A 56363-nucleotide genomic window follows, 5' to 3' on the forward strand; every position below is an offset into this window, starting at 1 on the left:
GCGCTCGTTCGCGGCGAGCGCGATGTCGAAGGAGAACGGGCCAAAGCGCTCGATCAGCGTCCCCGGCCCGGCGCCGGCGCGGACGCGGCTTACGAAGCGCGCGTCGCCGAACGCCCGCGTCCAGATCTCGCCCTCGCCCGCCCGCTCGATGCGCACCTGCGCCTCGACGCCCGCGGCGGATCCGGGGAAACCAAACAGCCGCGCGACGATCCGCGCGAGCGCGCCCGAAGCGCCCTCGACGTCGACCGCCCCGCGAAGTTCGACGTGGGGCTCCGGCGCATGAACCGTCCGGACGCATTCGGGAAGCCGCCCGAAATCGTCTCCGAGCGCGCGGGCGAAAACCGGCGCGCCTGTCACAGGCGCTTCGTCTCGGGCGGCGCGGCCTCGTCGAGAAAGCGGGCGCGATCGGCCGCGGACGGCATGAAGCAGGCGTCGCTCTTGCCGAACATCCGGTACCGGTTCTTGGCGACGCGGTCATAGGCGAAGTCGCGCAACGGCTTCGGCGCGAGCTTCAGCGCGCAGGCCCAGCCATGGCCGGGCAACCCTGACAGCACGCCGATCGCGGCGTCGGACTTGAAGAGCGCGCGGCCGCCGAGGATGACGACGTTGGTCTCGGGATCGTCGGCCGCGATCCCGATGCGCACCGCGACCGCCCGGCCATAGGGCGACTGCAACGTCGCGAAGCTGAACCGCCGGGCTTCGTCGCGCGCGAGCACGAACCGCACCCAACGCGAACAGAACAGGCAGACCCCGTCGAACAGGATCAGGCCTTCGGGCAGGTCCGGCGCGGGTCTCGGAATCCAGCGATCCATGCGGCGGATATGGGCGGCGTCGGTTCGCGCGCCAGAGCGGACCCCTGGGACCAAAGCGACTGACCTCATGGGCGGTCGCGCCGGAACAGAGGTTATGTCGAGGAGCAGGGCGCGCGCGACATCAATACTAATGATCATTCGAATATATTGCGCGACAAAGATTTTCTCATCGAAAGATGTCGATTATTTATTTGCTTATTCGAAAAATTAAATGCAGCATATTTGATAAATATTGATGTCATCGACTGAAAATATTTATCGGGAGACGCGGATGTCGTTACGGTTTTGCTTGGCGGCCGCAGCTTTGCTGGCCGCGCCCAGCGCGGCTTTCGCCGTCAACACGGGCGGGGCCGAGTTCACGGCCGTCATCGCAGCGTCGGGCAAGATCAAGGGGGGATCGGGCGTGGGAAGCGTCATCCGCGTGGCGACCGGCGTCTACCAGATGACGTTTCCGCGCTTCGTCGATACTTGCGCAGCCTTCGTTTCGCTGAACGACGCGCCCGGCTTCGTGTTCGCTTCGACGCTGACCGAGAACACCGCCTTGATCCAGGCCAAGACCTTCGACGCGAAGGGCAAGCCGAAGTCGCTCGCCTTCTCCGTGCTGATCAAGTGCCAGGATTGAGAGGCCGCGCCATGACCAAGTCCAGAACCATCGCGCTCGCCCTCGCGCTCGTCGCGGCGTTCTCGCCGCTCTCCGCCCTCGCGGCGGACGGTTTCAACACGCCGCCCGCCGGCTACCGGGCGCCGCAGGCGGCTCCCGGCGATCTCGGCTCGGCGATCATGTCGGCCGTGGTCGATCCGGACGGGACCCTCGTCCGGGGAGAAGGCGCGGTCAGCGCCCAGCGCTTTTTCGAAGGCGCCTTCGGCGTCGAGTTCGGCCGCGACGTCACGGCCTGCGCGTTCGTCGTCTCGATCGGTGGGTCGGACGCGCAGGGAACTCCGGAGCCCGGACTGATCAGCGCCGTGGGACGCCTCGGCGAAGCGCGGCAGATTTTCGTCTCGACCAAGGATGCGAAGGCTCGATCGGTCGACCGTCCGTTTCACCTCATCGTCTATTGCGGCCGCTGACGGGCGCGCTTCAGGGCACGACCACCACGGTCGTGCCCACACCGACCTCGCGGTAGAGCTCCGCGATGTCCTCGTTGCGCATGCGGATGCAGCCGTAGGACGCGTAGGTGCCGATGGAGTTCGGCCGGTTGGTGCCATGGATGGCGTATTGGCCGCGGCCGAGCTTCATGGCGCGGGTTCCCATCGGGTTCGCCTTGGTCCCGCCGGCGATGAAGTTCGGCAGATGCGGATGGTCGCGCTTCACCGCGGCGGGCGGCGACCAGTCCGGCTCGACATATTTGCCGACGATCTCGGTCCGCCCGACCCAGCGTTTGCCGGTCTTGCCGACCGCGACCCGGTAGCGGACGACGCCGCCGCCCCAGCGCTTGACCAGGTAAAGCGCGCGCTCGGAATTGCTGATGACGATGGTTCCGGCCGAATATTTGGACGGGTCGAAACCTTGCGCCTGCCGCGCCTCGCCGGCTGACATCCCTGCGATCAGAGCGAAAGCGGCGAGCCCCGCCCGCACGGCGGAAGCGACCAAATTCCGAGACATACGCGACACCCTCGGCCACACACGCCCGAAGACAGCCGGACGTCATGTCGAGACATAAATCACGCCGCTCTAACAGGCGATGAAATCAGTCGCCGCAAAAGCCGTATATTCAGCTTTACCTTAATGCGCCAAGCAACGCTTGCGTCAGGGGACGACCACCACCTTGGTTCCCTTTTCGACCCGGTCGAACAGGTCGATGACGTCGGCGTTCATCATGCGGATGCAGCCGTAGGACGCGTAAGTTCCGATCGAGCTCGGCCGGTTGGTGCCGTGGATCGCGATCTCGTCGCGATCGAGCAATATGGCGCGCGGCCCCATCGGGTTCTTCGGGCTGCCGCCGGGGATGACCTTGGGCAGGAACGGCTTGTCGCGCAGCACGTCGGCGGGCGGCGACCAGGCCGGCTTGACGTACTTGCCCCGCACGTAAGCCGTGCCGAACCAGTCCTTGCCGGCCTTGCCGAGCGCCACGCGGTAGCGCAGCGCCTTGCCGCCGCGCTGGACGAGATAAAGCGCGCGCTCCTTATGGCTGATGACGATCGTGCCGGCCCATTGGTCGGTCTTGAACGACACGGGCGTGCGCGCCGCGGCCTCGGCCGCCGGAAACGCAAGACCAAGCATCAGGGCGGCCGCGGCCGCCAAACACTTCGAACCCAACTCGCGACGCCTCTCGGTCTACGCCCTGGCGTTATTCTAGCGCGACTTGCGGCGGGACAATGGAGGACATGGCGGCAGACTTAACGAGCGCCGGCCGCCGTGCTGCGGCGCGTGTTGCGGCGACGCTCGGCTCGGCGCTACGCTCGATCTCCGGTTGCAAGCGGGGGCCGCGATGGCGCGCAACATCCTGATCTTCTCGGACGGGACCGGGCAGGCGGGCGGCCTGACGCCCGACCAGGAGGTCAGCAACGTCTACAAGCTTTACCGCGCGACACGCTCCGACAGCGACTCGAGCGTCGACGCGCGCAAGCAGATCGCCTTCTACGACGCTGGCCTCGGAACCGCCCCGGAGAACCTCGGCGTTCTGGGCCGCGCGTGGCGCCGGGCCAAGAACCTCGTGGCGCAAGCGCTCGGCCTCGGGATCGATCAGAACATCGCCGACTGCTACGCGGCGATCATCCGCTACTGGACGCCGGGCGACCGCATCTTCCTCGTCGGCTTCAGCCGCGGCGCCTTCACGGCGCGGTGCGTGGGCGGACTGCTCGCCCATTGCGGCGTGCCGACCACGGCGCCCGGCCCCGACGGCCTGAAACGCGACCCGAAGTCCGCGAACGCCCTCGCGATGCGCGCGGTGAAGATCTACCAGCACGGCTCCGTCGAAGCGCATCCGGAGGCGGACGATCCTGCGCTCCGTGATCCCAGGCGCGCCGAGCGGCTGCGGCTCGCGGCGGAGTTTCGCCGGGAGCACGGCTCCGGCTCGCCCGAACCGGGCGGCGACAGCAATGCGGTTCCCTACTTCATCGGCGTGTTCGACACGGTCGGGACGATCGCCAATCTCGGGCCGCTCTGGCTCGTGATCGCGCCCGCGGCCCTCGCCGTCGGAGCGCTCGGCCTCTGCTGGTCGGGAATCGGCCCGCGGCTTCTGACCGGCGCCCCGGCGGTCTTTTTCGCGCTCGCCGCGGGGCTCGGCGCGAGGCTCGTCTATGAAAGTCGCTACGGCTCCGAAAACGGCTGGTTGCGCCAGGCGATGGCGCGGCTTCCGGCGCTCAAACCCTTCAGGTTCTATGACACGCAGCTGAACGCGCGCGTTCCTTTCGCCCGCCACGCCATGTCGATCGACGAGAACCGCGACGATTTCCGCGTCGTGATGTGGGACGAGGACGACGACACCGCGATCATGGCCGAGAACGGCGCGCGGCGGATGCGCCAGCGCTGGTTCGCGGGCGTCCATTCGGACATCGGCGGCAGCTATCCGGAGGCGGAGTCACGGCTCTCAGACATCGCGCTCGAGTGGATGGCCAAGGAGATGAAGGGGCTTCCCGATCCGCCGCAATTCTCCGCCGGGCGCCTCAACCTTTCGCCTTCGCCGCTCGGCATGCAGCACGACGAATTGAAGGCCCATCCCGGCCTGCTGCCCGGCGCGCGGCTCGGGATCGAAAGGCGCGGCGCGCTAGACGAGAGCGTGCTGCTCCGCCTCTCGGCTCCGGCGGCGCTGCATTACGACGTGACGAAGCCCTACCGGCCGGAGGGGCTCAGGACCCATCCGCAGGCCGCAGAGTTTTACCGCGACGCGCCGACAAGCGCAGGCTTCGCTCCGGAGATGATTTGAGGGTCGGCGACTTAGAGTCGGAAACCGGAGCGCCGGCCCCCCTCCACCGCCTGCGGCGGTCCCCCTCCCCCGCTTCGCAGGGGAGGATCCGCGCGCAAAGGGCGCCGCTCTTTTTGATCCTCCTCCGCTGTGCGGAGGAGGGGGACCATCGCGTGAGCGATGGAGGAGGAGGCGAGCGCCGACGTCCAAAACGCGCTGAGCCCGAAGCGAACTCCGCGCCGCGCGATCGGCGCTTTACGCCGCCTGGTCCTTCTTCCGGTTCTGGCGGTTCTCGACGAGGTCGTCGACCACCGCGGGATCGGCGAGCGTCGAGGTGTCGCCGAGCGCGGACGGCTCGTCCTCGGCGATCTTGCGCAGGATCCGGCGCATGATCTTGCCCGAGCGCGTCTTCGGCAGGCCGGGCGAGAACTGGATCAGGTCCGGCGAGGCGATCGGGCCGATGTCCTTGCGGACCCACTGGACGAGCTCCTTCTTGAGCTCCTCGGTGCCCTCGACCCCTTCCATGAGGGTGACGTAGGCGTAGATGCCCTGCCCCTTCATGTCATGCGGATAGCCGACGACCGCGGCCTCCGACACCTTCTCGTGCGCGACGAGCGAGCTCTCGACCTCGGCCGTGCCCATGCGGTGGCCCGAGACGTTGATCACGTCGTCGACGCGGCCGGTGATCCAGTAGTAGCCGTCTTCGTCGCGGCGGCAGCCGTCGCCGGTGAAGTAGTTGTTCTTGTAGGTCGAGAAGTAGGTTTCCTCGAAGCGCTTGTGGTCGCCATAGACCGTGCGCATCTGCCCGGGCCAGCTGTCCGTGATCACGAGGTTGCCGTCGCCCGCGCCCTCGATGACGTTGCCTTCTGCGTCGAGAAGCTCGGGCTTCACGCCAAAGAACGGCAGCGTCGCGGAGCCCGGCTTGAGGTCGGTCGCGCCGGGCAGCGGGGTGATCAGGATGCCGCCGGTCTCGGTCTGCCACCAGGTGTCGACGATCGGGCAGCGGCTGTCGCCGACGACGCGGTAGTACCACTCCCAGGCTTCCGGATTGATCGGCTCGCCGACCGAGCCGAGGAGACGGAGCGACGCGCGCGAGGTCGACTTCACCTTCTCCTCGCCGCCGCCCATCAGCGAGCGGATGGCGGTCGGGGCGGTGTAGAAGATGTTGACCTTGTGCTTGTCGACGACTTCCCAGAACCGCGAGGTCGTCGGGTAGTTGGGCACGCCCTCGAACATCAGCGTGGTCGCGCCGTTCGCGAGAGGGCCATAGACGATGTAGGAGTGGCCCGTCACCCAGCCGACGTCGGCGGTGCACCAGTACACGTCGCCCTTGTGGTAGTCGAAGATCGCCTCGTGGGTGAACGAGGCGTAGACCAGATAGCCGCCGGTGGTGTGCAGCACGCCCTTGGGCTTTCCGGTCGAGCCGGATGTGTACAGGATGAACAGCGGATCCTCCGCGTTCATCTCCTCGGGCTCGCACTCGGCCGACTGCTTTTCGACCGCCTCTTCGTAGCGGACGTCGCGGCCCTCGGTCATCGGCACGTCGGCGCCGGTGCGGGTCACGACGAACACGGTCTCGACGCCGCCGACTTTGTCGATCGCAGCGTCCGTGTTCTTCTTCAGCGGCACCTTCTTGCCGCCGCGCAGGCCCTCGTCGGCCGTGATCACGACCTTGGATTCGCAGCCCTCGATGCGGCCCGCAAGGCTGTCGGGCGAGAAGCCGCCGAACACGATGGAGTGAACCGCCCCGATGCGCGCGCAGGCGAGCATCGCGTAAGCGGCTTCCGGGATCATCGGCAGGTAGATGGTGACGCGGTCGCCCTTCTTGACGCCGCGCTCCTTCAGCGCGTTGGCGAAGCGGCACACATGTTCGTGCAGCTCGCGATAGGTGATCGCCTTCGAATCCTTCGGGTCGTCGCCTTCCCACAGGATCGCGGTCTGGTCGCCGCGATCCTTCACATGGCGGTCGACGCAGTTGGCCGCGACGTTGAGCGTGCCGTCCTCGTACCATTTGATCGAGACGTCGTCGGGCGCGTAGGAGACGTTCTTCACCTTGGAGAACGGCTTGATCCAGTCGACGCGCTTGGCCGTGTCGCCCCAGAATCCCTCAGGATCCTCGATCGAGCGCTTGTAGTCGGCGTCGTATTTCGCCTTGTCGTAATGGGCGCGCTTCTTCCAGTCCTCGGGGACGGGATACACTTTGTCGGACATGGCTATCGCTCCCGGGCGTTCGTTTCCCGTCCCGTCGCGCGGGACGACTTTGACCTGAACCTAGGGCGGAACGGCGTGAGGTCTCAAGCACCCGAACCTCGTACTTTGCGCGGAGCGGGGCGGAGGGGCTGCGGGCGTGCTATGGTGCGGGGAGGAGAAGGATTTGTCCGATGACCCGCATCGTCCGCGTTGAAGAGATCGACGGCCAGCTGGTGCTTCGCGTGCCCGAAGACGTAGCGAAGCAGTTGAAGCTTTCAGCCGGCGACGACGTCAATCTGACGGTCGAAGCCATAGAGGATGACGTTCGGCGACAGCTGGAAATCGGCCGCGAGATCATCAAGCGGAACCACGCAGTGCTCGCGGCGCTGGCGAAATGAGCCTTGCGCCCGAGCCCCTATGGCTCGCGCTTCGATCGATCACGATCCTGCACGACGACGTCATCGAAGAGCATGGCGGCCTGCCAGGTGTGCGCGACCAAGGCGCGCTCGAGTCGGCGGTCGCACGACCGCGCAACAAATGGAACTACGGCGAAGACGACGTGATGCGGCTCGCGGCGGCGTATGGATACGGTTTGGCCCGCAACCACGCATTCTCCGACGGCAACAAGCGCATCGCCTACGTGGCGGCGGAGTTATTCCTCGCCTTGAACGGCTTTCGCCTCGTCGCGTCTGACGATGACAAGATCGCCACCTTCCTCGCCCTTGCGGCCGGCGAGCTCTCCGAGGACGCGCTCGCTGGCTGGCTCAGGTCCCGCGCGCAGCCGGCATGAGCCGCCATACGGCGCTGTTCTTGATCTCGGCGTCTTCGAGCTCGCGCGTCACCGGCACGGCGTAGTCGGCGAGCTTTTCCAGCCGGTCCTTCGGCAGGTAGCTGCGGCCGGGATCGCCGACCAGAACGGGCACGCCGTCGGCGAGAAATCCGTCGAGCCAGGCGAGCAGGCGCGCCGCGAGGTCGCGCTCGTAGAACAGGTCGCCGACCGTCACGAGGTCGACGTCAGGGCGCGGACCGCCGATCAGGTCCTCGCCCGTCGCCTCGACCGGAACGCCGTTCGCCGCGGCGTTGATCACGATGGCGGCCAGCGCGAAGCGGTCGAGATCCGCGGCCAGAACCGAGGCGGCTCCAGCCTTCATGGCGGCGATCGCCACGATGCCTGAGCCCGAGCCCATGTCGAGCGCGCGGCGTCCGCGGCAGATTTCCGGATGGTCGAGCAGATGCCGCGCCAGCGCCTGCCCGCCGGCCCAGGCGAAAGCCCAGAACGGCGGCGGCAGGCCGACTTCGGCGAGCTCCTCCTCGGTCTTCGACCAGAGCGGCACCGCCTCGTCGGCGACCCGGATCACGATCTCGGGCGCGAGCGGCACGGGCCGCGCCCGGGTCTCGGCGAGGACGAAGGCGGCGGGGTCGCGAATGGGCAAGCGGGCCGTCAGCCCTTGAAGCCGCCCATGCGGCAGACCTCGGCCCATTCGTCGTCCGTCACCGGCTGAACCGACAGGCGCGAATTGGAGGTCAGCGCCATCTTGGCGAGCTTCTCGTTCGCCTTGGCCTCGGCGAGCGTCACGGATTTCGGCATGTCGGCGACGGCGCGAAGGTCGACGCATTCCCAGGTCGGGTTGTCGGCGGTCGAATCGACATGGGCGAGCTTCGCCACCTCGACGATCCCGACGATCTCCTTGCCTTCGTTGGAATGGTAGAAGAAGCCGCGCTCGCCGATCTTCATCGCGCGCATGTTGTTGCGCGCCTGGTAGTTGCGCACGCCCGTCCATTCCGTGCCGTCCTTTCCGGCCGCCTTCTGCTGCTCCCAGGACCAGGAGTCGGGTTCGGACTTGAACAGCCAGTAGGCCATCGGGCGCTCCGCAAGAGTTCGCGAGACAGGAGGAGGATCGAAGAAGTCTATTCGGCCCGCAGGGGCCGCGCGAGCAGGCGCTCGATGGCGTCCGCGACCGAGAGCCGCCCCGCCACCACCTCGGCGACCGCGGAAGAGATCGGCAGCTCGACGCCGGTCCGGCCCGCGAGCGCCGCCAGCGCCCCGGCGGTCGCCGCGCCCTCGGCGAGCTTTTCGGGCGCAGGCTCGCCCCGGCCGATCGAGAGGCCGAGCGAAAAGTTGCGGGATTTCGGCGATGTCGCTGTCAGCACGAGGTCGCCGAGGCCCGACAGGCCCGACAGCGTCTCGGGCCGCGCGCCGATCGCGCCCCCAAGCCGGGCGAGCTCGGCGAAGCCGCGGGCGATGAGCGCCGCGACCGCGCTCGCGCCGAGGCCGCGGCCCTCCACCACGCCGGCGGCGATCGCCAGCACGTTCTTGGCCGCGCCGCCGAGCGCGGTCCCTGCGACGTCGGTCGAGCGATAGGGGCGGAACGAGCGCGTCGCGAGGGCCTCGGCGACCTGTCCCGCCACCGCCTCGTCGGCGCAGGCGAGCGTGACGGCGGTGGGCAGGCCGCGCGCGACGTCGTCGGCGAAGCTCGGGCCCGACAGCAGCGCGTTCGGACGGCCGGTCAGCGTCTCGTCCAGCACCTGATGCGGAAGCTTCAGCGAACCGCGCTCGACGCCCTTGCAGGCCGCGACCGCGACCGCGCCGGGTTTCAGATGCGGGGCGGCGCGGCCCGAGACCTCACGCAGCGTCTGGGTCGGCGTCACGAACAGCACGATGTCGGCGAGCCTTAGCGCCGCAAGATCGGCGGTCGCCCGCACCCCGTCGTGGAGCTTGATCCCCGGCAGCCGACGCTCGTTCTCCCGCGCCCGCTCCATCTCGGCCATGACGGCGGCGTCTCGGCCGATCAACGGAACATCCGCGCCGCTCGCCTCGGCGGCGACGTTCGCGAGCGCCGCGCCCCAGGCGCCGGCGCCCAAAACCGCGATCACGCTTTCGCTCCCGGCGCGGCCGCCGTCATGTCGAGCGGCCAGCGCGGGCGCGGCGCGAAATCCAACCCGTCGGACAGCCCCAACGCCAGCCTCTCCGCACCCGCCCAGGCGATCATCGCGCCGTTGTCGCCGCAGAGATTCAACGGCGGGGCGACGAGCCTCACGCCCATCTCGACGGCGAGCCGGGTGAGCCCCTGCCGGATCGCGCCGTTGGCCGCGACCCCGCCCGCCACCACGAGCGTGGACGGCCTGCCATGCCGTTCCCCGAAGACGCGGAAGGCCGCGCGCGCACGGTTCGCCACGACGTCGGTCACCGCGGCCTGAAAGCTTGCGCAGAGGTCGTCGACGTCCTGGTCGGAAAGCGGCGCGATCTGCTCGGCCTCGAGCCGCACCGCGGTCTTAAGGCCCGACAGCGAGAAATTGGGCTCGGCCCGTCCGAACATCGGCCGTGGGAACGCGAACCGCGCCGGATCGCCTGTCTCGGCGCGCTTTTCGACCTGCGGGCCGCCCGGATAGCCGAGGCCCAGCATCTTCGCGACCTTGTCGAACGCCTCGCCCAACGCGTCGTCCACCGTCGAGCCGAGCCGCTCGTAGCGCCCGACGCCGAGCACCGCGAGCAACTGGGTGTGGCCGCCGGAGGCGAGCAGCAGCAGATAGGGGAACGCGATCCCGTCGGTGAGCCGGGCGGTCAGCGCGTGCGCCTCGAGATGGTTCACGGCGCTGAACGGCTTGCCGGCGACGAGCGCCAGCGCCTTGGCGGCCGTCAGCCCGACGATCACCCCGCCCACGAGCCCCGGGCCGGCGGCGGCCGCCACGCCGTCGAGCTCGCCGAGGCCGAGCCGCGCGTCGGCGAGCGCCTTCTCCACCACGCCGTCGAGCGCCTCGACATGGGCGCGGGCCGCGATCTCGGGCACCACGCCGCCGAAGGCCGCATGCTCCTCGACCTGCGCGCGCACGACGTTGGACAGGATCACGCCCGGCCCGTCGGACACGCGCCGGACGACCGCGGCCGCGGTTTCGTCGCAGGTTGTCTCGACGCCGAGAACGAGCATGGGGCGGGCGGATCTCCGGTTGCCGGGCGAGGAGGAATAGCCGCGCCCGAGCCGGGCGTCGACCACGGCGTGGCTTCGAGCCGTGATCACGTCCGAATGCACGACGTCGGTGATCGTTCGGGGGATCGCGCCGACGGGACCGAGGCGATATGGATGTCGGTAAAAGCCGACATACAAAACATACAAGCAGACAAGAACGAGCAGCCCAATGCCCGCCCCCCTCCTTCGCATCGGCACCCGCGGCAGTCCGCTCGCGCTCTGGCAGGCCAACACGGTGCGCGACGGGCTCGTGGCGGCGCTGGGCGGGGATCCGGACACGGTCGAGATCGTGGTGATCAAGACCACGGGCGACGTCATCCAGGACCGCCCCTTGAGCGAGGCCGGCGGCAAGGGCCTGTTCGTGAAGGAGATCGACGAGGCGCTGCTTGGCGGCCGCGTCGACCTCGCGGTCCATTCCGCCAAGGATCTGCCGACCGACCTCGCCGAGGGCACCGGGCTTGCGGCCGTGCTGCCGCGCGCCGACGTCCGCGACGCGCTGATCGGGGGTTCGGCCGCGACCCTCGACGCGCTGCCGCAGGGCGCGGTCGTCGGCACCGCGTCGCTGCGGCGCGGAGCGCTGGTGCGGCGGCGGCGGCCGGACCTCAAGGTGGTCCCGTTCCGCGGCAACGTGCAGACGCGGCTCGACAAGCTTTCGGCCGGCATGGTCGACGCGACGCTGCTCGCGCTCGCCGGCCTCAGCCGGCTCGGCCTCGCCGCCCACGCGACCGAGATCCTCCCCGAGGACGATTTTCCGCCGGCGCTCGGCCAGGGCGCGGTCGCGGTCACGGCGCGCGTCGGCGACGAGCGCACCCGCGAAGCGCTCGGCGGGCTCGACTGCGTCGCGACCGCGGCGGCGCTCGCCTGCGAGCGGGCGTTCCTGAAGATCCTCGACGGCTCCTGCCGCACGCCGATCGCGGGGCTCGCCCGCGTCGAGGGCGACGCTCTCGCGTTCCGCGGGCTGGTGCTGTCGGAAGACGGCGCGCGGACCGTCGAGGGCGAGATCCGCGGCGGCGCGACGGACGCCGAGCGTCTCGGCGCCGAGGCCGGCCGCGACGTCCGCGCGAGGACGCCCGCCGATCTCCTGGCCGCCTTCGGATGAAGATCCTCGTGCTCCGTCCCGAGCGCGCCGCGCAGCGCACGGCGGAGGCGCTGGCGCGGCTCGGGCACGAGGCGATCCTCGCGCCGGTGCTCACGATCGAGGACCTGCCCTCGCCCATCCCGGACGGACCGTTCGACGCTGTGCTGGCGACGAGCGCCAACGGCCTGCGGAAGCTGAAGAACCGGCGGGAGATCGCCTCGCTGACGGATCTTCCGCTGATCGCCGTGGGCGACCGCACCGCCGAGGCCGGCCGCGAGGCCGGGTTCGCTACGGTTCACGTCGCCGAGGGCGACGGGCGCGCGCTGGTGGCGGAGGCCGCGGCCCGCTTCCCGACGCCGGCGCGTTTTCTTCACGCCGCAGGGGCCGACCGGGCCTTCGACATCGCGGGCGCGCTTGCAGGACACGGCCACGAGACCATCGTGGTCGAGCTCTACCGGGCGACCGCGGCGACAAAGCTGCCGGAGGCGGCCACGGCGGCGCTCCGCGACGGGACGGCGGGCGCAGTGCTCCATCATTCGGGACGCATCGCCGCGACCTTGGCGGCGCTCGCCGAGGCCGAGGGGCTCGGCGAGGCGCTGCGCGCGCTGCCTCACGCCGCCCTCGCGCCGCGCATCGCCGCGATTCTCGGAGAGGCCGGCTGCGGCCGCGTCGAGGTCGCCGCGCGGCCCGACGAGGCGGCGCTTCTCGAAGCGCTTCAAGCCATCTTGAATCGATGACGGGACGACGGCTCGCCATCGCCGCCCCGGCGGTCTAATTAGGTCTCGGCGGTCGCGTTCGCGGCCGCACCCCTTTGACGTGAAGCGAGGTCGAGATGGCGGACCCGAAAGGACCCGAGACCGGACAGGGCGCGAAGGCCGGCCACAGCGCCCGCCCCCGCGCGCAGACCCTCGACCTTTCAGCGAACGACGTTTCCGCCAAGAGCGAAACGGCCAAGAGCGAGACTGCGAAGCCCGATCAGGCCAAGGCTGAGCCGGCGACAGCTGAGCCCGCCAAGGCCGCGGCTCCCGCGAGCCCGACGCCTGCAGCGGGGGTGGCTCCCAAGATCGACGCGGCGAAGACCGAAGCGCCGAGGCCGGGCGCCGCTTCGTCCGAGCAGCCGAAGCCTCAGCCTTCGGGCGCGGCTGCGACGTCCGCCTCGGCGGCGCCGAAACCGGACCCCAAGAGCGACGCCAAGCCGACGGCCGCGGCCGCCCCGAAGCCCGACGACAAGCCGGGTTCGGCCCCGGCGCCCTCTCCAAAACCCGCCCAGAGCGTCCCGCCCGCCTCCGCCTCTCCCCGCCCGGAAAGCGACGGCGTGGGCGTGTTCGGCGTCGCGGCCGCGGCGATCGGCGGGGCGGCGATCGCGGTGCTGGTGATCGCGCTGTTCGGCAAGGATTTCATGGGGCTCGGCGGCGGCGACGCGGCGCGGATGGGGGCGGCGGAGGCCAAGCTCGACGCGGTCGGCCGCGACGTCGCGGCGCTCCGCGCGCAGCTGTCGAAGACCGCGCAGTCGACCGACACCAGCGCGATCGATGCGCGCCTGGCCGACGTGTCCAAGGCCATCGAGGCCTCGAACGGCCGCGTCGGCGGCGTCGAGGGCGAGTTGAAGGCGCTCTCGGCCAAGGTCTCCGAACCGCCGCCGGCCGATCCCGCGATCGCGGCTCTGGCGGGCCGGGTCGAGGGGCTGGAGCTTCGCCTGCAGGCCTCCCCGACCGCCGACGCGCTCGCGAGCGTGGCCGCGCGCATCGAGGGGGTGGAGGCCCGGCTCGGCGAGCTTCCGACCAAACAGGCGGTGGCGGAGGTGAACGCCAACGTCTCGGCCATGGGGGCCAAGGTCGAGGCCGCGACCGGCCCGCTCGCCGCCCGCGTCGACGCCGTCGCGACGGCGCTCAAAGAGCGGCCCGAGGGCGATCCCGCGGCGCGGCTCGTGGTGGCGCTCGGCGCGCTCGACGCCGCGATGGAGGCCGGCCGACCCTTCGTCAACGAATTCGAGGCCGTGAAGGCCGCGACAGGCTCCAACGCCGAGCTCGACGCCCTCGCGCCCTACGCCGCCAAGGGCATGCCGACGCGGTCCGCGCTCGGCGCGGAGCTGTCGGCGGCGATCGGCAAGCTGGCGCCCATCAAGTCCGAGACCACCGGTTCGGTGTTCGAGCGCTTCGTCGCCAACGCCGGCGGCGTGGTGAAGATCACCCCGCAGAAGGCGGGCTCGGGCTCCGATCCCGAGGCGATCCGCGCCCAGGTCGCGGCCGCCGGCGCGGCCGGCGACATCGAGGGCGCGCTCGCGGCCCGCGGCAGGCTCGACGAGGCCGCCCGCGCCGCGACCGACGACTGGGCGAACCGCGCGAGCGCGCTCGTCTCCGCCGAGGCCGCGATCGGCTCGGCCCGCACGGCGGCGCTCGCCCGCCTCACCGCGAACGACTGAGGACAGACCCAAGATGGTGCGCGTTCTGCTCTATCTCGTCCTCGTGGGGATCTTCGCCTGCGCGGCGGTCTGGATCGCCGACCGGCCCGGCGACCTCGTGATCAACTGGCAGGGCTACCGGATCGAGACCTCGGTCTCGTTCGCGGCGGTCGTCATCGCGGCGGTCGCGATCACGACCGTGATCCTGTGGAACGTGATGCGCTGGATCCTCGCGGGTCCGGAAGCCTTCGCGCTGTTCCGGCGCAATCGCCGGCGCGCGAAGGGCTATGAGGCGATCGCCCGCGGCGTGGTGGCGGTCGGCACCGGCGACGCCAAGCGCGCAGGCCGCGAGGCGAGCGAAGCCCGCAAGCTACTCGGCCGCGAGCCGCTGACGCTGGTGCTCGCCGCGCAGGCCGCCCAGCTTTCGGGCGACGGCCCGGGCGCCGAGGCCGCGTTCCGCGCGATGACGGAGCGGACCGAGACCAGGTCGCTCGGCCTGCGCGGTCTCTTCGTCGAGGCCGAGCGCCGCGGCGACCGCGCCGCCGCCAAGGCGCTCGCCGAGGAGGCCGCGAGGCTGACGCCCGACACCTGGGCCGGCCAGGCGCTGTTCGACTATCAGTGCGCCGAGCACGACTGGGCCGGGGCGCTGCAGACGCTCGACCGCCTCTCGGCCAACCGCCTGATCGACAAGGCCGACACGCGCCGCCGTCGCGCGGTGCTGCTGACCGCGCAGGCCATGGAGGACGGCGGCGACCCGCAGGGCGCGGTCAAGCGCGCCCGCGAGGCCCATTCGCTCGCGCCCGACTTCCCGCCGTCCGCCGCGCTCGCCGCGCGGCTCCTCGCCGAGCAGGGCGACGCCAAGAAGGCGATGAAGATCGTCGAGACGACCTGGGCCAAGACCACCCATCCCGATCTCGCCGAGGTCTATGTCCATGTCCGCCCCGGCGATTCGGCGCGCGACAAGCTGAAGCGCGGCCGCTCGCTCTCCGAACGCTCGGGCGAGGATCCGGAAGGGCTGATCGCGCTCGCCCGCGCCGCCATCGCGGCGCGCGAGCTCGGCGAGGCCCGCGCCGCGATCGGCAAGCTGCTCGGCGCGCGGCCGACGGCGCGCGCCTGCCTCCTGATGGCCGAGCTCGAGGAGATCGAGCATGGCGAGCAGGGCCGCGCCCGCGAATGGCTCGGCCGGGCGCTGCGCGCGCCGCGCGACCCCGCCTGGGTCGCCGACGGCGTTTCGAGCGAGGCCTGGGCGCCGGTGTCGCCGGTCACCGGAAAGCTCGACGCCTTCGTCTGGAAGATCCCGGTCGAGGAGAGCCGTCCGCGGCTCGCCGCCGAGGCGTGGCTCGACCAGGGCCCGGTGGAGCCGCTGCGCGCGCTCGAGCCGCTCGAGCCCGTCGCGCCGCCGTCGAACGCGATCGCGCCCGTCCCCGTCGCGCCTGTCCCCGTCGCGCCCTTGCCGCGCGAGATGCCGACGCTGAGCGAGCCGGCGGCCGAGGCGAAGACGCCGGAGCCGGCCAAGAGCCAGCCCGCAAAGCCGGCGCTCGCCAAGACCGATGTGGCCAAGACGGAAGCCGTCAAGGCCGAGCCGGCGAAAGCCGCGCCGGTCGAGACCGTGAAGGCGGATCCGTCGCCCGTCGAGAAAACGCCGGCGAAGCCCGAGTCCGGCCGCAAGCCCGTCGCGCGGCCGACGGCGGCGGTGTTCCCGCTGTCGCGCGCGCCCGACGATCCAGGTCCGCAAGGCGGCGGCGAGCCGGCCGATACGGTTACGGGCGGGCAAAGCTTCCCGGCGCAACGCCCGAACTATTGAGGCGTAGGGCTAGAGCGCGGCGATTTTAGAATGAGGCGCCAGGTCGTGGATGCCCGGCGGCGGCCGGGCAAGACGGCTTGCGCGCGCAAGACCGCGTCGCACTTTCAGAGCCCCCTTACGCGAGAGGCGAGCGGACCCGCTCCGGCCGCACGCCCACGCCGATGAGCCGCGCGGGAAGGCCCTGCAGGATCGGGAAGCGGTCGAGCAGGCGGAGCGGAAGCGGCGGCGTCAGCTTCGTGCGGCTCGCGAGCGTCGGGGCGACGACGTTGTTCTGCATCATGAGCTGCATCGCCTGCGTGACCCGCACGGCCGGCATCCGTCGCGCCTGCACGCGCGCGAGCGCCGCCTCGTCGACGGGCCCTCGGCGCAGCGCTTCGGCCAGCAGATTGGCGGTCGCGATCGCGTCCTGGATCGCGACGTTCACGCCGACGCCGCCGATCGGCGACATCGCATGGGCGGCGTCGCCGATGACGAGCAGGCCCGGGGCGTGCCAGCGGTCGAGACGATCGACCGCGACCGACAGCAGGCTGGTCTGATCGAAGCTCTCGATCTCCTGCGCCCGCTCCGGGGGGAACGGCCCGAGCCGACCGATCCGCGCGCGAAAGGCCTCGATTCCCTCGGCCTTCACCGCCTCGCCCCCGCCCTTCGGGATAACGAGCGCGCATTGCCAGTAGTCGCCGCGGTTGATCGCGATGAAGAGGCCCTCGGAGCTGAACCGCCCTGCGGTCGCCGCGCCGTCGCCGGGCGCGCGCGAAACGCGGAACCACATCACGTCCATCGGCGCGCCGAGCGTCTCGACCTCGAATCCCGCGGCCTTCCGGATGGTCGAATGCCGTCCGTCCGCCCCGACCACGAGATCCGCCTCGACACGGAGCGGACCTTCGGGCGTCTGGGCTTCGACGCCCGTGACGCGGCCGGCGTCGTCTCTCAGAAGCTCGGTGGCCTGCGCTCTCCGGAACAGCGTGAAATTCGGCAGGCGCGCGGCCTCGCCGGCGAGGAAGTCGAGAAAGTCCCACTGCGGCATGAGCGCGATGAAGCGCTTCTTCGTCTTCAGGCGGCGGAAGTCGGCCACCTGGAAGATCTGGTCCTCGACGATCGCCGAGAAGGTCTCGACCTCCTGATGCGGCAGCTCGAGGAAACGCTCCAGGAGGCCGAGATCGGAGAGCGCGTCCATAGTCGAGGGGTGGATGGTGTCGCCGCGGAAATCGCGCAGGAAATCCGCGTGCTTCTCGAGCGCCATCACCTCGACGCCGGCTCGCGCCAGGAGCAGCGAGAGCATCAGGCCCGCGGGCCCGCCGCCGACCACGCAGCAGCGAGTCCGGACCTCCATGGTCGGTTCTCCGGGCCGCTAGAGAGCGCGGCCGGCGCGCGCGCCGCGCTCTTCGAAGCCAAAGGCCGAGCGGAGGTCGCTTGCGACGAGCTCCTGCGCCGAGCGGGCGTGGCGCACGATCGCGCCCATGCCGAAGAAGCCGTGGCTGACGCCCTCGAAGTCGACCGCGTTCACCGCGACGCCCGAGGACCGCAGCTTGTCGGCGAGCTCGTGGCCTTCCGAGCGCAGCGGATCGATCTCGGCGGTGAGCAGGGTGATCGGGGGCAGGCCGGACAGATCGGCGTGGCCGACGAGATCGAGGCGCGGGTCCTCTTTCTGGTCGACGCCCAGAAGCGCATGGCCGAGATACCAGCCGATCATCGCCTTGTTGACGGGCCGCGCGAATTCGTTCGTCCGGAACGAGGGGGTGGTCAGATCGACGCCAGCGAGCGGATAGATGAGCGTGAGATGGACCGGCGGCGTCATCTCCCGGTCCCGCGCCGCGATCGCGACGTTGATCGCGAGGTTGCCGCCCGCGCTTTCGCCCGCGACCGCGATCTGGCCGGGCGAGGCGCCGAGCTCCTCGGCTTTCTCGAGCGCCCAACGATAGGCCGCGACCGCGTCGTCATGGGCGGCGGGAAACTTGTGTTCGGGCGCGCGGCGGGTCTCGACCGCAAGCACCAGCGCGCCTGTCCGCGAGGCGATCGCGCGGGCGCTGGCGTCATAGTCGTCGAGGTCCGACAGCACCCAGCCGCCGCCGGGATAATAGACGACGAGGGGCAGAGGACCGGAGGCGACGCCGGCGGGCGTATAGAGCCGGGCCGCAAGTTCGCCGTCGGCGCCCGGATAGCGCAGCTCGCGCGTGCGCACCTCCTCGTCGGGATCCGAAATCCCGTATCTCGCCATCAGCGAGGAGACGGCGTCGGCGGGCGAGGGCTGGCTGCGGGCCTCCTCGGGGGTGAGATCCTCGATCGGCTCGGCGCCGAGCGCCTTCAGCTCGTCGATCACCCGCGCCATGTCGAGTTCGGCGCGGGCCGTCGGGTCGCCGGCGACCACGCCGAGAAGGCGCGTCACGCGTTCGCCGAAGGTCGCTTCGGGCAGGGGTACCTCGTCGATCGTCGACATGCGGGGCCTCCTCCTATCGGGCGGGCCGGACGCCGGTCTTCTTACGCACACGCGCCGCGTCTTCGGCCGGGTGATCATTGGACAAGGTGGCCCGAGTTGAGGCCGGTGGGAAGCCCCCTGTAGCCGCATTGATGAGGCCCGCTCGTCTCCCTCCCCCGCAGAGGGGAGGGAGACGAGCGGCGGAGGGACTCGGCGCGCTCAATGCGCGGTCGCGTCGCCCACCCGGCCGTGCACGAGGTCGTGCACGAAGCCGAGCTTCTGGATCACAGGCTCGGCGAGCACGAAGGGATAGGGGTCCGGCGCGCCCATCGAGCGGTTGAGCGAATTCAGCGCCGAGGACAAAGCGAGCCAGGAATCGGCGATCTGCGCCATCGGGGTGTCGGCCCCATAGGCGTCGAAATTGACCTTGGCGGTCAGCACGTCCTCGCGGTCGACCTTGGGATTGACGCGGAAGCCCCACGCGCCCGCGGTGTCGAGCGTGTCGGTGATGTGGAGGTAGTGCGCCCAGGTCTCGGCGAAGTCCTCCCAGGCGTGGGAGGCGGCGTAATGCGAGACGAACTCGTTCTGCCAGCCGGGTTTCGGGCCATTGGCGTAATGGGTCTTGAGCGCCTCGCCATAGTCCTGGGAATCGTCCCCGAAGGTCTGGCGGCACTGGTCGAGCGCGCCGCCGTCGCGCACCAGGCGGTCCCAGTACCAGTGACCGACCTCGTGACGGAAATGGCCGAGCAATGTGCGGTAGGGCTCGCCCATCGAGGTGCGGCGCTTTTCGCGTTCGGCGTCGTCGGCCTCGACCAGCGCGATGGTGATGAGGCCGTCGTCATGGCCGGTCATCACATGGTCGCCGGTGGCGGGGCTGTCGCTCAGGAACTGGAAGCCGAGGCCTTCGGGGTGCTCGTCGCGGGTCTGGAGCGGCAGGCCGAGCTTGATCAGCGTGTAAAACAGGCGGCGCTTGGCCACCTCCATCTTGCGCCAGAGCTCGACATTGGCGGCGTCGGAGGTGTCCGGCACCACGAGATTGTGCCGGCAGCAGAGGCACATCTGCTCGCCGCCCGAGGCCGGCGTCAGCCAGTTGCAGACCCCGAAGGCGTAGTTCGAGCAATAGAGCCAGGAGGCCCCGTCCGACCGCTCGCCGACCGAGCGCCAGGCGCCGTCGTCGGACTTCTCGAGCGCGAGCATCGTGTTGGAGGTCGGCTCGTAGCCGAGCGCATGGTTGCAGCGCTCGCAGACGACGTTCTCGAAGAACACCACCTGGCTGCAATGCGGGCAGGCGAACAGTTTCATTTGAGCGGTTTCCCCGTAAGGCGCCCAGCGCCGTTTCGACCCGCTGAATGCTCCAGCCCGCCTTTCGTTCCACGTCCGGCGCCTGTCTTTTCGCCAATCTCGGCGCTTGTCGCCCCGCCGCCACGGCGTAAGCTCACCGCGCCCTCGATCAAAGAAGGTTTCCCCAGAGCCAGATGTCGATCCTCGCCGCGCTTCGCCACGTCACGCACTACAAGTACGACCGCCCGGTCTTCCTCGGACCCCAGATCGTCCGCCTGCGGCCGGCGCCGCATTCGCGCACGAAGGTCCCGTCCTTCTCGCTGAAGGTCTCGCCGGCGGAGCACTTCATCAACTGGCAGCAGGATCCGTTCGGCAACTACCTCGCCCGCTTCGTGTTTCCCGAGCCGGTGCGCGAGTTCAAGATCGAGGTCGACCTCCTCGCCGACATGACGGTCTACAACCCGTTCGACTTCTTCGTGGAGGAGAGCGCGTCGGAGTGGCCCTTCGCCTATGAGGCGGAGCTGAAGTCGGACCTTGCGCCCTATCTCGAGGTCGAAGCCTTCGGGCCGGACTTCGACGCCTTCTTCGAGGCGATCGACCGCTCCGAGAAGGGCACGGTCAACTTCCTCGTCGGCCTCAACCGCCACGTCGCCAATCTCGTGCGCTACACGATCCGGATGGAGCCGGGCGTGCAGACGCCGCAGGAGACGCTGTCGATCGGCTCCGGCTCCTGCCGCGACTCGTCCTGGCTTATGGTGCAGACCATGCGGCGCCTCGGCTTCGCGGCGCGGTTCGTCTCCGGCTACCTGATCCAGCTCAAGCCCGACCTCGTCGCGATCGACGGGCCGGCGGGCACCGACCACGACTTCTGCGACCTCCACGCCTGGGCGGAGGTCTATCTTCCCGGCGCGGGCTGGATCGGCCTCGACCCGACATCGGGCCTGCTCACCGGCGAAAGCCATGTGCCGCTCGCGGCGACCCCGCACTACCGCTCCGCGGCCCCGATCTCGGGAGCCGCGAGCTTCGCCGAGGTCGACTTCGCGTTCGACATGGGCGTCTCCCGCATCGCCGAGCGGCCGCGGGTCTCCTTTCCGTTCTCGGACGAAAGCTGGGACGCGCTCGACGCGCTGGGCGAAAAAGTCGACGAGGAGCTCCGCGCCAATGACGTCCGCCTCACCATGGGCGGCGAGCCGACCTTCGTGTCGATCGACGACTTCCAGTCACCCGAATGGAACGCCGACGCGGTCGGGCCGGCGAAGCGCGCGCTCGCCGACGACATGATCCGGCGCCTGCGCGACCGCTTCGCGCCCGGCGGCTTCCTGCATTACGGGCAGGGCAAGTGGTACCCGGGCGAGACGCTGCCGCGCTGGACCTTCTCGCTCTACTGGCGCAAGGACGGCCGCCCGATCTGGAAGAACCCGGACCTGATCGCGCGGGAAAAATGCTCCGCCAAGGCCGACATCGCGGCCGCCGAAGCGATCACCAAGGACATCGCGGCCCGGCTCGGCGTGCCGGCCGAGAACGCGTCCGCCGCCTATGAGGATCCGTCCTACTGGCTCGCCCGCGAGGCGCAGCTCCCCGAAAACGTCGATCCCAGCAACCCCAAACTCGCGGACGCCGAAGAGCGGGCGCGCATCGCCAAGGTGTTCGACCGCGGCCTCAACGCTCCGACCGGCTTCGTGCTGCCGGTCCAGGCCTGGCAGGCGCAGGGAATCCGCTGGATCTCCGAGCGCTGGTCGACGCGCCGCGGCAAGCTGTTCCTGACGCCCGGCGACAGCGCGCTCGGCTACCGCCTGCCGCTCGGCTCCCTGCCCTATCTCAGCTCCTCGCAGTTCCCGTTCTTCGCGCCGATCGATCCCGTGCGCGAATACGAGCCGCTCCCTACCCCCGAGGCGATCGCGCTCGCCCACCGCCAGCGCAGCGTCGCGGGGCCGACCGCCTCGCCGATCGCGGGCGCGGCGACCGCGGCCGGGGACGCCGCCTCGCTCGGCGTCGAGATCGCGGGCTTCGTCCGCACCGCGATCTCGATCGAGCCGCGCGACGGCAAGCTCGCGGTGTTCATCCCGCCGATGGAGTCGATCGAGGCCTATCTCGACCTGTTGACCGCGATCGAGGACGCGGCCGAGACGCTCGGCGTCCCGATCCACATCGAGGGCTATGCGCCCCCGCATGATCCGCGCATCAACGTGATCCGCGTCGCGCCCGATCCCGGCGTGATCGAGGTCAACGTCCATCCGGCCGCCTCCTGGGCGGAGGCCGTCGACATCACCTCGGGCGTCTATGAGGACGCGCGCCAGTCGCGGCTCGGCGCCGACAAGTTCATGGTCGACGGCAAGCATGTGGGCACCGGCGGCGGCAACCACGTGGTCGTGGGCGGCGCGACGCCGCTCGACTCGCCGTTCCTGCGCCGGCCCGACCTGCTGAAGTCGCTGATCCTGCACTGGCAGCGGCACCCGTCGCTGTCTTATCTCTTCTCCGGCATGTTCATCGGGCCGACCAGCCAGGCGCCGCGCGTCGACGAGGCGCGCCACGACGGGCTCTACGAGCTCGAGATCGCGATGGCGAACGTGCCCTCGCCGTCCGACGGCTGGTCGACGCCCGCATGGCTCGTCGACCGGCTGTTCCGCAACCTGCTGATCGACGTCACGGGCAACACCCACCGCTCGGAAATCTGCATCGACAAGCTCTATTCGCCGGACGGGCCCACGGGCCGGCTCGGCCTCGTCGAGTTCCGCGGCTTCGAGATGCCGCCGGATCCGCGCATGAGCCTCGCGCAGCAGCTCCTCATCCGCGCGCTGATCGCGAAGTTCTGGAAGGAGCCCGCGACGGGCGGCTTCGTGCGCTGGGGCACGCGGCTGCACGACCGCTTCATGCTGCCGGCCTTCGTGTGGGCCGACTTCCTCGACGTGCTCGCCGATCTCGGGCGCTCGGGCTATCCGCTGCGGCCCGAATGGTTCGAGGCGCAGTCGGAGTTCCGCTTCCCGTTCTGCGGCCGGATCGAGCGCGAGGGCGTGACGCTCGAGCTTCGGCAGGCGCTCGAGCCCTGGCACGTCATGGGCGAGACCGGCGCGATCGGCGGCACGGTGCGCTTCGTGGACTCCTCCGTCGAACGCCTTCAGGTGAAGCTGACGAACGGCGATCCGTCCCGCCATGTCGTGGTCTGCAACGGCCGCGCGGTCCCGCTGACGCCGACGGACGTCGGCGGCGAGATGGTGGCGGGCGTGCGCTTCAAGGCGTGGCAGCCGGCGTCGGGCCTGCATCCGACGATCCCGGTGCATGCGCCGCTCACCTTCGACATCTACGATCGCTGGTCCAAGCGCTCGCTCGGCGGCTGCGTCTATCATGTCGCGCATCCGGGCGGGCGCAATTACGAGACGTTTCCGGTCAACGCCAACGAGGCGGAAGCGCGACGCCTCGCGCGCTTCGAGGACATCGGCCACACGCCCGGCGCCTTCGAGCCGATCCGCGAGACGCCCGACCCGAGCCTGCCGTTCACGCTGGACCTCAGGCGGCCGGCAGGACTGGGATAGGGCGCGCGACTCCCTCCCCTGTCCCAGGGGAGGGAAACTTCCACCGTCTCTTTTTTACTGCGGAGAAACATTAGAGCGGCGCCGCGGCGTCTCGCCCATCGTCAAACCGCGCGAAACGGCGCAATGATGCGCGCGAGCGGAACGCGCGCTTCGGGGGAGCGCATCGGGCGGTGAGCATTCTGTCGATCGACGGCAAGGCGGCCAAAGAAGCGGCCAAGGAGGCCGCCAAGGGAACGGCCAGGACCGAGGCCCCGCGCGCCGGGCTTCTCGACGGCTATCGCCCGCCCGAAGGCGTCATCGACGAGATGCTCGGGCCGGACGGCCAGGTGCGCCCGCATTATCGCGAGCTGGTTTCGGCGCTCGGCGGCCTCGGCGAACCCGAACGCGCGCGCCGCTTCGGCAGCGCCGCGCAATATCTGCGCGAGGCCGGCGTCTACTATCGCGTCTATGGCGGACAGGAGCCCGGCGAGCAGACTCGCTCCTGGCCCCTCGCCTTCCCGCCGCTCATCATCGAGCGGCGCGAATGGGCCGACCTCGTCGCGGGGCTCACCCAGCGCGCGGTCTTCCTCGAAAAGCTGATCGCGGACCTCTATGGCGAGCGCCGCCTCGTGCGCGACGGCGTGCTGCCGCCCGCCGTGCTCGGCCGCAATCCGGAGTTTTTGCGCCCGATCGCCGACCAGGGCCGGTCGGGACGTCCGCTGATCCGCTTCATCGCGGTCGATATCGGCCGCGGGCCTGACGGGCGCTGGTGGGTGCTGGGCGACCGCACCCAGGCGCCCTCGGGCGCGGGCTTCGCGCTCGAGAACCGGGTCGCGACCTCGCGCGCCTTCCCGGACCTCATCCGCGACCTCAAGGTCCAGCGGCTCGCGGGTTTCTTCCAGCAGTTTCGCGAGACGCTGAACGCGCTCGACGACGGCAAGGGCGCGCGCGTCGGCGTGCTGACGCCCGGCCCCCACAACGAGACCTATTTCGAGCACGCCTATCTCGCCCGCTATCTCGGCTTCCTGCTGCTCGAGGGCGGGGACCTCGCGGTCCATGGCGGGCAGGTGGTGGTGCGCACGGTCGACGGGGCCAAGCCCATCCACGTGCTGTGGCGTCGCCTCGACGGCGACTTCGCCGACCCGCTCGAGCTCCACGCCGGATCGCGCATCGGCACGGCGGGCCTCGCCCGCGCGGTGCGCGAAGGCTCGGTCGAGATGGTCAACGCGCTGGGTTCGGGCCTGCTCGAGACCCGCGCCCTGCTCGCCTTCCAGCCCGCGCTCGCCCGCGCGCTGCTCGGCGAGGAGCTGAAGCTGCCGACGGTCGCCACCTGGTGGTGCGGGCAGGAGGCCGAGCGCGCCTATGTCTCCGAACATCGCGACGAGCTGTCGCTCGCGCGCGCCTTCCCGCAGTCGCCCAACGCCGAGGAGCGCCGCCGCCCGCTTGATCTCGGCATCCGCGCCTCGGCCTCGGCGCGGCTGATCGAGGATCTCGACGGCGACGGCGTCGACGTCGTCGGCCAGGAGATCGTCGCGCTCTCGACCGCGCCGGTGTTCGTCGACGGCAAGCTCACGCCGCGCCCGGTGACGGTGCGGGTCTATCTCGCCCGCGACGCGTCCGGCTGGCGGGTGATGCCGGGCGGCTTCGCGCGCGTCTCCACCTCGACCGATCCGCTCGCCGTCGCGATGCAGTCGGGCGGGCATTCGGTCGACGTCTGGGTGCCGTCGGAGAAGAACGAGAAGCCCGTCACGCTGCTCTTCAGCGAGCAGCGCAATTTCTCGCGGCGCCTGCCGAGCGCGCCGCCCTCGCGCGCGGCCGACAACCTGTTCTGGCTCGGCCGCTACGTCGAACGCGCCGAATGCGCGACGCGGCTCGTGCGCCTCTACGCCTCGCGGCTCGCCGAAGGCGAACGGCGCGGAACGCTCGAGGCCGAGATCGGCGAACTCCTGACCGGCCTCGACGTCGAGGCCGCGGTCGCCGATCCGGCGACGACGCTGCTGAAGGCCTCGCGCATGGCCTTCGCCACCGCCTCGCGCATCCGCGACCGGTTCTCGCCGGACGGCTGGCGGGCGCTGCGCGAGGTCGTGGACCTGATCGAGAGCCACATCCGCCTGCGCGAGCCCGGCGACCTCGTCGACGTCGCGAGCCAGGCGCTGACGCGGCTTTCGGGCTTCGCCGGCCTCGTGCACGAGAACATGTACCACTTCACCGGCTGGCGCTTCCTGCAGGCCGGGCGGCTGCTCGAGCGGGGGCAGGTCTCGGCGCAGGTCGCGGCCGCCTTCGCCAAGATCCCGGAGGGCGGGCTCGAGGCGCTGCTCGAATTCGCCGACAGCCGCATCACCTATCGCCGGCGCTATTCGGTGCATCTGTCGCGCGAGACTGTGATCGACCTCACGGTGCTCGACCCTTTCAATCCGCGCTCGGTCGCGTTCCAGGTCAACGGGCTGAAGAGCGTTCTGGACGAGCTGCCGGGCATCCGCCGCGGCGAGACGCTCGCGACGGTGTCGCGCCGCATCGCGCGCCTTCAGGTGCGGCTCGCGACCGGAGACGCGTCCGAGGTCAACGAGGCCTTCCTGCTGCGCGTCGCGACCGATCTCGGCGACATCTCGGATCTTCTCGGCCAGCGCTATTTCGGCGCCGCCCCGCTCGCCTCCGGCGAAGGCGCGGAGGCCGAATGATCTACGACCTCTCGCTCGTCATCGCCTATGACTACGCCGAGCCTGTGAACGACGCGCGCCATATCCTGCGCGTGCGCCCGCGGCTGGAGCCCGGCCAGCGCCCGGGCCCGGTCAAGCTCGTCGTCGAGCCGCGCCCCGACGAACAGATCCGCGACCGGGACTTCTTCGGCAACGCGCTCGACCACCTCCTCATTTTGCCGGCTCACGAGGCGCTTGAGGTGCGGATGTCGACCCAGGTCGAGGTGGAGCGGCCGCGCCCCGATCTCGGCCGCACCCCTGCGCTCGGAGAACTGACGGCGCTCGCCCGGGCCTCGCGGGACGTCAGCGGCGCCGGGCCGATGCATTTCCTCGGCGACAGCCGCCGGGTGCGGATCTCCGCGCCCTTCGCCGACTATGCGCGCGACGCGATGGCGGACGGGCGTCCCGCCGGCGAGGCGGTGTTCGAGCTCGCGGCGCAGATCAAGGACGAGTTCGACTACGCCCCCGGCGCGACCAAGGTGGACACGCCGGTGGAGGAGGCCTTCGCCAAGCGCGAGGGCGTCTGCCAGGACTTCGCCCATGTCATGATCGCGGGCCTGCGCGCCGTCGGCGTGCCGGCCGCCTATGTCAGCGGTTTCCTGCGCACCGTGCCGCCGCCGGGCAAGCCGCGGCTCGAAGGCGCCGACGCGATGCACGCCTGGGTCACGGCCTGGCTCGGGCCGCAGGTCGGCTGGGTCGGCTTCGACCCGACCAACGCCATGCTCGCGATCGACGACCACATCACGGTCGCGGTCGGCCGCGACTACGCCGACGTCGCGCCGATCGACGGCACGGTGATGACCGCGGGGTCGCAGACCACGAGCCATTCGGTCGACGTGAAGCCGGTCGAGCACGCGACGGCGTGAGCCGTCGCTATCTTACTGTTGTCGCGAGCGAGCCACCGCGCGTCATCCCGGCCGGAGAGCCGGGATCCAGAACCGGCACGGCTGGTCCAGACTCCCGCCGCGGCGTCGGTTCTGGATCCCGGGTCAAGCCCGGGATGACGGCTGAGCTGGAGCCGGCCGCAGCGCCCGCCTCCTGACGACCCGCCCGAACCTCCGCCCGTCATCCCGGCCGAAGAGCCGGGAACCAGAACCGGAACAACTGGTCCAGACTCCCGACGCGGCGTCGGTTCTGGATCCCGGGTCAAGCCCGGGATGACGGCTGAGCTGGAGCCGGCCGCAGCGCCCGCCTCCTGACGACCCGCCCGAACCACCCGCCCGAACCTCCGCCCGTCATCCCGGCCGGAGAGCCGGGATCCAGAGCCGGAACGGCCGGGTCCTGACTCCCGCCACGGCGTCGGTTCTGGATCCCGGGTCAGGCCCGGGATGACGGCTGAGTATGAGCCGGCCGCAGCGCCCGCCGCCCGACGACCCGCCCGAACCTCCGCGCGTCATCCCGGCCGAAGAGCCGGGATCCAGAACCGGGACGGCTGGTCCAGACTCCCGCCGCGGCGTCGGTTCTGGATCCCGGGTCAGGCCCGGGATGACGGCTGAGCGGAGCCAAAGCGTCCCCAAAAGCCCGGCTTCACGCGCCCTGCGGGATCCTGGCCACGACCTTGAGCTCGAAGTCGAAGCCCGCGAGCCAGGTCACGCCGACCGCGGTCCAGTTCGGCGGCCGTTTGCCGATCACCGTTTCGCGGACCTTGACGACCGTTTCCAGCTGGGCCTCCGGATCGATGTGGTAGGTGGTGAGGTCGACGATGTCGTCGAAGCTCGCGCCTTCGGCCTTCAGCGTCGCGATCAGCGTGTCGAAGGCGAGCCGCACCTGCTTTTCGAAGTCGGGCTCGGGCGTTCCGTCGTCGCGGGCTCCCACCTGCCCGGAGACGAACAGCAGGTCGCCGGCCCGGGTCGCGCCCGAATATCGGAACTTCTCGTAAAGCGCCTGCATGCCGGCGGGGGGCGTGGCGTCTTGCGTGCTCATCTGATTTCTCTCCATGACGTCGTCGCGGCCGACCTCGGCCGCGCATAGCTACGTTTCGTATGTCGGCGATGTCGGAACATACGTCGCGTATGTCAATGGCGCGGGAGAACGGTTTCTGCGCTTCCGCGTTCACGGCCCCGCGACTTCCCCATGGGATCGCGGATCGATAGTTTGCCGCCGGACGGAGGAGAAACGTTCCCCGGTGGGGCGTCCGGTCTTCAAAACCGGGAGGGGCCGCGGATGCGGTCTTTGGTGGGTTCGACTCCCACTCTCTTCCACCAGTCACCGATCCATCCGCGCTTCACAGGAACGGCGGCCGCCCGCCGCGACGTCCGGCCGCTCGCGCATGGCCGGACAATTGCAAACGAGCGCATGGAGAAAGCCGCCATTGCGGCTTAACAAGGCGGACGCGGCGCCAACGGCGCCTTGTCTATCGATTCTGTCGTTTTGGAAGGCGCCATGGCTTCGGAAGACGCTCACCAGCGAAGCATCGTGATCGTCGGAGGCGGGCTCAGCGGATCGCTGCTCGCGCTGCGCGCCATCGAGGATCCGAACAACCGGGTGACGGTGATCGAGAAGGCCGCAGCGCTTGGGCGGGGCGTCGCCTACGGGGCCTGCGACCCCGGCCACATGCTCAACGTGCCGCTGTTCCGCATGGAGCTCGGCCTCGCGCCGACCTTCGAAAGCTGGCTGCGCGAGAACCGGCCGGAAGAAATCAACACCCATGACGGCGGCGAGCGCGACAGCTTCGTCACCCGCCGCTCCTTCGGCGACTACGTGTCGTCGATCGCCGAGGCCGAGACGGTTTCGGGGCGGCTGAAGCGCGTGCGCGGCGACGTCGTCGAGATCGGCCGCGACGACGGACCTTACGTGCTGATGCAGGACGGCCGCGTGATCCGCGGCACCCATGTGGTGCTGGCGACCGGCAACCTGCCGCCCAAGACGCCCCGATTCAGAGACGAGGGCGTGCTCGACTCGCCGGTCTTCATTCCCGACCCTTGGGACCTGCACCGCGACCGCCTGCCGGCGAGCACGGACCCGATCCTCCTGATCGGGACCGGCCTCACAATGGTCGACGTCGCGCTGCGGCTGACGCGCAACGGGCATACCGGCCCGATCATCGCACTGTCTCGCCACGGGCTCCTGCCGGGCCGACATGTCCATGGCGGGCAATGGCCGAACGCCTTCGAGGCCGGCCCGCTGCCGCCCCGCCAGGCTTTTCGGAAGCTGAGGCGCGAGGCAGCCGAAGCGGCGCAGAAGGGCGTGCCGTGGCAGCGCGTGATCGACGCGATCCGGCCGAGCCTCGCGAGCGTCTGGATGTCGTGGAGTCAGACCGACCGCCAGCGCTTCCTGCGCCACTGCCGCACCATCTGGGACGTGCGCCGCCATCGCATGGCGAACGCCGTCGCGGTCCAGATCGACGCGCTGCTCGGGGCCAATCTCGAGATCCGCGCCGGCCGCATCGAGGGGCTGAGGCGCTCCCCCGCCGGCGCGCTCGTGACCGTGCGCCCGCGCGGGAGCCGCGATCTCGTGGAGCTTGAGGTCGCCACCATCATCAACTGCACGGGCCCGCGCTCGTCCTTCGACGACCTCAACGCCCCGGCCTTCATGAAGCTGAAGGAGCGCGGCCTGCTGACGCCCGACGAGCTCGGGCTCGGGGTCAAGACGGTCGGCTGCGCGCTCGTCGACAAATACTCAACCCCCTCCGACTGGCTGTTCGCCATGGGCCCGCTCACCCGGCCGGAATGGTGGGAGATCACGGCCGTCCCGGAGATCTCGGCGCAGAGCCACTTCCTCGCCGACGGCCTCGGGCGGGCGGGACAGCGGTCGCTGCTGCGCGACTTCGTCGATCTCGGCTCCGGCATCTGAGAAGCGGCTTTCGCCGCAAATGCGGCGAAGGACCGCGCGTCGCGCCGGCCGCGCCATGAAAACCAAGGCCGCGCCGGCCGAAATCCGCCGGACCGGCGGGGACGCGGCGCGCGGCTTCCTCGACGGGCCGCCGCCGGGATCGCCGATCCGTCTCGGCGACATGGCGAGCGCCTGAGAACTCAGGCCTCCGGCGGCTTGGAGATCGCGGCGGTTCGGTGGCGGCCGGCGGCGCGAGGAGCGGTTTATGACCGCCGTATTCCAACTTTGGTCGGACCAAACGTACGGGCGTTAACGAATTGATAACGGTTCGTGGCTTGTTTACGGTCCGTTAATGGCCGTCGTCTGATCGGGGGAGCGGGCGGCCAGCATGAAGACGGGGGTTCCCGATATGAACGCTTGGCGCTTCACGCGCGTATCGGCCGTGGCCGCGGTCTCGCTTGCGGCGGCGGCCTGCTCGCAGCAGCCCAGGCTGGCGGCGACGTCAGCCATCCAGCCGGTGAGCTTCACCGCGCAGGACCGCGAATGCATGGCGCGGGCAATGTATTTCGAATCCCACCGCGGCGCCGACGAGGGCATGGTCGCGGTCGGCACCGTGGTGGCCAACCGCAAGGACAGCGGCCGCTGGGGCTCCACGGTCTGCGAGGTCGTCGGCCAGAAGCGCCAGTTCGCGCCGGGCGTCATGACCCGCACCATGGACGGCGAGGCCGCCGAGCGCGCCCGCCGCAACGCCGAGAAGGTGCTCTCGGGCCAGCGCCATCCGGCGCTCAAGACCGCGATGTTCTTCCACACCGCCGGCTACAAGTTCCGCTATCCGAACATGCACTACGTGCTGGTCGCGGGCGGCAACGCCTTCTACGAGAAGCGCGAGGTCGTGACCGCCGAGGACGCGCGCCAGAACGCGAAGTCCAAGGCCCTCGCCCTCGCCTACGCCCGCATCGATCCGACCGGCGCCTCGAAGTCGATCATGGTCGCCTCCAACGACGCCTCCCGTCCGGCCCCGCAGCCGGTCGTCGTCGCGACGGCCCCCGTGGTCCAGCCGACGGTCGCGCCCGCCGCGCCGCAGCTCGCAGCCGTGGCCCCTGCGCCCAAGGCCGCCCCGGCGCCGCAGCTCGCGGCGGCTCCCGCCGCGCCGAAGGCCGTCGTCGCCGCCATCGCGCCCGCCAAGCCTGTCCGCGCCAAGCCGGCCGAAACGCCACTCGCCTTCGCGTCTGCGGACGAGCAGCCGGCGGCCGCCAAGGCCCTCATGCCGACCAAGCGCGTGCTTCAGCCGTCGAAGCTGACGCCTGCGCTCGCCTCGGCCGCGCCGGTCGCGGCCCCGAAGGCGGAGCCTGCGCCCGAGAAGGCCGAGACCGTCGCCGCGGAGCGGTCGCGCTCCTACGCCTACAACGGCGAAGTCGCCGCCGCCTTCGCGGCCTTCGACATGCGCTAGCGGTCAATACGTAGTCGCACGAATGTCGTGCGCCTGCCGATTGGGTTAAGTCTTCGTTCGCCGGGGTCGGGGGGCCTCTGGCGCACTCTTCGAAAAAGGCGTCGCCTTCCGGGCGGCGCCTTTTTCTCGTTCCGGCGCCCGGAAACCTCCCCGAAGCCCATCTGGTCCGACCGCACTAAGTAGTTGCCCGACTGCACCGGCCGCACGTCATCCGCTATTCCTCGCAACCGCCGGGCGCGGCCGAGAAAGACCGCGCCGCCTTTCGGGAGCGCTCGTCATGCGGTTCGCCTGCGCCTGCCTTCTCGCGTCAGCCAGCCTCCTGCTCCCCTCCGCCGCCGGGGCGGCGGTCGTGTGGCAGGGCCTCGCCACGGTCACCGCCGCGACGCCGTCCTGTCGGTCGGACGTCTCCGAGCGCCGCAGCATCGCGGTCGGGACGGTCTTCCGCACGGTGCTGCGACCCAAGAACCTGTCGGACAACGGTCCCGACACGCGCGTCGCCTTCGTCCATGACGGGCAGGCGCATTTCGCGATCATCCTGCCGGGCGGCTCGGCGAGCGGAACCTACGCCTCCTTCGGCGTGACCCATTCGGGCCTGCTGAAGGCCAACGACGCCGCGCCCTACGCCAAGATGGCCATGACGCCGAAGTCGCCGAGCGCGACCACGCCGTTCGTGACCTTCGCGGGCAAGGTCGAGAATTTCATGTTCATTTCGGGATGCACGATCTCGTTCAGCGCCGCCTACGGCCTGCGCCCGTGAGGAGCCACGTCATGCTGAGACCGTTCCTTTTCGCGCTGCCTTTCGCCGCCCTGGCCGCCTCCGGCGCGGAGGCCGAGACCGTGTTCGTCGGCGACTCGCTCGTGCTGTCGACCACGACGACCTGCGGAACCTCGATCGCGGCGGGCGAGACCGCCCGCCTCACCTACCGGCCCGCAGGGGCGAAGCTCGGCAACGGCGGCGACAGCTATCTGGCCTATGTGGCCAATCGTTCGAGCTTCACGATGACGATCGCCGGCGCCGTGTTCGGATCCGGCCAAAACTACGCCGGCCAGAACGTGAGCTCCTATCTCGGCGTCGCCACCATCGTGGGCGGCGTCGTCGGCTGGCAGCAGAGCCCCGCGAAGATCGGGCCCGACACCGAAACGATCGAACTCACGGCGACGCTCGCCAACTACCTGACCATCAAGGGCTGCACCGTCACGATCCGCAGCAACCTGATCCAGGTGAAGTGACCGGCCTGGCCGGCGGAGGGGCGCGCCTCAACCGGGGGGCGCGGCTTCCGCCGGCCGCGGCTTTCTGGCCGCCACCGCCACGCCCGCCAGCACCAGCGCGAAGCCGATCGCGTGGAACACGTAGGGCCGCTCGCCCAGGAACAGGATCGCCATCACGGCGCCGAACACCGGCATCAGGTGGAAGAACGGCCCGGCCCGATTGGCGCCGATGAGCTCGACCCCGCGGATGAAGCAGATGTAGGCGAGCGTCGAGGGGAACACGATCACGTAGCCGAGCGTCGCGAGCGTCACGGCGTCGAAATGCATGACCCGGCCCTGGGAGATCTCCCACAGGAACGCCGGCGTCAGCATCAGCACCCCGAGCCCGACCGTGAAGGTCAGGAACGACAGCCAGTGCATCGCGGGCTTCAGCCGCAGGATCGCGGAATAGAGCGCGTAGATCGCCATCGCGCTCAACATCCAGATGTCGCCGACGTTGAACCTGAGATGCGCGATCGCCGCGGGGTCGCCGCGCGTCAGGATCACCGCGACCCCGACGAGCGAGGTCGCGACGCCGAGCGCCTGCCCGCCGGTCGGCCGCTCCTGGAACAGCGCGAAGCTCCACAGCGCGATGATCAGCGGGCCGGTGGACTGGATCAGCAGGCCGTTGAGAGCTTCGGTGTGCTGCAGGCCCCAATAGGCCATCGTGTTGTAGAAGGCGACGCCGGTCAGCGCCATCAGCGCGAGCCGCCCGGGATGGGCGCGGATCGTCGGCCAGTCGCGCTTGAGATGCGGCCAGGCGAAGCCGATCAGCAGCGCGAAGGATCCAGCCCAGCGCACCCAGGACAGCCCGACCGGCGGAACCTTTCCGGCCGCGAACCTTCCAAGCACGATGTTTCCGGCCCAGAACAGCGAGGTCAGGGAGAGCAGGAGATAGGGCCTGTCGACCACCGACCGGCCCCATCGCGCGAACAGGCTCGGCATCATCGACCCTGGGACTGGCGGTTGCGGCGCCGGAAAAACCGGGCGCCGCGGAGCGCGAAGACGCGCGCGGCGGGACCCGCGCCTATGGAGGGCCTCGACCGGCGCGTCAACGCCCGCCGGCGCAAAACCTGTCGGTCGCTGGCGCACGGGCGCCCTGCGGCCGCGCGGGACGTTAGGGATAACGTCGTCCGACGAAGGACATGCGACGAAGGCGCCGCAGCATAGCGAGGCGGCGGTGATATGATCCGCGATGGTTCGGCGCGCAGGGGGGCGCTCCGATCGCCTCATTTTCTATTGACGGTCCGTCCGGACCGCCGACCACCGATCGCCGGGCCTTCCCCTCCGCCGGCAGAGCCCCGGAGCCGTCGCGTTCGCGCCGCGGCTCCTCGAGGAGCATGCCGCATGACCAACGAAACCTTCGAGCTGTTCGACCTCTGGAGGCGCCAGGCGGCGTTCGCCGGCGGATTCGCCTCGCTCGCGCCTGCGGCCGGCTTCGTGATGGCGACTCGGCTCGCCCGCCTCGCGGTCGAGGGCAGCGCGCCGAGCGCCGGCGGCCTGCGCGAGGCCGAGCGGATGGTCTCGGAGAAGATGGTGGCCGCCGTCGAAGGCGGGGCCGCCGCCGCGCGCGTCCTCACGGGCCTCGTCACGGCCGCGAGTCCGCTCGCCGCCGCGGGCGTGATGATGTCCGCCGGCGAGGCTGCGATGAAGCCCGCTGCGCGTCGCGTGAAGGCGAACGCGCGGCGTCTCGCGCGTCCGTGAACGCCGCTCCGCGCCCTCATCCGAAGGGCGCGCCCACACCGTCATAAATGGTATCCTGATGGGCTCCTGAAGCCTTGCACGGGCGCCTGCGGGCTTCCTGTCACGCGCTTGACAGCTTGCGACAAAGCTCTGATAGACGGACCTAGCCCCCAAGCAACTTGGTCCCGCCCGGCCTCGCCGGGCTTCTCCCGGAGTCCGGGCGCATGAATGGTTTCGAGCAGGCGGCCTGTCACAATCGAGCGATCGCGATGGGATCGCGACGCGGCCCCGCTCGTCCGATCCGCCTGACCGGGACGCGTTCGAGCTCATGACGAAACAGCCTGGTCTCGCAATCGTCGGTCGGTCCTGTCGGCTGCCCGGCGCCAACGACGTCGACGCTTTCTGGCGCTTGCTGGCCGAAGGCCGTTGCGCCGTCACGCAAATCGGCGAAGAGCGCTGGTCTCACGCGCGCTACCTGCATCCCCGAAAGGGCGAGGCGGGCAAGAGCTACACGTTCGCGGCCGGCGTTCTCGACGACATCTGGAGCTTCGATCCGGCGGCCTTCGGCGTGTCGCCGCGCGAGGCCGAGCAGATGGATCCGCAGCAGCGCCTGGCGCTGAAGCTCGTCTGGGAAGCGCTTGAAGACGCAGGAATTCCGCCCTCTTCGATCGCCGGCAGCGAGACCGGCGTCTATGTCGGCGCGTCCGCGCTCGACTACGGCAACCGCATCATTTTCGATCCGTCGTCGGCCGACGCCTATTTCGCGACCGGAAACACGCTCTCGATCGTATCAAATCGTATTTCGTACATTTACGATCTGCACGGTCCGAGCTTCACCGTCGACACCGCCTGTTCGTCGTCGCTCGTCGCCCTCAACGAGGCCGTCGCGGCGCTCCGCGCGGGGCGCATCGAGCGCGCCGTGGTGGTGGGCGTTTCGATCCTCGCCAGCCCCTTCCCGTTCATCTCGTTCGCGCAGGCCACGATGCTGTCGCCGCGCGGCCGCTGCCACGCCTTCGACGCCTCCGGCGACGGCTATGTGCGCGCCGAGGGCGGCGTCGCGATGGTGCTTGAGCGCGCCGACGTCGCGCGCGCCGCGCGCCGTCCGATGCGCCTGATGATCGCGGGTTCCGGCGTGAACTCCGACGGCCGCACCGTCGGCATGTCGCTGCCCTCTGCCGAGGCCCAGCTCGGCCTGCTCGAGCGCGTCTATGTCGAGGCCGGCGTCGATCCCGACAGCCTCGCCTTCATCGAGGCGCACGGAACGGGCACGCGCGTCGGCGATCCGGCCGAGGCCAACGCCATCGGCGCGGCGATCAAGAAGCGCACCATCGGCAAGCTGCCGATCGGCTCGGTGAAGACCAATGTCGGCCATCTCGAGCCGGCCTCGGGCCTCGTCGGCCTGCTGAAGGTCGACCTCGCGCTCGAGAACGATTTGCTCCCGGCGAGCCTGCACGTCACCGAGCTCAACCCGGACATTCCCTTCGACGAGCTGAAGCTGCACGTCGCGACGCAGGCGGTTCCGCTCGCCCGCGGAAGCGCGCCGCGCTTCGCCGGCGTCAACTCCTTCGGCTTCGGCGGCACCAACGCCCATGTCATCGTCAGCGACCCGAGCCCCGAGGACCGCGCCGGCCGCGCCGCGCCGCGCGTCGTCGAGGCCGACGGCCGCACGCCCGTGCTCGCGCTCTCGGCGCGCTCGCGCGAGGCGCTGACGGCGCTCGCCGCCTCCTACTCCAAGACGCTTGAGGGCCGCGACGCCGCTTCGGCCCGCCACGTGGCGTCGAGCGTCGCGCAGACGCGCGACCTGCTCTCGCGCCGCCTCGTTCTCGAGAGCGACGATGCGACCACCTGGGCCGAGACGCTGAAGGCGATCGCCGAAGGCGGCGAGGCCAAGGGCGCGGCGATCGAGCAGTCGGTCGGCCGCGAGGCTCCGGTCGCCTTCGCGTTCGCCGGCAACGGCTCGCAGTGGCCCGGCATGGGCAAGAAGCTCTATGAGACCAACCCGACGTTCCGGGACAAGGTCGACGAGATCGACGGTCACTTCAAGAAGATCGCCAGCTTCTCGATCGTCGAGGCGATGTTCGCCGACGACGTCGCCGACAAGCTGAAGCGCGCCGAATACGCCCAGCCGATCCTGTTCTCGGTGCAGGTCGGCATGGTGGCGGCGCTCCAGGCCGCGGGCGTGACGCCCGACATGGTGCTCGGCCATTCGGTCGGCGAAGTCGCGGCCGCGCACGCTTCCGGCGCGCTCTCGCTCGCCCAGGCCGTCGAGGTCATCCATTCCCGCTCGGTCCACCAGGAGATCGCCTGGAAGGCCGGCGTGATGGCGGCCGTTCTGATGCCCGCCGACGAGGTCCAGAGCCTGCTCGACGAGGGCGGGTTCAAGGGCGTCGAGATCGCGGCCGTCAATTCGGAGCGCTCCATCACCGTCTCGGGCCCCGAGGACGAGATCAAGGCGCTGTCGAAGTTCGCCCGCACCAAGCGCGTGCCGGTCCGCGTGCTCGACATCGACTATCCGTTCCACACCGGACTCATCGACGGCGTGCGCGAGCCGCTCGCCAAGGACCTCAAGGGCATGAAGGCCCGCGCCGCCGAGCGCCCCTTCGTGTCGAGCGTCCACGGCGCGGTGACCGACGGCGCCAAGCTCGACGCCGACTACTGGTGGGCGAACGTGCGCCAGCCGGTGCTGTTCTCGGCCGCCGTCGAGGCGGCGCTTCAGGCCGGCGCCCGCGTCTTCGTCGAGATCGGCCCGCGCACCGTGCTGCAGACCTATCTCGCCGACGGGCTCAACACCGCCGAGATGACCGGTGGCGTGGTGGCCTGCGACGACCACAGCGCGGCCGAGCATGACCCGATCCGCCGGGCGCTCGCGCGCGTCGTCGCCAAGGGCGGCCGCGTCGACCGCGAGGCGGCGTTCGGCCGGCTCAGCGGCCCGGCGCTGCGTCTGCCGACCTATCCGTGGCAGGAGACCTCGTTCGCGGTCGGCGTCACGGGCGAGGCCCAGTCGTTCTATCGCGGCTACGACGCCCATCCTCTTATCGGGTCGAGGCTTCGCGCCGATTCCGACGAGTGGACCCTCCATCTCGACCCGGACCTCTCGCCGCTGATCGCCGACCACAAGGTCGGCGGGCGAGTCGTCGTGCCGGGCGCGGCGCTCGCCGAAATGGCGCTCGCGGCCGGCCGGGCCTGGCTCGGCCAGGAGCAGGTCGAGCTCGCGGACTTCGAGATCCCGCACGCGCTGACCCTCGACCCCGAGCACATCACCGAGGTGAAGACCCGGCTTTCGCCCGAAAGCCGCACCGTCGAGATCATGAGCCGTCCGCGCCTGCGCGACGACGGCTGGGTGGTGCACGCGCTCGGCCGCATCTCGCCGATGCCGACCGCCGACATCCACATGCCGGCCGCCCCTGAAGGCGAGCCCGAGCTCTACGCCGGCGCCGGCCTCTACGAGCAGGCGCTGACCTACGGCCTCGACTTCGGCCCGGCGTTCCAGAACGTCGAGAGCGTGAAGCGCTACGGCTACGAGCGCCTCTCGGTGCAGCTCAAGCCATACGCCGACCGCGTCGGCCAGATGGACGCGCGCTTCGGCCTTCATCCGGCGCATTTCGACGCCTGCTTCCACTCGCTGCTGACGCTGTTCGGCGCGCATGGCGTGCGGCCGGACGTCACCTATCTGCCGATGCGCTTCGGCCAACTGCGGCTCTACAAGCCGGGCGTTCCGCTCGCCGGCGCCGAGGTGGTGATCCGCCGTCTCTCGCCGCGTTCGATCGACGCCGTCTTCACCTTCCTCGACGAGGCGGGCGAGGTCGTCGCGATCCTCTCCGACGCGCGCTTCCGCGCCGTGACGCTCGCGCGCCGCACGCCGCTCGATCGTCTGGCCTATCACGTCGCCCCGGCGCTGATCGCGCCGGCCGGGGACGCCTCCGAGCCGGTCGCGGCTTCGGCGCTCGCCGCGCTCGCTTCGTCGCTCGGGCTCGTGGGCTCGGACGAGGACGAGCGTCCCGAGGACGACCTGCTGCTCGAGGCCTTCGCGATCGCGGCGGCCCATGAGGCGGTGTCGGCCCTCTTCGGACGCAAGCGCGAGGGCGCGATCGCCGCGCTCGTGAAGAAGGGCAAGCTCGCCGAGGCTTCGGTCGCGCTCGCCAACCGCCTTCTCGGCCTGCTGGAGGAGCGCGGCCACGCCTCGCTGAACGGCGAGACCTGGACGGTCGTGGCCAAGACCGGTCTGCCGGCTGCGGTCGAGATCCTGCGCGCCGTGCTCGCCGACCATCCCGACCGCGGCGCGGAAGTGGTGCTCGCCACCCGCGCGGCCTCGCTGCTGCCCAAGATCCTGAAGGACGGCCCGCGCGAGAAGCCCTACGGCTCCTCGACCGTCGGCCACGCCGGCGGCGGCGCGCCGCTGGTCTCGTTCGGCGCCAAGGCGCTCGCCAAGCTCGTGGCCGAGCACGTCGCCAAGGCCCCGGCCGACCGGCCGATCCGCATCCTCGAGATCGCGGCCGGCTCCGGCGCGCTCACCCGCGCGCTCGCGCCGCTCGCCGAGAATCCGCGCGTGACGCTCGCCGTCACCGATCCGGACGCGACCGTCGCCGAACGTCTGCGCTTCGCCTTCGCGAGCCTGCCGAACGTCACGGTCGAGGCGTTCGACCCGGCCAACGAGGCGAGCGCCGGACACAGCGCCGACCTCATCGTCGGCGCGCTCGCCTGGGGCGCCTCCACCGCGAGCCCGGAGGCGATCCGGCGTCTCGCCGCCCATCTCGACGACGGCGGCCTACTGGCGCTCGCAGCGCTCGAGCCGACGCCGTTCCTCGACGTCGTGTTCGGCCTGCAGACCGGCTGGTTCTCGCGCTCGGCCTCGGACGACTTCCCGATCGGCGACGCCCGTTCGGCCGAAGACTGGCGCGCCGACCTCGCGGACGCCCGCCTCGTCGACGCGACCGTGGCGTCACTCGCCGACGCCCGTTCGCCCACCAACCTCATCCTCGCGGCCAAGCGCCGGAGCTCCGGCGCCGCAGAGCTGACGGCCGCCGGAAAGGCGCGCGCCACGGTGTTGGTCTCCGAGGCCTCCGGGCCTCTCGCTGGCGCCATCGCCCGCGCGCTCGAAGCTCAGGGCCGCACCGTCGACCCGCGGCCCTTCGGCGGCGCGTCGAACGGTTCGGCGGTCTGGGGCGAAACGCCCGATCTCGGCCTCGCCGCCGCGCCGAAGAACGCGAGCGAGCCCGTCGCCGACGTCATCGTGGTGCTGGACGGCTCCGAGGTCGACGGCTCCGCGGCCGTCACCGAACGCTCGGGCCGCCTCCTCGGCCTCACCCGCGCGGCTCAGGCCGCCGGCGCCCGCCTCTGGGTCGTGGCCGAGGGCTCGCTTGCGGGCGCGCTCGGCCAGCCCCGCGACCGGCTCGACAACGCCGCGATCGGCGGCTACCTGCGGGTCGTCCGCAACGAGTTCCGCGGCACCGACATCCGCCTCGTGGACGTCGCGCTCGACGCCAAGGCCGCGGGTCTTGCGGTCGCGGCCGAGATCGCCGAGCCGCGCGCGGACACCGAAATCGCCATCGGCCCCGAGGGCGTCAGCGCGCCGCGCCTGCGCCCCGGCCTGCCGAAGCTCCCCGTCAAAGCCGCGACGGGCGGCCATCGCGTCGCCGCGCTGGAAGCGGGTCGCGAGGGCGGCCTCGACGACCTCGGCTGGCGCGCCGCCCCCGAGCGCGCGCCGGGCGAAGGCGAGATCGCGGTCGAGGTCTCGGCCACGGGCCTCAACTTCCGCGACGTGATGTGGGCGCTCGGGCTCCTGCCCGAAGAGGCGCTCGAAGACGGCTTTTCGGGTCCGGGCCTCGGCATCGAGTGCGCGGGCGTGGTGACGGCCGTCGGCCCGGGCGTGAAGCGCCTCAAGGTCGGCGACCGCGTCTCGGCCTTCGCGTCGGGCTCCTTCGCCTCGCGCGTCGTGACCTCGGAGCTCGCGGCCGCGAAGCTGCCGGACGGCATCTCGTTCGAGGAAGGCGCGACCATCCCGGTCTGCTTCCTCACCTCCTACTACGCGCTCGTCGAGCTCGCCCGCATCAAGCGCGGCGAGTGGGTGCTGATCCATGGCGGCGCCGGCGGCGTCGGCTTGGCCGCGCTCCAGATCGCGCTGTGGAAGGGCGCCAAGGTCATCGCGACCGCGGGCTCCGACGAGAAGCGCGACCTGCTGCGCGGGCTCGGCGCGACCCACGTGCTGTCGAGCCGCAGCCTCGACTTCGTGGACGAGGCCAAGCGGCTCACGGGCGGCGTCGGCGTCGACGTGGTTCTGAACTCGCTGTTCGGCGAAGCGATGGAGCGCTCGCTCCAGACGCTGCGTCCGTTCGGCCGGTTCCTCGAGCTCGGCAAGCGCGACTACTACGCCAATTCGCGCCTCGGCCTGCGGCCGTTCCGCCGCAACATCAGCTATTTCGGCATCGACGCCGACCAGCTGTTCATCTATCGCCGCGACCTCGGCGAGAAGCTGTTCACCGACGTGCTGAAGCTGTTCGGCAAGGGCGTGTTCGCGCCGCTGCCCTACCGCGTGTTCGAGGCCGACGAGATCCGCGACGCCTTCCGGCTGATGCAGCAGTCCGGCCACATCGGCAAGATCGTGGTCCGCCCGCTCGACCCCGCGAAGCTCCCGGCCGAGGAGCCCACGGGCTGGAAGCCGGCGGAGGGCGTGCATGTCATGATCGGCGGCCTCGGCGGCTTCGGCATGGCCACCGCCGAATGGCTCGTCGGCCGCGGCGCCAAGAAGCTCGCGCTGCTCGGCCGCTCCGGCGACAAGGCTCAAGGAGCCAAGGACGGCGTGAAGCGCCTCCGCGACGCCGGCGCCGAGGTGAAGGTCTTCGCCTGCGACGCTTCCGACGAGGCGGCGCTCAAGAAGGCTCTCGACGAGACCCGTAAGGAGCTCGGACCCATCGGCGGCATGTGGAACGTCGCCATGGTGCTGCGCGACTCGCTGCTCGCCAATCTCGACGCCGAGAACTTCACCGAGGCGCTCAAGCCCAAGATTGACGCCGCGGCGGCGATGGAGAAGCTGACCGCCAACGACCCCGTCGGCGACTTCGTGGTCTATTCCTCGGCCACCACCGTCATCGGCAATCCGGGCCAGTCGAACTACGTGGCGGCCAACTCCTGGCTCGAGGCGCTCATGCGCAAGCGTCGCGCGGCCGGAAAGCCCGGCCTCGCGATCGCCTGGGGCGCCCTCGGCGACGTCGGCTATCTCGCCCGCACCGGCGAGGTGAAGGAGAAGATCCAGAAGCGTCTCGGCTATGCGACGCTCTCTGGCGCGGAGGCTCTCGAAGGCCTCGGCCGCGTGCTCGCCCAGGGCGACATGCGGCTCGAGACCGGCGTCGTGACAATCGCCCCGATCGACTGGGGCCAGGCGCGCCGCGACCTCGCTTATCTCAGCAGCCCGACCTTCACGCAGGTGCTGGCCGACGCCGAGATGGGTCCGCAGGACAGCGGCGAGCAGGTCGACCTTGCGGCGCTCGTGCGCGGCAAGGACGCCCGCGAGGCGCGCGACATCGTGGCCGAGGCGCTGACCAGCGAGGTGGCCCGCATCCTGAAGCTTCCGGCCAAGGAGATCTCGCCGCAGCGTCCGCTCGCCGAGCTCGGCATGGACAGCCTCATGGGCCTCGAGCTGCGCATGTCGGTCGAGCGCCGCTTCGACATCGACCTGCCGCTCGTCGCCATCGGCGACTCGACGACGCTGCTCACGATCGCCCAGACGATCGTGTCCCGCATCCATGAGCCGGACGCGGGCGAGGCTGCGGCCGTCAACTCCGACCTTGCGGCCCGCCACATCGGCGACGACGTCGACCACGCCGAACTCGCCGAGTTCAGCGAGGCGGTCGAGGCCCGCAGGCTTTCGATGGGACGCGCGAACGCATGAGCTCACGGCGTGGCATCGGAGCGCTGTCGCGCTCCGCGAAGGACGGAATCCTGGGCGCGATCCGCGCCCAGCCGAAGGTGGAAGCCGAACGGCCCGCGGGCCCGTCGCCGACCGTCGTGACGCGGCGCGCCAAGCGCGGCGACCGCTTCGCCGACCTTCAGGAGCTGAAGGACGTCAAGACCCAGCAGGCGGTCGCGGACCTGATCGGCGTCCAGAACCCGTTCTTTCGCATGCATGACGGCTGCGCGGGCGCGACCACGCATATCGACGGCAAGACCGCGATCAACTTCGCGTCCTACAACTATCTCGGCCTCAACGGGCACCCGGAAGTCCGCGACGCCGCCAAGGCCGCGATCGACCATTACGGCGTGTCCTGCTCGGCGAGCCGGCTGGTGGCGGGCGAGCGCCCGATCCACCGCGAGCTCGAGCACAAGATCGCGGGCTTCTACGGCGTCGACGACGCGGTCGTGTTCGTGTCGGGCCACGCCACCAACGTCGCGGCGATCGGCCACCTGATGCGCTCCGGCGACCTCATCGTCTATGACGCGCTCGCCCATAACTCGATCGTCGTGGGCGCGACGCTGTCGGGCGCCGACCGGCGCATGTTCGCCCACAACGACCTCGACGCGCTGGAAGAAATCCTCGTGCGCCAGAGCCACTCCTACGAGCGGGTTCTGGTCGCGGTCGAGGGTCTCTATTCGATGGACGGCGACTTCCCGGACCTCCAGCGGCTTGTGAAGATGCGCGACCGCTACGGCTTCTGGCTGATGGTCGACGAGGCGCATTCGCTCGGCGTGCTGGGCGCGACCGGCGGCGGCATCGCGGAAGAATGCGGCGTCGACCCGAAGGACGTCGACATCTGGATGGGCACGTTGTCGAAGACCATGTCGGGCTGCGGCGGCTACATCGCCGGCTCCCACAGCCTCGTCGAGTACCTGAAGTTCTCCGCCCCGGGCTTCGTCTATTCGGTCGGCATGCCGCCGGCGGTCGCCGCCGCCGCCATCGCCTGCCTCGACATCCTCAAGCGCGAGCCCGACCGCGTCGCGAAGCTGCGCGCCAATGGCGAGCGCTTCGTCGAGAAGGCCAAGGAGGCCGGCCTCGACGTCGGCGACGCCAGCGGCACCGCGATCGTGCCGGTGATGGTGGGCGACAGCCTCCGCGCCGTCCACCTCGCAAACCGCCTCCTGGAGCGCGGCGTCAACGCGCTGCCGATCGTCCATCCGGCGGTGCCCGAACGTTCGGCGCGGCTTCGGTTCTTCATCACCTCCGACCATTCCTTCGAGCAGATCGACGAGGCGGTGGCGCTGACGGCGGAAGAGCATCACGGTCTCGCCAAGGCCGGCTTCGGCATCAAAATGGCGGCTGCGCTCGCCAAGGCGACGCGGCCGGGCTGATCCCTTGTCCTCCGCGCGCGCCACGGCCGGCGCCATCCAGATCAAGCCGGTCGCCACGCGTGAAGACGTCACGCTGTTCTGGCGCGCGAGCCTCGTGGCGCAGGGCCACGATCCGGCCTTCACGCCGCCGCTGCTGAAAGAGACCGTCGACGTCCTCACCCCCGGCGCGACGCCGTTCGCGCGGGCGAACGAGGGCCAGTCTTTCGTCGCCCTGCGAGGCGGCGAACCCGTGGGCCGCATCTATGCGGTCAAGCACCACGCGCATCTCGAAAAACACAAAGACGGCGCAGGCCATTTCGGCTTCATCGAAGCCATAGACGACGACGCCGTCTGGGACGCGCTGTTCGAGGCCGCGGCCGCTTTCCTGCGCGAGAAGGGCCTCACCAAGATCGGCGGGCCCTACAGCGCCTCGGTCAATCACGAATGCGGGCTGCAGGTGGAAGGGTTCGGCGCGCGCTCGACCACCCACACCAACTACGCCCCGCCATACTACGCCGCGCAGCTCACGCGTCTCGGCTTCCGGCCCGTGAAGGACATCATGGGCTATGAGGGGGATCTGGCGACCAGCCGCCTCCCGCAGCGGGTCGCCAAGGCCCGCGCGAAGTGGAGCGACAGCCCCAACCTCGTGCTGAAGCCCGCCGTCGGCCCCGACGCGCTCGCCGCCGTCAACGACGTCTACAACGACGCCTGGTCGCACAATTGGGGCTCGGTGCCGACCATGCTGGAGGAGGCCAAGTTCCTCGCCGAGATGGCCGCCGACATCATGCCGAAGGACTGGGCGACGCTCGCCTACTGGTTCGACCGGCCGATCGGGGTGCTGTGCATGGCGCCGGACCTCAACGAGGCGATCCGCGACCTCAAGGGCCGGCTCGTTCCCTTCGGCTGGGCGAAGCTGCTCTGGCGCCTCAAGGTCTCAGGGGTCAGCCGAACCCGCGTGCCGATCATCGGCGTGCGCCACGCCTATCGCGGCACGCGCGTCGGCGCGATGGCGGCCTCGGCGCTGCTCGCCGACGCGGTGCTGAAGGCGCGCGCGGCCGGCATGAAGCGACTGGAAGTGAGCTGGATGCTCGAGGAGAACCGCCCGATCCTCAATCTCGTGCGCGGCATGCCGGCGACCCGTACGAAGGTGTGGCGGCTCTACGAGAAGGCGCTTTAGCCGCGGCGGCTCGACGTCATGCCCGGCGGCAGCCGGGTATCCACGACTTGCTGGGAACGTGGAGCGCTACGTTAAAGTCGTGGATACCCGAGCAAAGCTCGGGCATGACGACCGAGATGTTCCACGTGGAAATGGGCGCTAGCCGTCCTTGCCGTCGTCAGCGGGCTTCGCGGCTTCGAGCGCGCCTTCGGGCGGCTCGACCACCACGCGCCCGCCCGCGACGTCGACCACCGGAACAACCGCCTTGGTGAACGGCAGCAGCGCGGTGCGGCGTTCGCCCGCGAGGCGGATCTCGATCAGGTCGTCCGCGCCGTAGTTCGGCACGGCCGTCACCTCGCCGACGAGCGTTCCGTCGGCGCGCTCGGCCCGCAGGCCGATCAGGTCGGCGTGGTAGAAGTCGTCCTCGTCGTCGGTCGCGGGCAGTTTCTCGCGAGCGACCGACAACGTCTTGCCCGTCAGCGCCTGGACGGCCTCGCGGGTGGAGACGCCCTCGAAGCGCGCCACCACCATGTCGTCTTTGAGGACGCGCAGCGACGCGACCTTGAGCGTCGCCGGCCCCTCGCCGACGGTGAGCGGGCCGTAGGCCTCAAGCGACAGCGGGTCTTGCGTAAACGTCTTCACCCGCGCCTCGCCGCGCACGCCATGCGGCGCGCCGATCACGGCGATCTGGACGAGGCGGGGAGACACCATGGAGTGGGCCTAGCGTCATCCCGGACGGCGCGACGCGCCAAGCCGGGATCGTCGTCAGAATAAGGCTCGTCATGGTCCGGCTTGACCGGACCATCCACGTCAAACGACGAACTCGACGCCGAAGATGGGTCCTCGGGTCAAGCCCGAGGACGACGGCGGCGGTTCTTGCAGCTCGACGGCGAGACGATCCCGGCTCGGGCTTCGCCCGTCCGGGATGACGTCCTTTAAAGCCGGATTACTCGGCGGCTTCGGCGGCCTTGGCGGCGGCTTCGGCGCGCTCCTGGGCCTTCTTGCCGGGCTCGGCCTTCTTCGGGTTGTTGCGCGCTTCGCGCTTCAGCAGGCCCGCGGCGTCGAGGAAGCGATGGACGCGGTCGGTCGGGGTCGCGCCCTTGGCGAGCCACTCCTTGGCCTTCTCGAGGTCGAGCACGACGCGATCGGCCGCTTCCTTGTCGAGCAGCGGGTTGAACGAGCCGATGCGCTCGATGAAGCGGCCGTCACGCGGGTAGCGCGAGTCGGCGACGACGATGCGGTAGAACGGGCGCTTCTTGGCGCCGCCGCGGGCGAGGCGAATCTTCAGGGCCATTTCAGTCTTCCTTCTTCAATTCTCGTCATCCCGGACGGCCTTGGCCGATCCGGGATCGTTTTCAGGATCTACGTCGCTTCCGGAGAACGTCTCCCGGCTCTGCGCTCGCGCTTCGGCCGGGATGACGCCTCAGTTCCTCACTTCTTCTTCCCAAGCCCCGGGAAGCCGCCCAATCCGGGAAGCTTCGGGCCGGCGCCCAGGCCCGGGAAGGTCGGCGGAATGCCGCCGCCGCCCGGAAAACCGGGGGGAAGGCCTTGCGGCATCTTCCCCTGCTTCAATTCCTCCATCGCCTCCGGCGGGATCTGCGGCGCAGCCCCGCCGAAGCCGAGCGCGGCGCCGAGACCGGCGAGGGGCCCGCGGCCGGACTTCCCGGCCTTGCCCATCATCTTCATCATGTCGGCCATCTGCCGATGCATCTTGAGGAGCTTGTTGACGTCCTCGACCTTGGAGCCCGAGCCCGCGGCGATGCGCTTCTTGCGGGAGGCCTTCAGGATGTCGGGGTTGCGCCGCTCGTCCTTGGTCATCGAGTCGATGATCGCGGCCTGCCGCTTGAACACGCTCTCGTCGATGTTGGCGCCGGCCATCTGCTTCTTGAGATTGGCGACGCCCGGCATCATCGACATCACGCCCGACATGCCGCCGAGCTTCTGCATCTGGCTCAGCTGGCCCTTCAGGTCGTTCAGGTCGAACTGACCCTTGCGCATCCGCTCGGCGGCCTTCTGGGCCTGCTCGGCGTCAATCGAGGCCGCCGCCTTCTCGACGAGCGCGACGACGTCGCCCTGGCCGAGGATGCGGTTCGCCACGCGGCGGGGATCGAACTCGTCGACCTGGTCGAAGCGCTCGCCGACGCCCACGAGCTTGATGGGCTTGCCGGTGACGGCGCGCATCGAGAGCGCGGCGCCGCCGCGGCCGTCGCCGTCGAGGCGGGTGAGAACGAGGCCGGTGATGCCGAGCGCGGCGTCGAAGGCGCGGGCGGTCGTCACCGCGTCCTGGCCGGTCAGCGCGTCGGCGACCAGCAGCACCTCATGCGGGTTGACGGCCTTCTTGACCTCGACGACCTCGGCCATGAGGGCGTCGTCGAGCGTGGTGCGGCCGGCTGTGTCGAGCAGCACCACGTCGTAGCCGCCGAGCCGGCCCGCCTCCATGGCGCGCTTGGCGATCTGCACCGCGGTCTGGCCGGCGACGATCGGGAGCGTGGCGACCTCGGTCTGCTTGCCGAGGGTGGCCAACTGCTCCATCGCGGCGGGACGGCGCGTGTCGAGCGAGGCCATCAGGACCTTGCGCTTCTCCCGCGTCGTCAGGCGCTTGGCGATCTTGGCCGTCGAGGTCGTCTTGCCCGAGCCCTGCAGGCCGACCATCAGGATCGGCACGGGGGCGGCGGCCGCAAGGCTGATCCCTTGCGCGTCCGAGCCCAGCATGGCGACGAGCTCGTCATGGACGATCTTGACGACCATCTGGCCGGGCGTGACCGACTTCACGACCTCGACGCCGACGGCGCGTTCCTTGACCTTGTCGACGAAGCTCCGCGCGACCTCGAGCGCGACGTCGGCCTCGAGCAGCGCGCGGCGGACCTCGCGCATCGCCTCGGCGACGTCGCCCTCGGTGAGGGCGCCGCGCCGGGTGAGCCGGTCGAGAATGCCGCCGAGGCGGTCCTGCAGAGCGTCGAACATCAGGTCGTTTGTCCTGTTCGACGAGGTTCGCCCCAACGCAAAACGCGCCCGCGGGCGCGACGCGCTGGCGGACGTTGACCCTGCGAACTCAAGGGATCGGAGGGCTTTGCGGGAGGACTGGCCTCGTCAGATGGGACGAGCCCTACAGGGAAAGGCCGGGAAAATCAATGCTCGGCGCGCGAGGCGCCGGATCCGCCGCCCGTCATCCCGGCCGAAGAGCCGGGATCCAGAACCGAAACGTCGCCGCGAAAGGCTCGACCGGCGTCGGTTCTGGATCCCGGGTCAGGCCCGGGATGACGGGTTCGGGCTCACGCGCCCTCTCGAACGGCGGCCCTCGCCGTCCGCGCCTGCGCCTGCTTCGTCGCAGCGGCGAACGCCGGATCCGCAGCCGGTCATCCCGGCCGAAGAGCCGGGATCCAGAACCGAGACGTCGCCGCGAACGGCTCGACCGGCGTCGGTTCTGGATCCCGGGTCAGGCCCGGGATGACGGGTTCGGGGTCATGCGCCCTCTCGAACGGCGGCCCTCGCCGTCCGCGCCTGCCCCCGCTTCGTCGCAGCGGCGATCGCCGGATCCGCCGCCCGTCATCCCGGCCGGAGAGCCGGGATCCAGAACCGAAACGTCGCCGCGAAAGGCTCGACCGGCGTCGGTTCTGGATCCCGGGTCAGGCCCGGGATGACGGGTTCGGGCTCACGCGCCTTCTCGAACGGCGGCCTCACGTCCCGCGCGGCTTCGCTCGCGTCGTGGGCGCCGCGTTCGCCGGATCCTCGGGCCATGGATGCCTCGGATAGCGCCCGCGCATCTCGGCGCGCACGTCGCGCCAGGAGCCGGCCCAGAAGCCCGGCAGGTCGCGCGTCACCTGGATGGGCCGGCGCGCCGGCGAGGTCAGCCGCAGCGTCAGCGGCAGGCGGCCGCCCGCGATGGACGGATGGCGCGCAAGACCGAACAGCTCCTGCACCCGGATCTCGATCGCGGGCGCGTCCTCGCCCGCATAGTCGATCGGGACGGTGGAGCCGGTCGGCGCTTCAAAGTGGCTCGGCGCCTCGGCGTCGAGACGGCGACGGAGATCGTAAGGCACGAGCGCCGACAGCGCGTTTCCGAGGTCGTCGGCTCCGACGTCGCGGAGCGCCGTCGCGTCGCCGATGAACGGCGCCAGCCACTCGGCGGCGTTCGCCGACAGCGCTTCATCGGAAAGGTCCGGCCAGCCGCCGTCGGGCTCGGCGTTCGCGAGGAACCCGACGCGGGCCCGCAGCGCCCGCGCGGCGTCGCTCCAGGGCAGGCGGTCGATCCCGCGCCGGGCGAGGCCCTCCGCCAGCGCCGCCGCGGTCTCGGGCGACGGCTTCACCGTCAGCGGCCGCTCGCCGAGCGTGATCGCGCCGAGCTTGCGCCGCGCCCGTCCACGGACGGCGGCCACGGCCTCGTCGAACTCGACCTCCTCGCGCGACTGGACGCCGTCGCCGGCGGCCTCCACCGCCTCCGCCTCGGTCAGCGCCGCCGCGAGGAGGATGCGCCCCTGCTGCGCGACGCCGGTGAGATCAAGCACGGCGAGGAACGGCTCGCGCGCGAGCGCTTCCGTTTCATCGAGCGCCGCGCCGCGGCCGTTGGCGAGCAGGAACTGCCCCGGACGCCCGCCGCGCGCCTTGGCGATCCGGTCCGGAAAGCCTTTCGCCGCCACCAGGCCTGCGCGAGAGACGTCGATCGCGCCGGGCTTTCCGCCGGCGGCGCGAAGCCATGTTTCGGAGAGGCGCCGCGCGTCCTCGGCTCTTGGGCCGCGTTCGCGCAAGAAGCGGTCGAGCCGGCGGCCGAGGTCGGGACCATCGCCCCCGAGGCCGCGCTCGACGGCGAGCAGCGCCACGGCGGCCGCGAGCGGTCCGTCGCCCTCCGGAACGGCGTCGAGCAGCATGCCGGCGAGCCGCGGCGGCAGGGCGATCGAGCGGATTTTCTCGCCGCGCTCCGTCAGCCGTCCGTCGGCGTCGAGCGCGCCGAGCGAGGCGAGCGAGGCGCGCGCCTCGGCGAGAGCCGACGCCGGCGGCGGATCGAGAAAAGCGAGCGTCGCGGGGTCCGAGACGCCCCAGGCCGCGAGGTCGAGCAGGAAGGAGCCGAGGTCGGAGGCCAGGATCTCGGGCTCGGCGAAAGGAGGCAGGCTGGCGGTCGCGGCCTCTTCCCAGAGGCGGTAGCAGACGCCGGGCTCGGTGCGCCCCGCGCGGCCGCGGCGCTGATCGACGGCGGCGCGGGAGGCGCGGGCGGTCTCGAGCCGCGTGATCCCGAGCGACGCCTCGTGGCGGGGCACGCGCGCGAGCCCGCAGTCGACGACGATGCGCACGCCCTGGATCGTGAGCGAGGTCTCGGCGATCGAGGTCGCGAGCACGACCTTGCGGGCGCCGGGCTCGGCCGGCGCGACGGCGCGGTCCTGCTGGCGCGGATCGAGCCCGCCATGAAGCTCGACGACCTCGACGGATCCGGCGAGCCCCTCCAGCCGCTCGGCCGTGCGGCGGATCTCGGCGCGGCCCGGCAGGAAGGCGAGAACGCTTCCCGTCTCCTCGGCGAGCGCGCGGCGGATCGCCGAGGCCGTCGCGTCCTCGACCCTTGCGCGCGGATCGCGGGGAAGGTGGCGGGTCTCGACCGGAAAGGCGCGGCCCTGGCTTTCGATCACCTGAGCCGACGGTCCGAGCAGCCGCGCGACGCGCGCGCCGTCGAGGGTCGCGGACATCACAAGCACGCGAAGATCCTCGCGCAGTCCGGATTGCGCGTCGAGCGCGAGCGCGAGGCCGAGATCGGCGTCCAACGAGCGCTCGTGGAACTCGTCGAACAGCACCGCGGCGACCCCCGCAAGCTCCGGGTCGTCGACGATCATGCGGGCGAAGACGCCGTCGGTGACGACCTCGATCCGGGTCCTCGCCGAAACCTTCGAGCCGAGCCGGACCCGAAGGCCGACCGTCTCCCCGACTGACTCCCCAAGGGTTTGCGCCATGCGCGCCGCCGCCCCGCGGGCCGCGAGCCGGCGCGGCTCCAGCACGAGGATCTTGCCGTCGCCCCGCCAGGGAGCGGAAAGCAGCGCGAGCGGAACCCGCGTCGTCTTGCCCGCGCCGGGCGGCGCGACGACCACCGCCGAGGGCCCCGCGGCGAGCGCCGCCATCAGGCCCGGGAGCGCCTCGTCGACCGGCAGGGCCGCCGCGGCCTCAACCATTGCACCATCCGGCGGTTGCCCGCGGCCGCAGGCCTCCGCTAGAGAGACTGCGACACCTCAGGGAAGAGCTCAAATGCGTATCGAACACATCGCGATCGGCAACAATCCGCCGGCCGACGTCAACGTCATCATCGAGGTGCCGATCGGCGGCGAGCCCATCAAGTACGAGATGGACAAGGAAGCCGGCACGCTCGTCGTCGACCGCTTCCTCTACACCTCGATGCGCTACCCGGGGAACTACGGCTTCGTGCCCCACACGCTCTCCGACGACGGCGACCCGATCGACGTGCTGGTGGCCAACACCCGCGCCATCGTGCCGGGCGCGATCATCAACTGCCGCCCGGTCGGCGTCTTCAAGATGGAGGACGAGAAGGGGCAGGACGAGAAGATCATCGCGGTGCCCTCGCCGAAGCTGACGCGCCGCTATGAGGGAATCACCAACTACACCCAGCTGCCCGATATTCTGCTCAGCCAGATCAGCCACTTCTTCGAGCACTACAAGGACCTCGAGGGCGACAAGTGGGTGAAGGCGCTCGGCTGGGGCGACGCCGAGGAGGCGCAGCGCATGATCGTCGAGGCGATCGACCGCGCCAAGGCCGCTAAGAAGGGCTGAGGCTGGCGAAGGGCTGATCTCGTCGGAGAGCGGCGCGCCGGCCCCCTCCTCCACCCTGCGGGTGGTCCCCCTCCTCCGCTGACGCAGGGGAGGATCCGCGCGCAGCGCGAGAGGTCTTAGTTTGATCCTCCCCTGCGAAGCGGGGAGGACCATGCGGAGCATGGCGGAGGGAGCGGCAGCCGCCCTCTCCGCGCGAAATTACTTCCCCGTGGCGAAATAGGCCTGCAGGCGGGCGCGGATGCGCTCGGAGAGCTGGACCGCCGCCCGGTCTTCGGCGTCACGCTCCGCGCGCACGTTCGCGAAACGCTGAAGGCCGCTCGAATAGGTCGCGGTCGCGACCGTATGGCCCGTGGCGATCGGATCGAGCGTCCCGGCGCGGGTCAGGTCGTAGTCGGCGGTGAGCGAGATGGTCCGGGTCTGCGGAATGTCGGCGAGCGGGTCGACGACCGCAGACTGGCCGTATTCCTTGAGCCGGATGGTGAGCCGGTAGGCCGTCGGACCCGCCGCGCCGCCGCCCCGCAGGGCGAAGATCAGCTCGTTGCGGAGCTTTCCGCCGACCCGGCCCTCGAGCGGCTTCACGTCGACCGCGGCGAGCTCGGTCGCGACGTCGCCGCCGCCCGAGAAGGTCTTCGAGGTCACCGCAGGCGCGGTTCCGCCGCCATAGACCGGGCGGAAGCAGCCGGCGAGGCCGAGGGCGAGAACGCCCACGACGGCGAGCCGGGCGAACGCAGTCCCATTACGCGACCACATTGACGATCCTCCGGGGCACCACGATGACCTTGCGGATGGGCTTGTCGCCGACCGCCTTCGCGACCGATTCGAGCGCCCGCACCATAGCTTCGATGTCCGCGGCGCTCGCGTCGACAGGCGCGACGAGCTCATCCCGCTTCTTTCCGTTGACCTGCACCGGCAGCGTGACTGTGTCGGACGCCAAAAGCGCGGGATCGGCCGCCGGCCACGCCGTCTCGGCCACCAGCGTCTCGTGGCCGAGCGCGCCCCAGGCCTCTTCGGCCAGATGCGGCGTGAAGGGCGCGACGATCTGGACGAGAATCTCGGCCGCCTCGCGCAGCGCGAAAGCCATGCCTTCGTCCGGCGTCTCCGCCGACTGGAGCGCCTGGCTCAGCGCGTTCGACAGCTCGTTGATGGCCGCTATGCAGATGTTGAAGTGGAAGCGCTCGACGCCGTCGCCGACGCGCGAGAGCGCGCCATGGGCGGCGCGGCGGAGCGCGGTGGCGGCTTCGCTCAATTCGGCCGGAGCCGCCGCGCCGACAAGCGCGCCCTTGGCCGCGGCTTCATTCGCGAGCCGCCAGATGCGCTGCACGCGCTTCGAGGCGCCGTCGACGCCGGCCTCGGTCCAGATCACGTCGCGGTCGGGCGGGCTGTCCGACAGCACGAACCAGCGCGCGGTGTCGGCCCCGTAGGTCTCGATGATGTCGTTGGGGTCGACGACGTTCTTCTTCGACTTCGACATCTTCTCGATCGAGCCGATCTCGACCGGCTCGCCGTTCGAGAGCTTCGTCGCCGAGCGGACGCCGTCGGCCTCGCTCAGCCGGATGTCGGCCGGCGCGACCCAGGCTCCGGACGCGTCCTTGTAGGTCTCGTGGACCACCATCCCTTGCGTGAAGAGACCGGCGAACGGCTCCTCGACGCCGACATGGCCGGTGGCCTGCATTGCGCGGGTGAAGAAGCGCGCATAGAGCAGGTGCAGGATCGCGTGCTCGACGCCGCCGATATACTGGTCGACCGGCAGGAAGCGGTTGGCGACCTCTGGCTCCGTCGGCGTCGTCGCGTGCGGCGAGGTGAAGCGCGCGAAGTACCAGGACGAGTCCACGAAGGTGTCCATCGTGTCGGTCTCGCGCCGGGCGGGGGCGCCGCAGCTCGGACAGGGCACGTTGCGCCAGGCGTCGTCGCGGTCGAGCGGATTGCCGGGCCGGTCGAACGAGACCTCTTCGGGTAGCCGCACGGGCAGCTGGTCGATCGGGACCGGGACCACGCCGCAGGCGTCGCAATGGATGATCGGGATGGGGCAGCCCCAGTAGCGCTGGCGGCTGACGCCCCAGTCGCGCAGGCGCCAGTTCACCTTGCGCTGCGCCACCGGCGTCGCGTCGAGCGTCTCGGCCTCGAGGCGGCGGGCGACCTCCTCCTTGGCGTCGTCGACCGACATTCCGTCGAGGAACTGCGAGTTCACGAGGACGCCGTCGCCGTCATAGGCGCTCGTCTCGATCAGCGAGGCGGGATCTGCGCCTTCGGGCGCCACCACCGGGGTGATGGGCAGGCCGTATTTCGACGCGAAATCGTAGTCGCGCTGGTCATGCGCCGGGCAGCCGAAGATCGCGCCCGTGCCGTAGTCCATGAGCACGAAGTTCGCGACATAGACCGGGACTTCCCACGCCGGATCGAACGGGTGGCGAACCTTGAGGCCGGTGTCGTAGCCCTTCTTTTCCGCCGTCTCCAGCACGGCGACGCTCGTGCCGGCGCGGCGGCATTCGTCGGAGAAGGCCTTCAGCTCGGGATCGACCTCGGCGAGCGCGAGCGCCGTCGGGTGGTCGGGCGAAAGCGCCAGAAAGCTCGCGCCGAACAGCGTGTCGGGACGGGTGGTGTAGACCTCGATCTCGGTCGCGGGGCTTCCGCCGTGGCCGGCGTCGCGCGCCACCTCCCAGCGGACCAGCAGCCCTTCGGAGCGGCCGATCCAGTTCTTCTGCATGGTCCGGACTTTTTCGGGCCAGCGCGGCAGATCGTCGAGCGCGCCGAGCAGACTGTCCGAAAAGTCGGTGATCTTCAAGAACCACTGGGTCAGCTCGCGCTGCTCGACGAGCGCGCCCGAGCGCCAGCCGCGGCCGTCGATGACCTGCTCGTTGGCCAGCACCGTGTTGTCGACCGGATCCCAGTTCACCTTCGACTTGCGCCGATAGGCGAGGCCGGCCTTCAGGAAGTCGAGGAACAGGGCCTGCTGCTGCGCGTAATATTCAGGATCGCAGGTCGCGATCTCGCGGGACCAGTCGAGCGACAGGCCGATCGACTTCAGCTGGTCGCGCATGGTGGCGATGTTGTCGTAGGTCCAGGCCTTCGGGTGGACCTTGCGCTCCATCGCGGCGTTCTCGGCCGGCAGCCCGAACGCGTCCCAGCCCATCGGGTGGAGCACCGAAAAACCCTTGGCGCGCTTGTAGCGCGCGACCACGTCGCCCATCGCGTAGTTGCGGACATGGCCCATGTGGATGCGCCCCGACGGATAGGGGAACATCTCGAGCACGTAATAGCTCGGGCGGCCGTCGTCGGCGCCCGTCTCGAACAACCGCTTCTCGTTCCATGCGGCCTGCCACTTCGGCTCGGCCTCGCGCGCGTTGTAGCGCTCCGTCGTCATCAGCTTTTTACGCCAGTCTTGTCGTGGAGGTGGGACGCGAACGCCCGCCCGAAGGCGCGCGGACCTTGGCGCGAAACGAAGCGGGCGGTCAACAGAATGCGGGGCCGCCCGGACGTCCGAGGCGCGCCGTTGCCCGGCGGGCACGGCTGGCGGGGATATGCAGTCGAGATTATATGGATATTCATGAGCGGGAGGCGCGTCCGTGATCGTCGCGATCTTGTCTCACGAGCCGGACGGCGACGAGCTCGTCGACCGGATTGAGGTCGCGGCGCGGCCCCTGTACTTTTCAGCCGTGAGCGTGTTCGAAGCCACGTTCGGCCTCGTCCGCAAGAAAACGCCTTTGGGCCGGCGCGCCGACGCCGCGACCATCGCCGAAGCGCACGCGATCGTCCGCGATTTTCTCGACAGGATCGGGGCGGAAGAAACCTCGGTCGACGGCGCCGCCGCCATCGAGGCGGCCGCCCGCTTCGGCAAGATCGCGGGCCATCCCGCGCAGTTGAACATGGGCGACTGCTTCGCCTACGCCTGCGCCCGCGCCAAGCACGCGCTCTTGCTCTACAAGAGCGACGCTTCGCCCGCACCGACATCGCTTCGGCCTGAAAGGCCCCTTGTGACCGACGTCTCCGAAAACCTCTCCGCCGCGCTCCACCAGATCCGCCGCGCCGAGCGCGCCGCAGGCCGCCCCGAAGGCGCGACGACGCTCGTCGCGGTGTCGAAAACGTTCGACGCGGTCGACGTCGAGCCGGCGCTTGCGGCCGGCCACCGCGTCTTCGGCGAGAACCGGGTGCAGGAGGCGCAGGGCAAGTGGCCGGCGCTGCGCGCGCTTCATCCCGGCGTCGAGCTTCATCTCATCGGCCCGCTCCAGTCCAACAAGGCCGCCGACGCTGTCGCGCTGTTCGACGTGATCCACACCGTCGACCGGCCGAAGATCGCCCGCGCGCTTCACGCCGAGATGGAGCGGCAGCACCGCCGGCCGGCGGTGTTCGTGCAGGTGAATGTCGGCGAGGAGGAGCAGAAGGCCGGCTGCGCGCCTGCCGAGACGGACGCGCTCGTCGCCCTCGCCCGCGACGAGCTCGGCATGGAGGTGGCCGGACTCATGTGCATCCCGCCCTTCGACGAGCCGCCCGCGCCCTATTTCGCGCTGCTGCAGAAGCTTGCGCGGCGCAACGGACTCGAGGGGCTGTCGATGGGCATGAGCGCCGATTACGCCGAAGCGATCGCGTTCGGCGCGACCCATGTGCGCGTCGGCTCCGCGATTTTCGGAACGCGACCGAAGCCGGAGTGACGGGCCGCCCAGGTCCCCGCCTCGAGCCGGGACCCGGGAGCGCCGCAGGATCCAAGTCCGGGACGATCGCGACGCGCGTCCGTCCCCGCTCTCCCGTCGGGCGGGAGAGGCGGGGCGGCGGCAGTCATTGCTCGGAGAGACAGGCCGGACCGGGCCCGAAAGGTTCGATCCGGAAGGGGGGTCGCCGGGGTCGGAAACGCCCCCCTCCCGGCCGAACGGATGCCGGTACGCATAAACCAGATCCGGCTGACGGGATCATCGCAAACGGCTTGCCAACCCTAATGGCGCCGAAACCATACGAGATATAGCGCCCTGACTGGGTCGAGCGCCCATATATTGTGGCGTCGACGCGGCGCTCTCGCAAACGGCGTCGCATTTTGCGAAAACCCTCGCAG

The 56363-nt window shown here is 70.5% G+C and carries 42 protein-coding genes, 1 tRNA gene and 1 pseudogene (1 of these 44 running past the window's edge); 24 read left to right on the forward strand and 20 right to left on the reverse strand.

Annotated features, from left to right (window positions below; genetic code table 11):
• Both ACFOWB_RS03740 and ACFOWB_RS03745 read right to left on the reverse strand, forming a co-directional pair.
• On the reverse strand, positions 1-357 hold the 5' portion of the coding sequence (locus ACFOWB_RS03740) for a DUF4166 domain-containing protein (RefSeq protein ID WP_261401261.1). It extends 183 nt beyond the left edge of the window; only the first 357 of its 540 coding nucleotides appear in the window; the start codon lies at positions 355-357; the stop codon falls past the left edge of the window.
• Positions 354-812, reverse strand: coding sequence for a thiol-disulfide oxidoreductase DCC family protein (locus ACFOWB_RS03745; RefSeq protein WP_261401260.1), 459 nt, complete (start codon positions 810-812; stop codon positions 354-356). Before ACFOWB_RS03745 ends, ACFOWB_RS03740 begins: the two co-directional genes overlap by 4 nt.
• Before the next feature lie 271 nt (positions 813-1083).
• Here ACFOWB_RS03745 and ACFOWB_RS03750 point away from each other — a divergent pair, with 271 nt between their 5' ends.
• Positions 1084-1434 (forward strand): hypothetical protein, encoded by a 351-nt coding sequence (locus ACFOWB_RS03750; protein ID WP_378145752.1) that lies wholly within the window; start codon positions 1084-1086, stop codon positions 1432-1434.
• A gap of 11 nt (positions 1435-1445) precedes the next feature.
• On the forward strand, positions 1446-1880 hold the full coding sequence (locus ACFOWB_RS03755; protein ID WP_261401258.1) for a hypothetical protein: 435 nt from the start codon (positions 1446-1448) through the stop codon (positions 1878-1880).
• Between the two features lie 10 nt (positions 1881-1890).
• Here ACFOWB_RS03755 and ACFOWB_RS03760 read toward each other — a convergent pair whose 3' ends face one another.
• Together ACFOWB_RS03760 and ACFOWB_RS03765 are read right to left on the reverse strand one after the other, a co-directional pair.
• Positions 1891-2415 carry a L,D-transpeptidase gene (locus ACFOWB_RS03760; RefSeq protein ID WP_378145754.1) on the reverse strand — a complete coding sequence of 175 codons (525 nt, stop codon included), beginning with the start codon at positions 2413-2415 and terminating at the stop codon, positions 1891-1893.
• A gap of 144 nt (positions 2416-2559) precedes the next feature.
• On the reverse strand, positions 2560-3033 hold the full coding sequence (locus ACFOWB_RS03765) for a L,D-transpeptidase (protein WP_261405749.1): 474 nt from the start codon (positions 3031-3033) through the stop codon (positions 2560-2562).
• A gap of 208 nt (positions 3034-3241) precedes the next feature.
• Between ACFOWB_RS03765 and ACFOWB_RS03770 the strand changes: the two genes are divergently transcribed.
• Positions 3242-4678, forward strand: a complete 1437-nt coding sequence (locus tag ACFOWB_RS03770) for a DUF2235 domain-containing protein (protein ID WP_261401256.1) — start codon at positions 3242-3244, stop codon at positions 4676-4678.
• Positions 4679-4912: 234 nt separating this feature from the next.
• Here the strand turns inward: ACFOWB_RS03770 and acs are convergent, their stop codons facing one another.
• On the reverse strand, positions 4913-6868 hold the full coding sequence (gene acs, locus ACFOWB_RS03775) for an acetate--CoA ligase (protein ID WP_378145756.1): 1956 nt from the start codon (positions 6866-6868) through the stop codon (positions 4913-4915).
• A gap of 170 nt (positions 6869-7038) precedes the next feature.
• On the opposite strand from acs, the gene ACFOWB_RS03780 reads away from it, so the two are divergent.
• The gene (locus tag ACFOWB_RS03780; RefSeq protein WP_261401255.1) at positions 7039-7245 is read left to right on the forward strand and encodes a hypothetical protein; all 207 of its coding nucleotides are present in this window, start codon (positions 7039-7041) and stop codon (positions 7243-7245) included.
• Entirely contained in the window at positions 7242-7637 is a 396-nt protein-coding gene (locus ACFOWB_RS03785) for a type II toxin-antitoxin system death-on-curing family toxin (RefSeq protein WP_261401254.1), read from the forward strand. Before ACFOWB_RS03780 ends, ACFOWB_RS03785 begins: the two co-directional genes overlap by 4 nt.
• Here ACFOWB_RS03785 and ACFOWB_RS03790 read toward each other — a convergent pair.
• The 4 genes from ACFOWB_RS03790 to tsaD are packed head-to-tail and all read right to left on the reverse strand — an operon-like array spanning position 7612 to position 10773.
• Positions 7612-8328 carry a class I SAM-dependent methyltransferase gene (locus tag ACFOWB_RS03790; RefSeq protein WP_378145759.1) on the reverse strand — a complete coding sequence of 239 codons (717 nt, stop codon included), beginning with the start codon at positions 8326-8328 and terminating at the stop codon, positions 7612-7614. The genes ACFOWB_RS03785 and ACFOWB_RS03790 overlap by 26 nt on opposite strands.
• Complete coding sequence (locus ACFOWB_RS03795; protein ID WP_261401253.1) at positions 8289-8708, reverse strand: EVE domain-containing protein; 420 nt, start codon at positions 8706-8708, stop codon at positions 8289-8291. The genes ACFOWB_RS03790 and ACFOWB_RS03795 overlap by 40 nt, the downstream gene beginning before the upstream one ends.
• Positions 8709-8755: 47 nt before the next feature.
• On the reverse strand, positions 8756-9763 hold the full coding sequence (locus ACFOWB_RS03800; protein WP_378146081.1) for an NAD(P)H-dependent glycerol-3-phosphate dehydrogenase: 1008 nt from the start codon (positions 9761-9763) through the stop codon (positions 8756-8758).
• The gene (tsaD, locus tag ACFOWB_RS03805; protein ID WP_378146083.1) at positions 9718-10773 is read right to left on the reverse strand and encodes a tRNA (adenosine(37)-N6)-threonylcarbamoyltransferase complex transferase subunit TsaD; all 1056 of its coding nucleotides are present in this window, start codon (positions 10771-10773) and stop codon (positions 9718-9720) included. Before tsaD ends, ACFOWB_RS03800 begins: the two co-directional genes overlap by 46 nt.
• A gap of 208 nt (positions 10774-10981) precedes the next feature.
• Here tsaD and hemC point away from each other — a divergent pair, with 208 nt between their 5' ends.
• From hemC to ACFOWB_RS03825, 4 genes are all read left to right on the forward strand, one after another.
• Complete coding sequence (hemC, locus tag ACFOWB_RS03810; protein ID WP_261401252.1) at positions 10982-11911, forward strand: hydroxymethylbilane synthase; 930 nt, start codon at positions 10982-10984, stop codon at positions 11909-11911.
• Complete coding sequence (locus ACFOWB_RS03815; protein WP_378145762.1) at positions 11908-12627, forward strand: uroporphyrinogen-III synthase; 720 nt, start codon at positions 11908-11910, stop codon at positions 12625-12627. Before hemC ends, ACFOWB_RS03815 begins: the two co-directional genes overlap by 4 nt.
• A 95-nt stretch (positions 12628-12722) precedes the next feature.
• Positions 12723-14312, forward strand: coding sequence for a COG4223 family protein (locus tag ACFOWB_RS03820; protein ID WP_261401250.1), 1590 nt, complete (start codon positions 12723-12725; stop codon positions 14310-14312).
• Between the two features lie 13 nt (positions 14313-14325).
• Positions 14326-16095, forward strand: coding sequence for a heme biosynthesis protein HemY (locus tag ACFOWB_RS03825; protein ID WP_261401249.1), 1770 nt, complete (start codon positions 14326-14328; stop codon positions 16093-16095).
• A gap of 115 nt (positions 16096-16210) precedes the next feature.
• Here the strand turns inward: ACFOWB_RS03825 and ACFOWB_RS03830 are convergent, their stop codons facing one another.
• The 3 genes from ACFOWB_RS03830 to ACFOWB_RS03840 form a co-directional block, all read right to left on the reverse strand.
• Positions 16211-17425 (reverse strand): FAD-dependent oxidoreductase, encoded by a 1215-nt coding sequence (locus ACFOWB_RS03830; RefSeq protein ID WP_378145764.1) that lies wholly within the window; start codon positions 17423-17425, stop codon positions 16211-16213.
• Between the two features lie 18 nt (positions 17426-17443).
• A complete protein-coding gene (locus ACFOWB_RS03835) occupies positions 17444-18529 on the reverse strand; it encodes an alpha/beta hydrolase (protein ID WP_378145766.1) in 1086 nt (361 codons plus the stop codon).
• Between the two features lie 198 nt (positions 18530-18727).
• Complete coding sequence (locus ACFOWB_RS03840) at positions 18728-19810, reverse strand: zinc-binding metallopeptidase family protein (RefSeq protein ID WP_378145768.1); 1083 nt, start codon at positions 19808-19810, stop codon at positions 18728-18730.
• Positions 19811-19983: 173 nt separating this feature from the next.
• On the opposite strand from ACFOWB_RS03840, the gene ACFOWB_RS03845 reads away from it, so the two are divergent.
• The 3 genes from ACFOWB_RS03845 to ACFOWB_RS03855 all read left to right on the forward strand — a co-directional run bounded on the left by ACFOWB_RS03845 (position 19984) and on the right by ACFOWB_RS03855 (position 26860).
• Positions 19984-23319, forward strand: a complete 3336-nt coding sequence (locus tag ACFOWB_RS03845; protein ID WP_378145770.1) for a transglutaminase family protein — start codon at positions 19984-19986, stop codon at positions 23317-23319.
• Between the two features lie 170 nt (positions 23320-23489).
• Positions 23490-25976, forward strand: coding sequence for a circularly permuted type 2 ATP-grasp protein (locus ACFOWB_RS03850; protein ID WP_378145772.1), 2487 nt, complete (start codon positions 23490-23492; stop codon positions 25974-25976).
• Positions 25973-26860 carry a transglutaminase family protein gene (locus ACFOWB_RS03855; RefSeq protein ID WP_261401247.1) on the forward strand — a complete coding sequence of 296 codons (888 nt, stop codon included), beginning with the start codon at positions 25973-25975 and terminating at the stop codon, positions 26858-26860. Before ACFOWB_RS03850 ends, ACFOWB_RS03855 begins: the two co-directional genes overlap by 4 nt.
• A 661-nt stretch (positions 26861-27521) precedes the next feature.
• Here ACFOWB_RS03855 and ACFOWB_RS03860 read toward each other — a convergent pair.
• Positions 27522-27917, reverse strand: coding sequence for a RidA family protein (locus ACFOWB_RS03860; RefSeq protein ID WP_261401246.1), 396 nt, complete (start codon positions 27915-27917; stop codon positions 27522-27524).
• 183 nt (positions 27918-28100) lie between these two features.
• Here ACFOWB_RS03860 and ACFOWB_RS03865 point away from each other — a divergent pair.
• The 5 genes from ACFOWB_RS03865 to ACFOWB_RS03885 all read left to right on the forward strand — a co-directional run bounded on the left by ACFOWB_RS03865 (position 28101) and on the right by ACFOWB_RS03885 (position 32445).
• Positions 28101-28198, forward strand: a tRNA-Sec gene (locus ACFOWB_RS03865).
• 178 nt (positions 28199-28376) lie between these two features.
• A complete protein-coding gene (locus ACFOWB_RS03870) occupies positions 28377-29786 on the forward strand; it encodes an FAD/NAD(P)-binding protein (protein ID WP_261401245.1) in 1410 nt (469 codons plus the stop codon).
• 388 nt (positions 29787-30174) lie between these two features.
• Positions 30175-31215, forward strand: coding sequence for a cell wall hydrolase (locus ACFOWB_RS03875; RefSeq protein WP_261401244.1), 1041 nt, complete (start codon positions 30175-30177; stop codon positions 31213-31215).
• A gap of 277 nt (positions 31216-31492) precedes the next feature.
• Entirely contained in the window at positions 31493-31972 is a 480-nt protein-coding gene (locus ACFOWB_RS03880) for a hypothetical protein (protein WP_261401243.1), read from the forward strand.
• Positions 31973-31983: 11 nt separating this feature from the next.
• Positions 31984-32445, forward strand: coding sequence for a hypothetical protein (locus tag ACFOWB_RS03885; protein WP_261401242.1), 462 nt, complete (start codon positions 31984-31986; stop codon positions 32443-32445).
• A 27-nt stretch (positions 32446-32472) separates the two neighbouring features.
• Here ACFOWB_RS03885 and ACFOWB_RS03890 read toward each other — a convergent pair whose 3' ends face one another.
• Positions 32473-33408: a DMT family transporter gene (locus ACFOWB_RS03890; protein WP_261401241.1), complete on the reverse strand. Its 936-nt coding sequence runs from the start codon at positions 33406-33408 to the stop codon at positions 32473-32475.
• Between the two features lie 402 nt (positions 33409-33810).
• On the opposite strand from ACFOWB_RS03890, the gene ACFOWB_RS03895 reads away from it, so the two are divergent.
• The 4 genes from ACFOWB_RS03895 (at position 33811) to ACFOWB_RS03910 (ending at position 44581) form a co-directional block, all read left to right on the forward strand.
• The gene (locus ACFOWB_RS03895) at positions 33811-34167 is read left to right on the forward strand and encodes a hypothetical protein (RefSeq protein WP_261401240.1); all 357 of its coding nucleotides are present in this window, start codon (positions 33811-33813) and stop codon (positions 34165-34167) included.
• A gap of 307 nt (positions 34168-34474) precedes the next feature.
• Positions 34475-42031: an SDR family NAD(P)-dependent oxidoreductase gene (locus ACFOWB_RS03900; protein ID WP_378145776.1), complete on the forward strand. Its 7557-nt coding sequence runs from the start codon at positions 34475-34477 to the stop codon at positions 42029-42031.
• The gene (locus ACFOWB_RS03905; protein WP_261401238.1) at positions 42028-43425 is read left to right on the forward strand and encodes an aminotransferase class I/II-fold pyridoxal phosphate-dependent enzyme; all 1398 of its coding nucleotides are present in this window, start codon (positions 42028-42030) and stop codon (positions 43423-43425) included. Before ACFOWB_RS03900 ends, ACFOWB_RS03905 begins: the two co-directional genes overlap by 4 nt.
• Positions 43426-43429: 4 nt before the next feature.
• Positions 43430-44581 carry a hypothetical protein gene (locus ACFOWB_RS03910; RefSeq protein WP_378145779.1) on the forward strand — a complete coding sequence of 384 codons (1152 nt, stop codon included), beginning with the start codon at positions 43430-43432 and terminating at the stop codon, positions 44579-44581.
• A gap of 138 nt (positions 44582-44719) precedes the next feature.
• On the opposite strand, the gene rimM is transcribed toward ACFOWB_RS03910, so the two are convergent.
• The 4 genes from rimM to hrpB form a co-directional block, all read right to left on the reverse strand.
• The gene (rimM, locus tag ACFOWB_RS03915; RefSeq protein ID WP_261401236.1) at positions 44720-45271 is read right to left on the reverse strand and encodes a ribosome maturation factor RimM; all 552 of its coding nucleotides are present in this window, start codon (positions 45269-45271) and stop codon (positions 44720-44722) included.
• 235 nt (positions 45272-45506) lie between these two features.
• Complete coding sequence (gene rpsP / locus ACFOWB_RS03920; RefSeq protein WP_261401235.1) at positions 45507-45854, reverse strand: 30S ribosomal protein S16; 348 nt, start codon at positions 45852-45854, stop codon at positions 45507-45509.
• 137 nt (positions 45855-45991) lie between these two features.
• Positions 45992-47524, reverse strand: coding sequence for a signal recognition particle protein (gene ffh, locus ACFOWB_RS03925; protein ID WP_261401234.1), 1533 nt, complete (start codon positions 47522-47524; stop codon positions 45992-45994).
• A gap of 713 nt (positions 47525-48237) precedes the next feature.
• Complete coding sequence (gene hrpB, locus ACFOWB_RS03930; protein WP_261401233.1) at positions 48238-50709, reverse strand: ATP-dependent helicase HrpB; 2472 nt, start codon at positions 50707-50709, stop codon at positions 48238-48240.
• Positions 50710-50782: 73 nt separating this feature from the next.
• On the opposite strand from hrpB, the gene ppa reads away from it, so the two are divergent.
• Positions 50783-51322 carry an inorganic diphosphatase gene (ppa, locus tag ACFOWB_RS03935; RefSeq protein ID WP_261401232.1) on the forward strand — a complete coding sequence of 180 codons (540 nt, stop codon included), beginning with the start codon at positions 50783-50785 and terminating at the stop codon, positions 51320-51322.
• Between the two features lie 198 nt (positions 51323-51520).
• Here the strand turns inward: ppa and lptE are convergent, their stop codons facing one another.
• A complete protein-coding gene (gene lptE, locus ACFOWB_RS03940; protein ID WP_378145786.1) occupies positions 51521-52072 on the reverse strand; it encodes an LPS assembly lipoprotein LptE in 552 nt (183 codons plus the stop codon).
• The gene (gene leuS / locus ACFOWB_RS03945; RefSeq protein WP_378145788.1) at positions 52059-54683 is read right to left on the reverse strand and encodes a leucine--tRNA ligase; all 2625 of its coding nucleotides are present in this window, start codon (positions 54681-54683) and stop codon (positions 52059-52061) included. Before leuS ends, lptE begins: the two co-directional genes overlap by 14 nt.
• Before the next feature lie 202 nt (positions 54684-54885).
• Between leuS and ACFOWB_RS03950 the strand changes: the two are divergent.
• Positions 54886-55239: pseudogene (locus tag ACFOWB_RS03950) on the forward strand (PIN domain-containing protein); the annotation flags it as partial.
• Positions 55240-55293: 54 nt separating this feature from the next.
• The gene (locus ACFOWB_RS03955; RefSeq protein WP_261405747.1) at positions 55294-55968 is read left to right on the forward strand and encodes a YggS family pyridoxal phosphate-dependent enzyme; all 675 of its coding nucleotides are present in this window, start codon (positions 55294-55296) and stop codon (positions 55966-55968) included.
• Positions 55969-56363: the final 395 nt, after the last annotated feature.

The organism is Chenggangzhangella methanolivorans, from assembly GCF_042648545.1.
GTDB lineage: Bacteria > Pseudomonadota > Alphaproteobacteria > Rhizobiales > Methylopilaceae > Methylopila > Methylopila methanolivorans.

Excerpts from the sequence above, each read along its gene's own strand:
- rpsP (WP_261401235.1), bottom strand. The coding sequence starts at position 45,854 with ATGGCCCTGAAGATTCGCCTCGCCCGCGGCGGCGCCAAGAAGCGCCCG.
- ACFOWB_RS03780 (WP_261401255.1), top strand. The coding sequence starts at position 7,039 with ATGACCCGCATCGTCCGCGTTGAAGAGATCGACGGCCAGCTGGTGCTT.
- ACFOWB_RS03785 (WP_261401254.1), top strand. The coding sequence starts at position 7,242 with ATGAGCCTTGCGCCCGAGCCCCTATGGCTCGCGCTTCGATCGATCACG.
- ACFOWB_RS03770 (WP_261401256.1), top strand. The coding sequence starts at position 3,242 with ATGGCGCGCAACATCCTGATCTTCTCGGACGGGACCGGGCAGGCGGGC.
- ACFOWB_RS03795 (WP_261401253.1), bottom strand. The coding sequence starts at position 8,708 with ATGGCCTACTGGCTGTTCAAGTCCGAACCCGACTCCTGGTCCTGGGAG.
- ACFOWB_RS03875 (WP_261401244.1), top strand. The coding sequence starts at position 30,175 with ATGAACGCTTGGCGCTTCACGCGCGTATCGGCCGTGGCCGCGGTCTCG.
- ACFOWB_RS03870 (WP_261401245.1), top strand. The coding sequence starts at position 28,377 with ATGGCTTCGGAAGACGCTCACCAGCGAAGCATCGTGATCGTCGGAGGC.
- ACFOWB_RS03845 (WP_378145770.1), top strand. The coding sequence starts at position 19,984 with ATGTCGATCCTCGCCGCGCTTCGCCACGTCACGCACTACAAGTACGAC.
- ACFOWB_RS03750 (WP_378145752.1), top strand. The coding sequence starts at position 1,084 with ATGTCGTTACGGTTTTGCTTGGCGGCCGCAGCTTTGCTGGCCGCGCCC.
- tsaD (WP_378146083.1), bottom strand. The coding sequence starts at position 10,773 with ATGCTCGTTCTCGGCGTCGAGACAACCTGCGACGAAACCGCGGCCGCG.
- ACFOWB_RS03755 (WP_261401258.1), top strand. The coding sequence starts at position 1,446 with ATGACCAAGTCCAGAACCATCGCGCTCGCCCTCGCGCTCGTCGCGGCG.
- ACFOWB_RS03765 (WP_261405749.1), bottom strand. The coding sequence starts at position 3,033 with ATGCTTGGTCTTGCGTTTCCGGCGGCCGAGGCCGCGGCGCGCACGCCC.
- ACFOWB_RS03885 (WP_261401242.1), top strand. The coding sequence starts at position 31,984 with ATGCTGAGACCGTTCCTTTTCGCGCTGCCTTTCGCCGCCCTGGCCGCC.
- hrpB (WP_261401233.1), bottom strand. The coding sequence starts at position 50,709 with ATGGTTGAGGCCGCGGCGGCCCTGCCGGTCGACGAGGCGCTCCCGGGC.
- ACFOWB_RS03880 (WP_261401243.1), top strand. The coding sequence starts at position 31,493 with ATGCGGTTCGCCTGCGCCTGCCTTCTCGCGTCAGCCAGCCTCCTGCTC.
- ACFOWB_RS03820 (WP_261401250.1), top strand. The coding sequence starts at position 12,723 with ATGGCGGACCCGAAAGGACCCGAGACCGGACAGGGCGCGAAGGCCGGC.
- ACFOWB_RS03890 (WP_261401241.1), bottom strand. The coding sequence starts at position 33,408 with ATGCCGAGCCTGTTCGCGCGATGGGGCCGGTCGGTGGTCGACAGGCCC.
- ppa (WP_261401232.1), top strand. The coding sequence starts at position 50,783 with ATGCGTATCGAACACATCGCGATCGGCAACAATCCGCCGGCCGACGTC.
- hemC (WP_261401252.1), top strand. The coding sequence starts at position 10,982 with ATGCCCGCCCCCCTCCTTCGCATCGGCACCCGCGGCAGTCCGCTCGCG.
- ACFOWB_RS03905 (WP_261401238.1), top strand. The coding sequence starts at position 42,028 with ATGAGCTCACGGCGTGGCATCGGAGCGCTGTCGCGCTCCGCGAAGGAC.
- acs (WP_378145756.1), bottom strand. The coding sequence starts at position 6,868 with ATGTCCGACAAAGTGTATCCCGTCCCCGAGGACTGGAAGAAGCGCGCC.
- ACFOWB_RS03895 (WP_261401240.1), top strand. The coding sequence starts at position 33,811 with ATGACCAACGAAACCTTCGAGCTGTTCGACCTCTGGAGGCGCCAGGCG.
- leuS (WP_378145788.1), bottom strand. The coding sequence starts at position 54,683 with ATGACGACGGAGCGCTACAACGCGCGCGAGGCCGAGCCGAAGTGGCAG.
- ACFOWB_RS03815 (WP_378145762.1), top strand. The coding sequence starts at position 11,908 with ATGAAGATCCTCGTGCTCCGTCCCGAGCGCGCCGCGCAGCGCACGGCG.
- ffh (WP_261401234.1), bottom strand. The coding sequence starts at position 47,524 with ATGTTCGACGCTCTGCAGGACCGCCTCGGCGGCATTCTCGACCGGCTC.
- ACFOWB_RS03825 (WP_261401249.1), top strand. The coding sequence starts at position 14,326 with ATGGTGCGCGTTCTGCTCTATCTCGTCCTCGTGGGGATCTTCGCCTGC.
- ACFOWB_RS03840 (WP_378145768.1), bottom strand. The coding sequence starts at position 19,810 with ATGAAACTGTTCGCCTGCCCGCATTGCAGCCAGGTGGTGTTCTTCGAG.
- ACFOWB_RS03830 (WP_378145764.1), bottom strand. The coding sequence starts at position 17,425 with ATGGAGGTCCGGACTCGCTGCTGCGTGGTCGGCGGCGGGCCCGCGGGC.
- ACFOWB_RS03835 (WP_378145766.1), bottom strand. The coding sequence starts at position 18,529 with ATGTCGACGATCGACGAGGTACCCCTGCCCGAAGCGACCTTCGGCGAA.
- ACFOWB_RS03900 (WP_378145776.1), top strand. The coding sequence starts at position 34,475 with ATGACGAAACAGCCTGGTCTCGCAATCGTCGGTCGGTCCTGTCGGCTG.
- ACFOWB_RS03855 (WP_261401247.1), top strand. The coding sequence starts at position 25,973 with ATGATCTACGACCTCTCGCTCGTCATCGCCTATGACTACGCCGAGCCT.
- ACFOWB_RS03760 (WP_378145754.1), bottom strand. The coding sequence starts at position 2,415 with ATGTCTCGGAATTTGGTCGCTTCCGCCGTGCGGGCGGGGCTCGCCGCT.
- lptE (WP_378145786.1), bottom strand. The coding sequence starts at position 52,072 with ATGTGGTCGCGTAATGGGACTGCGTTCGCCCGGCTCGCCGTCGTGGGC.
- rimM (WP_261401236.1), bottom strand. The coding sequence starts at position 45,271 with ATGGTGTCTCCCCGCCTCGTCCAGATCGCCGTGATCGGCGCGCCGCAT.
- ACFOWB_RS03745 (WP_261401260.1), bottom strand. The coding sequence starts at position 812 with ATGGATCGCTGGATTCCGAGACCCGCGCCGGACCTGCCCGAAGGCCTG.
- ACFOWB_RS03790 (WP_378145759.1), bottom strand. The coding sequence starts at position 8,328 with ATGGGCCGAGGTCTGCCGCATGGGCGGCTTCAAGGGCTGACGGCCCGC.
- ACFOWB_RS03860 (WP_261401246.1), bottom strand. The coding sequence starts at position 27,917 with ATGAGCACGCAAGACGCCACGCCCCCCGCCGGCATGCAGGCGCTTTAC.